The organism is Niveispirillum sp. FG156, assembly GCF_057809555.1.
In genome coordinates this window covers 1-51,808 of sequence record NZ_JBMDKE010000048.1, presented here as the reverse complement: position 1 = coordinate 51,808, position 51,808 = coordinate 1, and the positions used below count along the sequence as shown (strand labels likewise).

At 64.6% G+C, this 51,808-nt stretch carries 66 protein-coding genes; 45 read left to right on the top strand and 21 right to left on the bottom strand.

Translation table 11 applies throughout. From position 1 onward, the window contains the following. From ACODSP_RS24385 to ACODSP_RS24330, 12 genes are all read left to right on the top strand, one after another. Positions 1–816 (top strand): hypothetical protein (locus ACODSP_RS24385; RefSeq protein ID WP_488968130.1); only part of this gene is annotated, 816 nt, incomplete at its 5' end. Continuing rightward, positions 806–1,585, top strand: coding sequence for a hypothetical protein (locus tag ACODSP_RS24380; protein WP_488968129.1), 780 nt, complete (start codon positions 806–808; stop codon positions 1,583–1,585). The genes ACODSP_RS24385 and ACODSP_RS24380, both read left to right, overlap by 11 nt. A 9-nt stretch (positions 1,586–1,594) precedes the next feature. Further along, positions 1,595–1,870 carry a hypothetical protein gene (locus ACODSP_RS24375; RefSeq protein ID WP_488968128.1) on the top strand — a complete coding sequence of 92 codons (276 nt, stop codon included), beginning with the start codon at positions 1,595–1,597 and terminating at the stop codon, positions 1,868–1,870. After that, the gene (locus ACODSP_RS24370) at positions 1,870–2,202 is read left to right on the top strand and encodes a hypothetical protein (protein WP_488968127.1); all 333 of its coding nucleotides are present in this window, start codon (positions 1,870–1,872) and stop codon (positions 2,200–2,202) included. The genes ACODSP_RS24375 and ACODSP_RS24370 overlap by 1 nt, the downstream gene beginning before the upstream one ends. 23 nt (positions 2,203–2,225) lie before the next feature. Beyond that, entirely contained in the window at positions 2,226–2,702 is a 477-nt protein-coding gene (locus tag ACODSP_RS24365; RefSeq protein WP_488968126.1) for a M15 family metallopeptidase, read from the top strand. Next, positions 2,703–3,059, top strand: a complete 357-nt coding sequence (locus tag ACODSP_RS24360) for a ubiquitination-like system serine protease family protein (RefSeq protein WP_488968125.1) — start codon at positions 2,703–2,705, stop codon at positions 3,057–3,059. Continuing rightward, entirely contained in the window at positions 3,056–3,301 is a 246-nt protein-coding gene (locus ACODSP_RS24355; RefSeq protein ID WP_488968124.1) for a hypothetical protein, read from the top strand. Before ACODSP_RS24360 ends, ACODSP_RS24355 begins: the two co-directional genes overlap by 4 nt. Next, positions 3,298–3,750 carry a hypothetical protein gene (locus tag ACODSP_RS24350; protein ID WP_488968133.1) on the top strand — a complete coding sequence of 151 codons (453 nt, stop codon included), beginning with the start codon at positions 3,298–3,300 and terminating at the stop codon, positions 3,748–3,750. The genes ACODSP_RS24355 and ACODSP_RS24350 overlap by 4 nt, the downstream gene beginning before the upstream one ends. Then, positions 3,671–3,856, top strand: a complete 186-nt coding sequence (locus ACODSP_RS24345) for a hypothetical protein (protein WP_488968132.1) — start codon at positions 3,671–3,673, stop codon at positions 3,854–3,856. Before ACODSP_RS24350 ends, ACODSP_RS24345 begins: the two co-directional genes overlap by 80 nt. Positions 3,857–4,068: 212 nt before the next feature. Next, the gene (locus ACODSP_RS24340; protein ID WP_488968123.1) at positions 4,069–4,422 is read left to right on the top strand and encodes a hypothetical protein; all 354 of its coding nucleotides are present in this window, start codon (positions 4,069–4,071) and stop codon (positions 4,420–4,422) included. Between the two features lie 31 nt (positions 4,423–4,453). Further along, a complete protein-coding gene (locus ACODSP_RS24335) occupies positions 4,454–4,792 on the top strand; it encodes a hypothetical protein (RefSeq protein WP_488968122.1) in 339 nt (112 codons plus the stop codon). After that, the gene (locus tag ACODSP_RS24330) at positions 4,785–5,207 is read left to right on the top strand and encodes a hypothetical protein (RefSeq protein ID WP_488968121.1); all 423 of its coding nucleotides are present in this window, start codon (positions 4,785–4,787) and stop codon (positions 5,205–5,207) included. Before ACODSP_RS24335 ends, ACODSP_RS24330 begins: the two co-directional genes overlap by 8 nt. 511 nt (positions 5,208–5,718) lie before the next feature. On the opposite strand, the gene ACODSP_RS24325 is transcribed toward ACODSP_RS24330, so the two are convergent. The 17 genes from ACODSP_RS24325 to ACODSP_RS24245 form a co-directional block, all read right to left on the bottom strand. Further along, positions 5,719–6,012, bottom strand: a complete 294-nt coding sequence (locus ACODSP_RS24325) for a ribbon-helix-helix domain-containing protein (protein WP_488968120.1) — start codon at positions 6,010–6,012, stop codon at positions 5,719–5,721. 115 nt (positions 6,013–6,127) lie between these two features. Further along, entirely contained in the window at positions 6,128–6,994 is an 867-nt protein-coding gene (locus ACODSP_RS24320; RefSeq protein ID WP_488968119.1) for an endonuclease/exonuclease/phosphatase family protein, read from the bottom strand. Positions 6,995–7,083: 89 nt separating this feature from the next. Next, positions 7,084–8,004 carry a replication protein RepA gene (locus ACODSP_RS24315; protein WP_488968118.1) on the bottom strand — a complete coding sequence of 307 codons (921 nt, stop codon included), beginning with the start codon at positions 8,002–8,004 and terminating at the stop codon, positions 7,084–7,086. Positions 8,005–8,434: 430 nt separating this feature from the next. Next, positions 8,435–8,812 (bottom strand): hypothetical protein, encoded by a 378-nt coding sequence (locus ACODSP_RS24310; protein ID WP_488968117.1) that lies wholly within the window; start codon positions 8,810–8,812, stop codon positions 8,435–8,437. After that, positions 8,812–9,474: an AAA family ATPase gene (locus tag ACODSP_RS24305; protein WP_488968116.1), complete on the bottom strand. Its 663-nt coding sequence runs from the start codon at positions 9,472–9,474 to the stop codon at positions 8,812–8,814. The genes ACODSP_RS24310 and ACODSP_RS24305 overlap by 1 nt, the downstream gene beginning before the upstream one ends. Before the next feature lie 155 nt (positions 9,475–9,629). Continuing rightward, a complete protein-coding gene (locus ACODSP_RS24300) occupies positions 9,630–10,313 on the bottom strand; it encodes a hypothetical protein (protein ID WP_488968115.1) in 684 nt (227 codons plus the stop codon). Then, positions 10,310–10,813, bottom strand: coding sequence for an ASCH domain-containing protein (locus ACODSP_RS24295; RefSeq protein WP_488968114.1), 504 nt, complete (start codon positions 10,811–10,813; stop codon positions 10,310–10,312). Before ACODSP_RS24295 ends, ACODSP_RS24300 begins: the two co-directional genes overlap by 4 nt. Beyond that, positions 10,810–11,616 (bottom strand): hypothetical protein, encoded by an 807-nt coding sequence (locus ACODSP_RS24290; RefSeq protein ID WP_488968113.1) that lies wholly within the window; start codon positions 11,614–11,616, stop codon positions 10,810–10,812. Before ACODSP_RS24290 ends, ACODSP_RS24295 begins: the two co-directional genes overlap by 4 nt. Positions 11,617–11,619: 3 nt before the next feature. After that, positions 11,620–12,030, bottom strand: a complete 411-nt coding sequence (locus ACODSP_RS24285) for a hypothetical protein (RefSeq protein WP_488968112.1) — start codon at positions 12,028–12,030, stop codon at positions 11,620–11,622. Between the two features lie 14 nt (positions 12,031–12,044). After that, complete coding sequence (locus tag ACODSP_RS24280; RefSeq protein ID WP_488968111.1) at positions 12,045–12,794, bottom strand: hypothetical protein; 750 nt, start codon at positions 12,792–12,794, stop codon at positions 12,045–12,047. Between the two features lie 41 nt (positions 12,795–12,835). Then, entirely contained in the window at positions 12,836–13,672 is an 837-nt protein-coding gene (locus ACODSP_RS24275) for a DNA adenine methylase (RefSeq protein WP_488968110.1), read from the bottom strand. Between the two features lie 195 nt (positions 13,673–13,867). Next, on the bottom strand, positions 13,868–15,982 hold the full coding sequence (locus ACODSP_RS24270) for a DNA cytosine methyltransferase (RefSeq protein WP_488968109.1): 2,115 nt from the start codon (positions 15,980–15,982) through the stop codon (positions 13,868–13,870). Beyond that, positions 15,975–17,993, bottom strand: a complete 2,019-nt coding sequence (locus ACODSP_RS24265; protein WP_488968108.1) for a ParB/RepB/Spo0J family partition protein — start codon at positions 17,991–17,993, stop codon at positions 15,975–15,977. Before ACODSP_RS24265 ends, ACODSP_RS24270 begins: the two co-directional genes overlap by 8 nt. After that, positions 17,993–18,457, bottom strand: coding sequence for a hypothetical protein (locus tag ACODSP_RS24260; protein WP_488968107.1), 465 nt, complete (start codon positions 18,455–18,457; stop codon positions 17,993–17,995). Before ACODSP_RS24260 ends, ACODSP_RS24265 begins: the two co-directional genes overlap by 1 nt. A gap of 60 nt (positions 18,458–18,517) precedes the next feature. Beyond that, complete coding sequence (locus ACODSP_RS24255) at positions 18,518–18,739, bottom strand: hypothetical protein (protein ID WP_488968106.1); 222 nt, start codon at positions 18,737–18,739, stop codon at positions 18,518–18,520. After that, the gene (locus ACODSP_RS24250; protein WP_488968105.1) at positions 18,736–19,014 is read right to left on the bottom strand and encodes a hypothetical protein; all 279 of its coding nucleotides are present in this window, start codon (positions 19,012–19,014) and stop codon (positions 18,736–18,738) included. Before ACODSP_RS24250 ends, ACODSP_RS24255 begins: the two co-directional genes overlap by 4 nt. Before the next feature lie 11 nt (positions 19,015–19,025). After that, entirely contained in the window at positions 19,026–19,685 is a 660-nt protein-coding gene (locus tag ACODSP_RS24245) for a hypothetical protein (RefSeq protein ID WP_488968104.1), read from the bottom strand. Positions 19,686–19,971: 286 nt separating this feature from the next. Here ACODSP_RS24245 and ACODSP_RS24240 point away from each other — a divergent pair, with 286 nt between their 5' ends. Further along, positions 19,972–20,349, top strand: a complete 378-nt coding sequence (locus tag ACODSP_RS24240; protein WP_488968103.1) for a helix-turn-helix domain-containing protein — start codon at positions 19,972–19,974, stop codon at positions 20,347–20,349. Positions 20,350–20,811: 462 nt separating this feature from the next. Here the strand turns inward: ACODSP_RS24240 and ACODSP_RS24235 are convergent, their stop codons facing one another. Continuing rightward, on the bottom strand, positions 20,812–21,168 hold the full coding sequence (locus ACODSP_RS24235; RefSeq protein ID WP_488968102.1) for a helix-turn-helix domain-containing protein: 357 nt from the start codon (positions 21,166–21,168) through the stop codon (positions 20,812–20,814). A gap of 118 nt (positions 21,169–21,286) precedes the next feature. Between ACODSP_RS24235 and ACODSP_RS24230 the strand changes: the two genes are divergently transcribed. The 9 genes from ACODSP_RS24230 to ACODSP_RS24190 are packed head-to-tail and all read left to right on the top strand — an operon-like array spanning position 21,287 to position 24,573. Further along, entirely contained in the window at positions 21,287–21,505 is a 219-nt protein-coding gene (locus ACODSP_RS24230) for a hypothetical protein (protein ID WP_488968101.1), read from the top strand. Further along, positions 21,502–21,900 (top strand): hypothetical protein, encoded by a 399-nt coding sequence (locus tag ACODSP_RS24225; RefSeq protein ID WP_488968100.1) that lies wholly within the window; start codon positions 21,502–21,504, stop codon positions 21,898–21,900. Before ACODSP_RS24230 ends, ACODSP_RS24225 begins: the two co-directional genes overlap by 4 nt. After that, the gene (locus ACODSP_RS24220) at positions 21,893–22,426 is read left to right on the top strand and encodes a hypothetical protein (RefSeq protein ID WP_488968099.1); all 534 of its coding nucleotides are present in this window, start codon (positions 21,893–21,895) and stop codon (positions 22,424–22,426) included. The genes ACODSP_RS24225 and ACODSP_RS24220 overlap by 8 nt, the downstream gene beginning before the upstream one ends. Then, on the top strand, positions 22,423–22,593 hold the full coding sequence (locus ACODSP_RS24215; RefSeq protein WP_488968098.1) for a hypothetical protein: 171 nt from the start codon (positions 22,423–22,425) through the stop codon (positions 22,591–22,593). Before ACODSP_RS24220 ends, ACODSP_RS24215 begins: the two co-directional genes overlap by 4 nt. After that, positions 22,581–22,955, top strand: coding sequence for a hypothetical protein (locus tag ACODSP_RS24210; protein ID WP_488968097.1), 375 nt, complete (start codon positions 22,581–22,583; stop codon positions 22,953–22,955). The genes ACODSP_RS24215 and ACODSP_RS24210 overlap by 13 nt, the downstream gene beginning before the upstream one ends. Beyond that, entirely contained in the window at positions 22,942–23,424 is a 483-nt protein-coding gene (locus tag ACODSP_RS24205) for a hypothetical protein (protein WP_488968096.1), read from the top strand. The genes ACODSP_RS24210 and ACODSP_RS24205 overlap by 14 nt, the downstream gene beginning before the upstream one ends. Continuing rightward, entirely contained in the window at positions 23,421–23,660 is a 240-nt protein-coding gene (locus tag ACODSP_RS24200) for a hypothetical protein (protein ID WP_488968095.1), read from the top strand. Before ACODSP_RS24205 ends, ACODSP_RS24200 begins: the two co-directional genes overlap by 4 nt. Continuing rightward, positions 23,657–24,295, top strand: a complete 639-nt coding sequence (locus ACODSP_RS24195) for a hypothetical protein (protein ID WP_488968094.1) — start codon at positions 23,657–23,659, stop codon at positions 24,293–24,295. The genes ACODSP_RS24200 and ACODSP_RS24195 overlap by 4 nt, the downstream gene beginning before the upstream one ends. Beyond that, positions 24,292–24,573, top strand: a complete 282-nt coding sequence (locus tag ACODSP_RS24190) for a hypothetical protein (RefSeq protein ID WP_488968093.1) — start codon at positions 24,292–24,294, stop codon at positions 24,571–24,573. The genes ACODSP_RS24195 and ACODSP_RS24190 overlap by 4 nt, the downstream gene beginning before the upstream one ends. A 2-nt stretch (positions 24,574–24,575) precedes the next feature. Here the strand turns inward: ACODSP_RS24190 and ACODSP_RS24185 are convergent, their stop codons facing one another. After that, the gene (locus ACODSP_RS24185) at positions 24,576–24,959 is read right to left on the bottom strand and encodes a helix-turn-helix domain-containing protein (protein ID WP_488968092.1); all 384 of its coding nucleotides are present in this window, start codon (positions 24,957–24,959) and stop codon (positions 24,576–24,578) included. Then, positions 24,956–25,216 carry a type II toxin-antitoxin system RelE family toxin gene (locus ACODSP_RS24180; RefSeq protein ID WP_488968091.1) on the bottom strand — a complete coding sequence of 87 codons (261 nt, stop codon included), beginning with the start codon at positions 25,214–25,216 and terminating at the stop codon, positions 24,956–24,958. The genes ACODSP_RS24185 and ACODSP_RS24180 overlap by 4 nt, the downstream gene beginning before the upstream one ends. A gap of 81 nt (positions 25,217–25,297) precedes the next feature. Between ACODSP_RS24180 and ACODSP_RS24175 the strand changes: the two genes are divergently transcribed. The 18 genes from ACODSP_RS24175 to ACODSP_RS24090 all read left to right on the top strand — a co-directional run bounded on the left by ACODSP_RS24175 (position 25,298) and on the right by ACODSP_RS24090 (position 40,300). Further along, positions 25,298–26,383, top strand: a complete 1,086-nt coding sequence (locus ACODSP_RS24175) for a CHC2 zinc finger domain-containing protein (protein WP_488968090.1) — start codon at positions 25,298–25,300, stop codon at positions 26,381–26,383. Continuing rightward, positions 26,380–26,586, top strand: a complete 207-nt coding sequence (locus ACODSP_RS24170; RefSeq protein ID WP_488968089.1) for a hypothetical protein — start codon at positions 26,380–26,382, stop codon at positions 26,584–26,586. The genes ACODSP_RS24175 and ACODSP_RS24170 overlap by 4 nt, the downstream gene beginning before the upstream one ends. Beyond that, positions 26,583–27,524 (top strand): hypothetical protein, encoded by a 942-nt coding sequence (locus ACODSP_RS24165; RefSeq protein ID WP_488968088.1) that lies wholly within the window; start codon positions 26,583–26,585, stop codon positions 27,522–27,524. The genes ACODSP_RS24170 and ACODSP_RS24165 overlap by 4 nt, the downstream gene beginning before the upstream one ends. After that, positions 27,521–29,257: a DNA primase family protein gene (locus ACODSP_RS24160; RefSeq protein ID WP_488968087.1), complete on the top strand. Its 1,737-nt coding sequence runs from the start codon at positions 27,521–27,523 to the stop codon at positions 29,255–29,257. The genes ACODSP_RS24165 and ACODSP_RS24160 overlap by 4 nt, the downstream gene beginning before the upstream one ends. A 297-nt stretch (positions 29,258–29,554) precedes the next feature. Further along, complete coding sequence (locus tag ACODSP_RS24155) at positions 29,555–30,352, top strand: hypothetical protein (RefSeq protein ID WP_488968086.1); 798 nt, start codon at positions 29,555–29,557, stop codon at positions 30,350–30,352. Between the two features lie 107 nt (positions 30,353–30,459). Further along, complete coding sequence (locus ACODSP_RS24150; protein WP_488968085.1) at positions 30,460–31,182, top strand: hypothetical protein; 723 nt, start codon at positions 30,460–30,462, stop codon at positions 31,180–31,182. A gap of 166 nt (positions 31,183–31,348) precedes the next feature. Further along, positions 31,349–31,975 carry a hypothetical protein gene (locus ACODSP_RS24145; protein ID WP_488968084.1) on the top strand — a complete coding sequence of 209 codons (627 nt, stop codon included), beginning with the start codon at positions 31,349–31,351 and terminating at the stop codon, positions 31,973–31,975. After that, the gene (locus tag ACODSP_RS24140; protein WP_488968131.1) at positions 31,962–33,944 is read left to right on the top strand and encodes a phage terminase large subunit family protein; all 1,983 of its coding nucleotides are present in this window, start codon (positions 31,962–31,964) and stop codon (positions 33,942–33,944) included. Before ACODSP_RS24145 ends, ACODSP_RS24140 begins: the two co-directional genes overlap by 14 nt. Further along, positions 33,941–34,150: a phage head-tail joining protein gene (locus ACODSP_RS24135; protein WP_488968083.1), complete on the top strand. Its 210-nt coding sequence runs from the start codon at positions 33,941–33,943 to the stop codon at positions 34,148–34,150. The genes ACODSP_RS24140 and ACODSP_RS24135 overlap by 4 nt, the downstream gene beginning before the upstream one ends. Next, positions 34,150–35,664: a phage portal protein gene (locus ACODSP_RS24130; RefSeq protein ID WP_488968082.1), complete on the top strand. Its 1,515-nt coding sequence runs from the start codon at positions 34,150–34,152 to the stop codon at positions 35,662–35,664. The genes ACODSP_RS24135 and ACODSP_RS24130 overlap by 1 nt, the downstream gene beginning before the upstream one ends. A 44-nt stretch (positions 35,665–35,708) precedes the next feature. After that, the gene (locus tag ACODSP_RS24125) at positions 35,709–36,815 is read left to right on the top strand and encodes a head maturation protease, ClpP-related (protein ID WP_488968081.1); all 1,107 of its coding nucleotides are present in this window, start codon (positions 35,709–35,711) and stop codon (positions 36,813–36,815) included. 32 nt (positions 36,816–36,847) lie between these two features. Beyond that, positions 36,848–37,207 carry a head decoration protein gene (locus ACODSP_RS24120; protein WP_488968080.1) on the top strand — a complete coding sequence of 120 codons (360 nt, stop codon included), beginning with the start codon at positions 36,848–36,850 and terminating at the stop codon, positions 37,205–37,207. A 54-nt stretch (positions 37,208–37,261) separates the two neighbouring features. Next, positions 37,262–38,275 (top strand): major capsid protein, encoded by a 1,014-nt coding sequence (locus tag ACODSP_RS24115; RefSeq protein ID WP_488968079.1) that lies wholly within the window; start codon positions 37,262–37,264, stop codon positions 38,273–38,275. After that, positions 38,275–38,589 carry a hypothetical protein gene (locus ACODSP_RS24110; protein ID WP_488968078.1) on the top strand — a complete coding sequence of 105 codons (315 nt, stop codon included), beginning with the start codon at positions 38,275–38,277 and terminating at the stop codon, positions 38,587–38,589. The genes ACODSP_RS24115 and ACODSP_RS24110 overlap by 1 nt, the downstream gene beginning before the upstream one ends. Next, a complete protein-coding gene (locus ACODSP_RS24105) occupies positions 38,586–39,053 on the top strand; it encodes a hypothetical protein (RefSeq protein ID WP_488968077.1) in 468 nt (155 codons plus the stop codon). Before ACODSP_RS24110 ends, ACODSP_RS24105 begins: the two co-directional genes overlap by 4 nt. 67 nt (positions 39,054–39,120) lie before the next feature. Beyond that, positions 39,121–39,618 (top strand): hypothetical protein, encoded by a 498-nt coding sequence (locus ACODSP_RS24100; protein WP_488968076.1) that lies wholly within the window; start codon positions 39,121–39,123, stop codon positions 39,616–39,618. 80 nt (positions 39,619–39,698) lie between these two features. Further along, positions 39,699–40,046, top strand: coding sequence for a hypothetical protein (locus ACODSP_RS24095; protein WP_488968075.1), 348 nt, complete (start codon positions 39,699–39,701; stop codon positions 40,044–40,046). Positions 40,047–40,069: 23 nt separating this feature from the next. Continuing rightward, the gene (locus tag ACODSP_RS24090; protein WP_488968074.1) at positions 40,070–40,300 is read left to right on the top strand and encodes a hypothetical protein; all 231 of its coding nucleotides are present in this window, start codon (positions 40,070–40,072) and stop codon (positions 40,298–40,300) included. Here the strand turns inward: ACODSP_RS24090 and ACODSP_RS24085 are convergent. Further along, the gene (locus tag ACODSP_RS24085) at positions 40,279–40,779 is read right to left on the bottom strand and encodes a superinfection immunity protein (protein ID WP_488968073.1); all 501 of its coding nucleotides are present in this window, start codon (positions 40,777–40,779) and stop codon (positions 40,279–40,281) included. The two genes, ACODSP_RS24090 and ACODSP_RS24085, sit on opposite strands and share 22 nt — an antisense overlap. Positions 40,780–40,878: 99 nt before the next feature. Between ACODSP_RS24085 and ACODSP_RS24080 the strand changes: the two genes are divergently transcribed. From ACODSP_RS24080 to ACODSP_RS24060, 5 genes are all read left to right on the top strand, one after another. Then, positions 40,879–46,068 carry a hypothetical protein gene (locus ACODSP_RS24080; RefSeq protein ID WP_488968072.1) on the top strand — a complete coding sequence of 1,730 codons (5,190 nt, stop codon included), beginning with the start codon at positions 40,879–40,881 and terminating at the stop codon, positions 46,066–46,068. Positions 46,069–46,078: 10 nt separating this feature from the next. Then, entirely contained in the window at positions 46,079–47,881 is a 1,803-nt protein-coding gene (locus ACODSP_RS24075; protein WP_488968071.1) for a hypothetical protein, read from the top strand. Between the two features lie 3 nt (positions 47,882–47,884). Continuing rightward, positions 47,885–48,682 (top strand): hypothetical protein, encoded by a 798-nt coding sequence (locus tag ACODSP_RS24070; protein WP_488968070.1) that lies wholly within the window; start codon positions 47,885–47,887, stop codon positions 48,680–48,682. Between the two features lie 9 nt (positions 48,683–48,691). Continuing rightward, positions 48,692–49,546: a hypothetical protein gene (locus tag ACODSP_RS24065; protein WP_488968069.1), complete on the top strand. Its 855-nt coding sequence runs from the start codon at positions 48,692–48,694 to the stop codon at positions 49,544–49,546. Continuing rightward, positions 49,543–51,808: hypothetical protein (locus ACODSP_RS24060; protein WP_488968068.1), on the top strand; the 2,266-nt coding region annotated here is incomplete at its 3' end. The genes ACODSP_RS24065 and ACODSP_RS24060, both read left to right, overlap by 4 nt.

The following is a 51,808-nucleotide window of genomic DNA, read 5'->3' as shown; positions in this document are numbered from 1 at the left end:
CTGTCGGGGGTTGGTGCTTTTCTGCACTCCATGATCCTTGCTGCCCCTGCCGCCTATGCGCCGACGCCGGCCCAGATCAGGCGCTTGTGGGAGGATGAAGGCGCGCTGATGATCAGCGGCCTGCCTGCCACCCTGGGCGGCACCAGCAACAGCGTCACGGCCTTGGCCGCCAATGATGCACACGGAACCCTTGCGGTCGGCACCGGCGACGGAGTGTCAATCATCGCTGGCCTGGGCCGGGTGCAGTATCTGGACGGGGCCAGCGGCGGCGCGGCCATCGGCAATGATGCCATCACGGCCCTGTCGGCCAGCGGCCCGCATCTGCTGATCGGCACCAGCGCCAATGCCGGCATCATCAGTGACAGCGTGATTGCGCGCGACCGCATGCTGCCCGCCGGGCTACCGGTCCCAGGGGTAGCCAGCGATCCAAACGTGCTTCGGGCCGTCGCGCGCACGGCCAGTTCCGGGCCGCTGGATATCGCGCCGCGCGTCCTGGTGGGGGAGCGCCAGAAGCTGTCGATCCGGGGCACCGTTGACTGCAAAGCGGCGGGGGCGGCGGCCACATCGCGCGGACTTTATATCCGTCAAGCCAGCCTATATCGCGATGCCGGCGGCGTGCTGACCCTTGACGGTACTGTCGATGTCATTGGCACCGACAAAGAAGTTACGGCGGGGGACGATGTGACAATCGTGGTGGATACCGCTTCCAACAGTGTCGCCATCCGTGTGACCGCCGCCGACAGCACGCCCAGGCTTTGGGCCGCCAAGATGGAAATCCTCAATCGCATTTCAGAGGAAGATAGATATGCGGCATAGCGGCATGATCGGGACGGGTGCTTATGTATCCGGTCGCCCGTACCTCTCTGTCTGGACCCTGGTCAATGGGTGCCCGGACTGCATCGTACCTCCCCTGGTGCTGGGCAGTGCAGATCCCGCCGCATTGGCCGCCGCCATCGCCGTCAACCGCGCCGTGGCCGCCATCGCGGCACGGGCGGAAGCGGTGGAGGCGGCGGCGCGGCTGGCGGTGCAGGACCCGCCGCCGGAAACGCTCATGGCGGCGGATGGGGAGGGGGAGGTTGTGGCGGTTCCCAACCCCGCCTTTGCCGAATGGGTCGCGGCGGGGCAGTTGCTGGCCGATACGGCGGCGGATGCGGACCTGCAGCATCTGCTGCGCACGCGGGCGGATGCGTTGATCACGGATGCGGGTGGGGTGGTGGAGCCGGGATGGACCCTGACCCTGCCGCCCGTGCCGGATCTGGACCCGCTGACCCAGACGGCGGACTGGGACGGGGCGGCCTGGACCGTGCGGGGCTTGATGGTGGAGGAGGCGGCCCTCTGGCCCCTGCGCCCGCCGCCGGTGCCGGCCACGGTAAGCCGTGTGCAACTGCGCCTGGCGCTGGCCACGCGGGGCCTGCTGAACATCGTGGACAGCGCCGTGAGCCTGTCTGGCGATATGGAGCTGGTGGAGCGGTGGGGGGCCGCCAGCATGGAGCGGACCAGCCCGCACCTTGCCGGCATGGCGGCGGCCCTGGGCCTGACCGAAGGCGATATCGACGACATCTTCCGCGCGGCATCCGCGCTTTAAGGGGGACACATGTGGACGGAGATCAAGCGCCGCCTGATGCAGGCGGCGCGGCTGCTGTCCTGCGCGCTCAATGTGGCGCTGGGGACCGGCGACAGCACCGTGACAATGTCGGCGGGCAGCTGGCATCTGTGGCGTGACGGCAGCCTGTGGGGCGGCTGCTGCGTCGTCATCATCAACATCATCAACCGGCCCTTTATCGGGCGGTGGGGCCATTGCCGGGAGGCGTGGGGGAAAAACCGCGAGCTGTTGCGGCTGGCGGGGCGCGATGTGCGGGGGGAGGCGTGATGGCGGACTTACTGAGTGCGGATAGCCTGACCGGGGCCGGGCTGGCGCTGGCGGCGGCGGGGGTGATTGCCGGCATCCGCTGGCTTGTGGCGGGCAAGGCCAAGCAACTGGATGGGCTGCCTGCCCTGATTCACCAGATGCAGATGGATCAGGTGCGTATCACCGCCCGGCTGGATAGGGCCGAAGCGGAGATCGCCAATGATAAGGCGGGCCGGGCTGCCGTGTCGGCCATGCAGACCGATATCGCGGTCATCCGCTCCACCATGGCGTCGTTCCAGCAAGAGCAGCGCGACATGTGGAGCCAGATCAACAAGGCCAAGGCGACCGTGTGATCGGCCAGGAAAGGAGGCGAACCATGTTCGCGTTTGGACGTACCAGCGAAGCGAAGCTGGTGGGGGTGCATGCTGACCTGGTGCGGGTGGTGCGACGCGCGCTGGCCCTGTCGGAGGTCGATTTCAGCGTGATCGAGGGGTTGCGATCCTTGGACACGCAGCGCGCGCTGGTGGCCAGTGGGGCAAGCCAGACCCTGGATGGCCGGCACCTGACCGGCCATGCCGTGGATCTGGCGCCGTTTGTGGCGGGCAGCATCCGCTGGGACTGGCCGCCGGTATTCAAGATCGCCGACGCCATGCTGCGTGCCGCGCGGATGGAGGCGGTGCCCATCCGCTGGGGCGGAGCCTGGGACCGGGACAGCACCAGCCCGGACATGATGACCGGCGCGGATGTGCTGTTGGAGGCCTATTGCCAGCGCCAAAGGGCGCGGGGCCGCAAACCGTTTACGGATGGCGTCCATTTTGAACTGCCGGTGCGGTTCTATCCCAAGGAGGGGTGAATGTTCGGCACGCTGCTTAGTCCGAAGCTGGTGCGACGTGAGTATCCCGCACAAGATGGCACGGTCGGTCTGATCCTGCATGAGCACTGGTGTCCCGGCTGCAACGGGATGCACCAGATCGCCGTCGATACCCCGTTCCGCAATGGGGCGCGCTGGACGTGGGACGGAAACGCGGCGGCGCCGACGTTCAGCCCGTCGATCAACATCACTGTCGACTATTCGCGGATCGGGCGCCCGCCGAAGTGCTGCCATTATTTCATCCGCTCCGGTCGGATCGAATTCTGCGGAGACAGCACTCACCTCATGGCCGGTCAGACTGCTGATCTGCCTGACATACCGACGGAGGAATTGGAATGACTGATGGCTTTCCTGATACCCCCGCCTGGTCAAAGCGGCGGTATCAACTGCTGTGGGCCGGGGTGATTATTGGGGCCGGCTGCCTTGGCATCGGTGCCCTGCCTTGGCTGTCGGATGCACGGGCCAGCAGCTTCCTGGATGTCGGTTCCACCATCATCCTGGGCAGCATCCTGATCGGTCCCGGCGGGGCCATGGTGGAGCGGATCGGCGCATGGTTGAGCATGCGCAAGGGGGCGCAATGACCATCCTGTTGACACTGTGGCGGTGCCGCGCGGTGCTGGGTCTGGCCGTGGCACTGCTGGCCCTGGGCGCGCTGCTCTGGTCATGGCATGGCCGCGGCCAGGACCTGATTGCCGCCCGTCAGGCAGAGGCCCTGGCATCGGAGATCGCGCGGGGCAATGCCCGTGCGGTCGATGCCGTGGCCGCCATGGGTGCGCGCAATGTTCGGGCCGTCAGTGACGCCGCCAGCGCCGACCGGGCGCGCCTGCTGTCCCGCTTGAATATCGAACGGAGGATCGCCGATGCACCGATCACGCATGCTTGTGCCGATAGCCCTGCTGTCGGTGCTGTCCTTGACGGGCTGCGGGGGCGCACCGCCGCCCCTGCCCAAGGTGGAGGTGCATCGGATCACGGTGCCGGCCAGCCTGCTCTCTTGCCAGCCCCAACCGCCGCCCCCCGCCCTGACGGATGATCGGGATCTCGCACGCTATATCCTGGCCCTGGCCGATGCCGGCGACGATTGCCGCGACCGGCTGGGCAGGGTCCGGGCGCTGATCGAGGGGCAAGCGGAGCCGTGACGCGAACCATGTTCGCACCCCCCGGACCCGAACGCCTGTTCCAAGGGCGCGTATATACGTCGCTGTCGCGACGACATGAAACAGGCCCGCCGGCACCCACCGGCGGGCCTGTTTCATTTCTGACGATTATTCGCATTGACACCCTATGAAATATAGGGGTAGTGTATATTCATCAGCTGACGGGTTGCCGCAGCTAAGTCGGGAGAGCCGAGATGACAAAGCTTCAGAAGATCATGATCACCGCGTGGAAAATGGCCCGTGAGTCCAGCCTTCGTCATGGCGGCAAGGTCCGCGCCTATTTTGCCAGTACGCTGCGCATGGCATGGGCTGGCCAGACGCTGCCCGCCAAGGACGATCAAAAGACGATTGCCAGCGACCTTGACCGGGCGGCGGCCCGCGCCGGCCAGCGTGGCGCCACCAAGAAGCAGTGCTGGTATCTGGCAGGTCTGCTGTTTCGGGCTGGTGAAACTGCCGAAGATGTCGGCTGCGGTATCGCCAATTTCAACGCCGTCCTGACCGGCGCCCGCGCCAGTCATTTTATCGACACAATGCTGCGCGCGGCCTGAGTTTCCGACGGATCACGCAGGGAGGGCCAGAATGTACAAGCTGCATATCCATGACCGGTGCCGCGAAGGTTTTGTGGCGGTGGAGGGCCGGACCAAGGCCGATGTCTATAAGGCCGCCTTTTGGAAACTGATCAATTATTACGGCGTCGCCGATGATGCGCCGCTGTTGCGGGCCGCCGAGAGTGGCGTCACCTATCGCCGCGACCACAAAGGCAACAGCGTGGCCGTGTTTGATAATGACCCCGTCGATAACCCGGCAGACGGCAGGGGGTGGAAATTTTGGGTCGAACTGGCCTATCAGGCACTGTGTGATGATCGTGAAATTTGCCGCCCGGATCAGAGGCCCACGTGGGAGCAGGTCGATGAATGATGGCGCGCCCACCTTGCGCCCCTGGCATCGCCGGCGATATCGTTTTGGGATTAAGATCGGGCTGGACAAAATTCGGTTTCCGGGTGCCCAGAGCTGCATTAGTTGGGCGTCAATCCAGCTGCAAAGCGGGGTGGTGGCGGAAGGCGAAAGTACAAAAGACGCCAAATCCCTGGTTGGCGAAATCATGTCCCAATATGGGTCCGAGGCCTTTGAGGGCGTGACGCTCTATCGCTACACCGCCGACACATTCCCCCGCAGCGCGGCAGCGGCGGGCGGTATGACGTTGCAGCAGCATGGCAATCTGATTGACCGCACCGTCGAGCAGCTGCGCGCTGCCGGAATTGATGTCCAGATCGAAATCGTGACCGATTGGGGCTTTCAGAGTGGCGCCGAAGCGAATCCGTTGGAGGATTGAACCAATGACACCTCTTCACCTGGCCTTGGCTGCCTGTGGCCTTTCGGCGCAGCAGGCCGCTGAGTACCTGTCCGTTTCGACGCAAAGCATCCGGGATGCTTTGACGCGCCCCCACAAGCTGCGGTGTCCGCCGGGCTGGTTGACGGAGCTACGCGGGCTGCATCAGCGCCAGAGGCTCTTGGCCGATAAGGCACTGGAAATCATCGCCACCCAAACGTCCCGCTTTGGGCCGGGGCAAGTTGAGTTGGGCTATTGCGTTGACGATACGGAGTCACGGATGCTTGGGCTGCCCTGTGTGGCAGCACATGCGGCTGTGCTGCGCATGATTTGGGAGGGGCTGCCCGATGGTTGCGTGCCTATTGTTGTCCCGCGCGGGACGGGCATAGCCACCGCAGGCGCCGCCGATGCGCATGGCATGTAGGGTTTAGAGCCAGCGCTATAAGTGATTGATTTTGCGCAATAATTATAATTATGGTAAATAACCTATTGCATCATACTCGTGTCTAGGTAGTCACGCGTTGCGTGCTCTTACCCGAAAATACTTTACGATGAATACTCGCACCGACGCGGATAGGCCTGATCGTCCCCGCTTGCGATCAATTTCGGCGACGACGGCGTTTACCGTCTTCTGCTCCATCGACGCGATGGCCTCTAATGCCTGCCAGAAGTCAGGCTCCAGGCGCATGGATGTTCGCTGGCTGCCCAGCTGCAAATTGCAGATAGATGACTTTTGCGTAAGGTCGATCCCCGCAAGCAACGGGTGGTCGGAAGCATCGGTCTGTACGGTCCTTCGAAGGATTGGCATAATCTTGTAACGCGATAGTGAATGTATTTTTACATATCACAGCGCGCGTCACGTCCCTAATGTTGCAATTTAAAATTAATTAGCTGCAATACTTCCAGTGTATGCTTAAACTGCACTAATATTCCAGCATTACCGACACGGGGCAATGATCCGATAGCCGGTCGCGGTCTGCTGGGTTGGTTTCACGATAGACCAGTTCCTGCGCCCTGCCCTTCACGCGCTTGTCGGCCCCCTCGCCCAGGATGATGTGATCGATGGGGTCGGGGTAGCGTCCGCCCCAGCATTTGGACGGTGCGTCGTTCAGGATGCTGACGGGCCGGGGGCCATCATCCAGCATCTGGCGCAGCGGGTCGGCCTGGTTGCCCAGGCGGCGGTTGAAATCGCCTAGCACGGCAAAGGCCTGGCCTTCCGCTTGGCGCGCATCAATCCATGCCTGGATGATCGGGGCCTGCCGGTTGATCAGGTCGCAGGCCTCCCCCTTTTGGGCCGGGCTGAAACAGCCCGATTTCAGATGCACCACCAGCACGCGCAGCGATGATTTGCCGATGGTGATGGTGGCGTCCAACCCGCGACGCAGGCTGCGCGGTTGCCCGTCCAGCAGATCCAGTCCGACCACATCTGGGTTCTGCTGAATATCGATCCCCCTGCCCCGCCGGATGGCCAGCGCCGGGCGCTGGAAGTCATCTTCGTCGGTCAGGAAGATGCGATATTTCTGGGGGTCGAGGATCCGCGATGCAGCCCCGGCGCCGTCCACTTCCTGAAGGGCGATGATGTCCGGCGCGATGGTTTCTACATACTGCGACAGACGTGCGAAGTCATCCGCCGTGCGTTGGTAAATCGGCTTGCGCCCCGGACCTGTGTCGACCTGCCCTGCCCTTTCGGTCAACCAGCCGACATTCCAGGTGGTCAGCCGGATATCCTTGGCCGACGCCGTGCCGGCCAGAAGCATCAGGGACAGGGCGGCGGTAATGATGCGGCGCATGGGGGTGTCCGGTCGTTAGCGAACCATGTTCGCGCGGGGTTCGTACTTTGGTGACGGTGTCGTACTTTGGTGACGCCCCCTCCCCTGCCCTATCGGATCGCCGCCATCTTGGCGTATGGGACGGCGGGGTCGGAGGGGTACAGGATCAGGCCGGCATCATCGATGCTGACCCGCGCCTCTGGGTATGCGGCCAGGGCAAGGTTCAGGGGTTCTTTGAACTTGGCCCGGAACTGCCGAATCTGCGCAAAGCCGCTGCCGAATTGTGCGTACAGCGCGGCCCAGCTGACAGGTGTAGGTTTCGACAAGACGTGCAGGCGGTAGGCCAGCCAGATATATATGTCGATAGCCATGGACCGGCTGCCAATTTCGCGGATGGCCGCTTCGCGCACCGGCATCGGGTGCTGCATCAGGCTGTCATAAAAGCCTTCGTCAAGGCGCACCGATTCCCGCCAGAGGGTCAATTGCCCCTCCTCCGCATTGCTGGATGGAAGGATGGCGTTTCGAACGAATGATCCATTGCTGACCATCGTCGCGTTCGGCCCTTCACGGAAGAAGGTCAGGCGGCACAGGGATAGGCGCTTGGATTGTTCTCTGGCGAGCTGATATTGCCGCCCGCCGCTATCTACGCCAAGGTTGGATAGCCACTGGTTCATGCTGCGCCCCAGCGGGATGTCGCGCGACTTGGTCTTTACCGCTTCGGTTTGAAGATACAGCAGGATCATGCGGGCGATGGAGCCGAAAGGGATGCCCACGGGGTTCTGATCCGCGTCGCGCCCGCTTTCGACCACCAGCTTGACATCACCGGTCTGCCGGACCCAGGTCATGTCCTGGATCTGCTTATGCGGCAAGGCGGTCATGGCAAAGCCCGCATGCATGACCCCGATCCGCTGCTCCTCATCCGACATGATGGCATAGGCGGTGTCTGCTGCTTGGCGGTCAGCCTTGTCCTGCGTTACCTTTCGGACGAAGTCGATGCCCTGCTCTTTGATCAGCTGGTGGATCTGGGCCATGGTGGTTTCCTTCTGCTGCGGCGCAGTCTTGGTCCCCTGCCGTGCCCGGTCAACCTCGTACTTTGGTGACGCAAGCTATTCGAGGGGTATTAGGGTTTAACTATTAGTATCGTCACCAAAGTACGGTGGATAAGCCCGAGTCCCGTCACCAGGGTACGGGGCGCGCGTCACCAGAGTACGGGGATAAAGAGTGGATAAAGCCCCCGTCACCAAAGTACGAACCCCCTCCCCTGCCCTGTTGGCGCGCGAATCGCGGTGGTGCGGGCGGCGCCCCTCCCTGCCCCTGGATGCTGTTTTCGCAACGGACCCGTCACCAGAGTACGAACTCGCAAAGCCAGCGCGTCACCAAAGTACGATGGCGCGCAAATGCTCAAACGCGTATTTACGCAAGTATGCGTTTACGTAAATACGTAAACGCAGAAAAGCGAATTTACGATTTTCTGCGTTTGTCGGGGACAAGAAAGGACGGGTCGATATCGTACCCGGCCTGATGCAGTGCCTCTAACACCAGGGCCGTGATGGACTTGCGCTCAAGATGCGCTCTCTCGCGCAGTTGATCATCCAGTTCGCCGGGGATGATCAGGCCGAGCCGCGCCGTCCGGGTGGGTGCGGGTGGTGCCTTGACTGGTTCGGGTGCCGGCGCCGCTGCCTGGGGCTGCACCTGCTGCGAAGCCCCCCAGGCAGCGCCCGCGCGCTGGGAATTGGCCTCAATCTCTGCGTCGGACAGGACGGCGCGGCTGGGAAGTGCGGCAAGCGCTGGCCGGCGCGGGGTCAGGTCGAGCGGCGGCAGCGGCGTCTTAGGGGCCATTATGCGTTCTCCTTCGGGGCCAGACGGACAAGCAGCTCCTCGGCGATGGCGGCCACGTTGGCGGCGGCGGCGCCCTTGGGGTCTGTCTGTCCGGGGGCTTTGCCTGTCACATGCATCTCACGAAATGCGGCGCGCTCCATGAGGGTGGTGCGGAACAGGGGCAGGTCCATGGCCTCCACATGCTGGCGGACATGGCGGGCTGAAACGCTTTCAAATCCGGCGGGCACGCGCGTCCATAGCAGCGCACGTTCAATCGGCATCCGGGTCAGTTCCTGCGCCTCCTCGACCTGATGGATCGTTTTCACTGCGTCCTTGACGTCGGGCAGGCTGGCCTGCGTCGGGACAAGCACCATGTGCGCGCGCTGCATGGCCTTGAGCGACAAGACGCTGGTGCCGCCCGGCAGGTCGATGATTACGATGTCCGACATGTCGGCTTCTGCCGTGCGGATGGCGGGCAAGACATTGTCCTGCGTGATGTCGCCTACGACCTTGAAATTCTCGATGTCGCTGATCTGGCCAAAGGCGGCGGCATGCTGGTTCACATCGGCATCCAGGACGGTCACGCGATATCCCGCCTGGGCCAGATATGTAGCCAGCAGGATGACCGTTGTTGTCTTGCCGCAACCGCCCTTGGCGGACGCGACGGCGATGGTGGCGGCCATGGGTTACCCTTTCGCAGAAACACGTATAAACGTAAACACGCAATCACACATATGCGCGAACGCGAAAAAGCGCAAACACAAAAACACGTAAACACCCAAACGCGTAAATACCAAAACACGTATTAGCGTATTTACGTAAATACGTGTTTCTGCGATTAGGCCCGGCCCGCCACGGGCGCCACCTCCCCCAACCGTTGGGCAACGATCTCGCGCGCTGTGAACATGGTCGCTGGTTTGATCGGGATAGGTTTCCAGGGCCATCCGCCATGGTCAGCCCAGAAGCGCAGATCCCAGCCGTAATAGACGGCCAGAATGCTTTCCATCCGTCGCGTTGCCTCCTCCTCCGTCACGGCGCGGCGCATGAGGGCGACGGCATAGGCGCTGGCCGTGGTGGCCCTGGTGAAGGGTTCGGCCAGTGCCCGCACCTTGGCAACGGGAAAGCCGGTCACATGGCGCAGCGCCTTTTGGCAGTCCTTGATCGTGCCGGGGTCCCGCGCGGCATCATCAATATCGCGCGCCATGGCCATGACCCAGTCCGGGCGCAGCAGATCGGCGCGTGGCCCGTCTTCATCTGACCAGGGGCCGGGGCCGGCACTGTCGATCAGCGTATGCAACATCATGGTCCACGGCCCTGGGAAGGGTAGCTTCTCTGCCTGGATCGATGCCGCCTTGATCAGGGCGCTGTGACCCGCCAGCAACGCCACCGTGTGCGGCCCGCGCGCGTGGGTGTCAGTGGTCCCTGGCTTAATCTCGGAAATCTCCCTGGCGTCCTGATCGATGACGGTCGGCAGATCGCGTAGCCAAGCGGGGAGGGGGTGCGAACGTGGTTCGCGTTTCATGGTGTGTCTCCCTGATCAAACAGGGTGGCGGGGGGTGCTTGTGCGGGCCTGCGTGCCTTGCCCGGCCAGGCGCGCATCCATTGCAGGGGTTCGGCCAGGGCGCCCCCTTCGGTCCATGCGAAGTAACCCAACTGGCCAGCGGCGGGGATCGGGGTAACCAAGGCGCTGGCGTCGCGTAACACCAGACCGCGCGGTCCCCTGAACCAGGGGCTGGGATGGTTGGGCACGATGGCCGCGACGGTGACCGCACCGACAATGGCGCCGCGCACCAGCAGATCCGGGTGGGGGCAGGTGACGCCGATCCGGGCCATATCCTCTGCCGCACTTTCATAATCGGCCTGGGTCATGCCCCTTGATGCATGGACCGCAATGCGGCGGGGGGCCATGTTGCCTTTCGTCACCGCGAAGCGGTTGCGGTTCTCAATGTCCTTGTACCCTTGGACGACGGCCCATGCCCAGGGCTGCTGTATGGACAGGGCGATGTCGGGGAGGTTCGTCATTGGGGGTTGCTCCCCTCTGCGTTCCCCATCTCCACCCGCACCTTCAGGCGGAAGATGTGGGCGATGGCCCGGGCGGCAAGGCCGCGGTAGGAGGGAGCGTTCAACTGCCAGTCCAGGGCCAAATCCCGCTCCATGGTGACGCCGTCGCCCATGTCCCATTTGACGGTTTCGTCTGGATCGGCGCCCGGCGGTATGTCGTTCATCCACATGGCCTTCGCCAGGCCGTCCAAGTAGTCCTTCATCTGGTCGTTATCGGGCAGCAAGATGGAGCGTGCCAGGGCCTGATAGGCGCGTTGAGTGGCGTCGCTGTCGTTTGCGATATGCCTGGCCAGGATCCAATGCTGTGGCTGGCCGCGATCATCGTCAACACCATAGATGATGGCGGCCACCGCCCGCCCGTCCAGCCAGGTCTGAAACTGGGCCTGGGGCAGGGGGCCGGGGTCAGCCTCCAGCGAGAGGTCGAAGCCCAAGCCCAAGCCAGCGGCGCGGTAGTCCTGCCAAGCAGCCTCCCGGCCTAGCCGGAGGTGGGCTAGCCCGGCCCATATGCTCACGCCGCCGAAGCCCAGCATCAAGGTGGGCGGGGTGGGGTATGCGAGATGGGCGGGACCGTCGGGTTCGCCCGGCCAACGGCAGCCTGCGCCACCGCAGGTCGGGCACAGATCGTTGCCTATGATCTGTGCCCCCTGGCACCCTATGCAGCGGATTGCGCCGCGCGCGATGCTGCTTTCAATGCGCTGGCGGGCCAATTCCAGGGCGGCTTCCTTGCTGCCGCCATTCCAGCTTTTGGGGTGTCGCTTGCTCATGGCTCAGCCCTCCGTCTTCAGCGCCTGGACGAACGCCTTGCGGGTCGCATCGCGGTCGGTGCGGGAAAGCGGGGCGATGAACCATGCGATGGGACCGTCTTCGCTGTCGAACTTGGCCGCCAATTTGTGGTCGGGTGACGGCGGGCACGGGTGCCACCGGTCGAGTACGTTGGTTCCATTCCAGTGTTCTTCGTCCAGTTCCTCCGGCCCTGTGTCGGACAAGGCCACCGCCTGGGCGCTGTAGCCAAAGGCGGCGGCGACCATGCACATGTCTGCTGCCGTGTTGTCTTCGTCCAGAAACCAGAAGATCGCGGCCACCTGTTCGTCGTTGGCTGTCCTGATCAGGGTGGTTGGTTCAAGTTGCGTGATGGCAGTGTGCGGGGAGGCTGCGCCTTGGAGTTTGCTGTCGATCATGGATCAGCCCTCCATCATGCCACGGTCGCGGCGTCGGCACGGGCAAGCCAGCCTTCGCGGCTGTCGCCTAGGCGCTTATCCAACTGTTCTTCCGTTTCCGGCCAGAGGTGCATGTCGTGGACGAGGCGGACATAGGCAAGGTGGAACCAAGTGCGAATTTCCCAGTCCGGATGCTTGTAGCCCAAGATTTCAAAGGCATGCATTAGGTGCAGATGGAAGTGGTGCGGGGTGCTATCGACCCTGCGCAGGTAGTCCGCCAGTATGTCATTCAGCTTGGGTTCCCAAGATGCATTGGGGTCAAGCGGTGTGTAACTTGGTCCCATGAAAGAACCGCCGCGTTCATCCCAGGGGTTTGTGAGGATACAACCGTCAAGGCTGCTGACCAGGATGCAGCGGCGATACCAGCGCAGCAGGTATTTGATGGGTGCGTACTTGTCCACGCCATCGGGGCCGCGCACGGCGGTCAACAGCACAGTCTGCTGCATGAAGGGCAGTGCATGGGTCCATGCCTGCGTGACCGGCCCCTTCCACTCGCTTGTACCCTGTTCCGGGAAGGAGGCGACGGGACGGCTCTCCACCGGGAACAGAACATCCATATCGTGCCCGGCCTGTCGTATCAGGTCAGGTGCCGATGACACGGCGCCGGCCAAGTCTTCATCGGTGTCACCGAACATGCATTGCAGGGTGATAGTGTTGCTTGCCGTCTGAATGGCCAAGTTGCGGCAGAGATTTTCGACCAAGGCGGGGTCAATGGGGTAGGACATGGCAATTTCTCCGCCCCGTGCGCCGGGGCATGCGGCGGCCTTCAGGCGGCGGCGAAAAGGGGGTTGGGGTCGAAGTTCAGGAACAGGACTTCGCCCTTGGTCTGGGCGCGTCCGCCGGTCACATCGATGTCCAGGCGGCGCCAATCGGCCGGGGCCTGGTCATAGAGTGTGCCGGGGTTCATGGAGAGGATGACGCGGGCCGGGGTGGCGCGCAGGGCGGCGGCCAGATCGGCATGGTCAGTGTCCGTCATCTTGATGGCATAGCGGCGTCCGACCGGCCCCTGATAGGGCGGGTCGACATAGATCAGGCAATGGGGCGTCGCATAATCGGCCAGGACCTTTCGCCAATCTTCATGACGGATGCAGACACCGCGCAGCCGGTCGGCCACGGGTGCCAACCGGTCGGGCAGTTTCGCCCAACTGCGTTCCGGGGCCGTGGTTTGCCCCTTGCTCCATCGGAAGCCCGTCTTGTGCGCGTCGCCGCCGCGACCGAACCAACTGGCCACCAGGAACCGCCACGCCTTTTCAACGGGATCGTGGCTGTCGGGCGTGGTGTAGACCTGGTGCAGCACCTCCTCTGAAAAGGGGGTCAGTTCGATGCGGGCATAGAGATCGGGTGCCTGCAACGGATCGCGTAGGACGCCGAACAGGTTGACGATGTCGCTGTTCAGATCGTTGATGGTTTCGCGCTGGTGCCGGGGCTTTGACAGGGTCACGATGGCGGACCCGCAGAACAGGTCCACCCAATCTGTGATGCCGGGCGGGATCAGTTCGTGGATCGTGCCGGCCACCCGTTCCTTGCTGCCGTAATAATTGATGGGGCGGCGGATACGGTCGGTCATGATGCGGCCCGCACGCAGATGATGGGGTGTAGCCATTCAGTTAAAATCCAGCGCTGATCGCTGGTGCGACGCCATCTGCCTACAACCCATCTATCGCGACCTGAAAGGCCGCCGGAAAGCCGACGCCACATGGTGCCCGGCTCCGGCGGTGGGTTGCAGTTCTGACAGACTGGGATAGAGAGAAACTCCTCCGGCCCCATGCGTAGAACGGGTAGTTCAAATTTAGACGCCTTATCCATTTTGCACCTCCGTTGCGGGTAGGGTCAGGGCCGTGGTTATCGGGCGGACCCAGATGGGGGTTTTGGCGATGGGGGTGGTGCGTTCCAGACGGGACAGCAACAGGGTGCGGCCCACCTCCACGGCGATGGCTTCGGCGCTGTCGGGTGGGATGGCGTTGCCGATCCTCTCGCGCTTGGCGCTGTCGCTTTTCCCGTCCAAATCCCAGGGTTCGGGCGGGGCGGGCAGGGGCGTGCCATCGCGCGTGGCCTGCCGGCAAGCGCGGCGCCAGCGGTCAAGGCTGCCGGCATAGGCCTCCACGTCCAGCAGGCTTTGCAATGCGGCAAGGTCCAGCGTCGTGAAGGGGCGATGCCAGGTGCCGTCCGCCGCGATGATCAGGAAGACGCCCCTGTCCTTGGGGCCGGGCAGGGTGGTGGGGCCTGGGCTTACCGGTTCGGCGAACATGGTTCGCGGGTCGGCAACGGACCAGGGGCCATTGTTGTTCTTGGGGTGCGCAGGGATGGTCAGGCACGGGTCGGTCCAGCCCTGCACCCCGTAATGGCCCCCGGTCTGATAGCTGTCGCGCCGTTCCTGTCCGCGCAGGAAGGCGGGCATGGGGTCGGCAACGGACATCGCCCCGCTGCCCACCCGGTCGCTGCCCGTCACCGTGCCGGCGGGGGCGTGCCAGTCGCGCACGGCCATCTTGTTGATATGCGCGTTGCTGCCCCATGGGTAGCGGAGATCCGCGACGGCGGATGCGCCCTGTCCTGTGGTGGAGCCGCTGATCACGGTGCGGGTGGGTGCGTCCATCGGCGTCACTGCCCATTTGCCATGAGTGCCGGCGGGTGGGCGTGGGTCGGCGACGCAGCCGCCGCCGGAGCTGGGGCCGTGGCCGGCGGTGACGGTCGGGGCCGGGTGATCGAAGGGGATTACCCGGAACACATTGTTGTGGCGGGTGCCGGTCTGTCGCGGGTCGGCGACAGAGAACCGGCCCTGGCCCGGTGCCTTCTGTCCCGTCACGGTGCAGGCCGGGCTGTCCCATGCCCCAACGCCCAGCTGGTTATAGGTGTGGGTGTAACCCGTGCGGGGGTCGGCCACGGCGTTCGTGCCATTCAGCGGCCATGACCGGGACGTGACGGTGCAGCCCGTGTCACCCCAACCATTGACGCCAAGCACCCCGCCATGCAGTTGCCCGGTTTGCGGGTTGTCCAGCGCCGATGGTGCCGCCGTGCCGACCGGTGCCAAGGCCCAATCCTGTAGCTTGCCGTCAACCACGCGCAGGTCGTTCAGCGCCCGCCAATCCTTGCCGGCCGGCACGAAGGCCAGACGGACCCAGGTTTCCCACGCCAGTTGCGGCACGCGGTGCAGGGGGCCGGCGATGGGGTCGCCGGGCAGGGGCAGCAGGCCGATGACTTCGCCCACGCCACGCAGGCGCTGCTGCGGCGGTTCATACAAAAAGGCGGGGACCTTGGCCACGTTGCGGGCAACGATCAGGGCGCGCTTGCGCCCCTGGGCCAGCCCGCCCAGGCGGCCACAGCAATGGGTGGTTTCGCGGGCGGCGAATCCCCAGTCCGCGAAGATGGCCAGGATCTGGTCCACCAGATGGCGGCCCCGCGTGTAGATGCGGGGCACGTTTTCAAACAGCACGATGGAGGGGGCGTCATCGCCCCATGCCTCCCGCATCAGCATGATGCAGCGCACCGTCAGGCGGTTGAGGGCCTGATACTTCATCGTGGCCGCGACCTTGGAGGACAGCAGGCCCGACAGGCCCTTGCAGGGGCCGGAAATGGTTACGCAGTCCGGTACCTCATAGCCGGCGGCGGCGCGGATATCATCCGCCGTTACCTCCCGCCATCCGGGCGGGGGCGGGTGGCCGTGGAATTGTTCGTATTGGTCCCGGTCAAACAGGTCCAGCAGCGTGCCCTTGGCCCCCGTCAGCCGTTCAAAGTCGCGCAGACCCGCCGGGTCGCTGTCGATGCCGCCGATGCAGTGCCAGCGGGCGCTGATCGCACCAAGGCGGATCGCGGCCTTTTGAAAGCCCCGCGTCTGTCCGCCAAGGCCGCAGCAGAAGGAAAAGACCGTCAAGCGCTGCGTGCCCAGATGGGGGGTGGAGAGGATGGTGTCAGGCATGGGTGGCCCCGGAATTCTGGAAATGGGCGGGCAGGGGGATGCCGCGCAGGGTGGCGTAGTCGCGCCAGACGGGGTGCAGGTCGCCGCTGTCCAGGAAGATCGTGTCGGCCATCAGGGCGGCCCAGGTTTCGGCGATGGCGGCGGGGTCGCCCTGCTTGATCAGGTCCAGCAGGGCGCGGCCCATGGCGTCGCGGTCGCTGAACACACAGGTATTGTCCGATGGGGGTATTTCCTCGTCATCGATCTCTGCATGCGTGACGGCGGGGAACAGGGGGCCGGGGTCGCCATCGTCATCGTGGAACAGGCTGACGGGCAGGACGCAATCACCGCTATGGACCCGTTCAAACAGGCTGTCGGTATGGGGGCGGCCCCGGTCCAGGATCATCAGGATCATCATGTCGGTGGGGTTGGCGGCCAGTGTCGCCAGCAGCCGGCCCCGGAAGAAATCCATGGCGGTACGGTGGATATGCGTATCGGCGCGGGTGAGGCCCGCCAGGGGGTTGGGTGCTGACGGTGGGGGTGCCGCTGTGGCGGGCTGGGCGGTGGGTGCGGGGGCCGGTGCCGGCGGCCTGGTCAGTTCCTCGATATCGACCTGTGACCAGGTGGGGGCGGTGGGTGCCGCCTGGGTCTGTTTCGGGATCAGGCCGGTATGTTCGGTCACCGACGCGTCGGTGGGGGACAGGACGATGACGCAGCCAGCGCCGGGGACCATGCAATCTACCCGGTCATATTTCCAGGCGGCCAGGGTCGGTTCCACGCGCGCCCATGACCAGCCATCGGCCCGCAGGGCGTGGCAGCGGCGTTCGGCCCATGCCTCTTGCAGGCCCCGGAATAGTTCGGGGTTCGGGAAGTAGCGGGCGCCGTTGCCCTCGAACTCCACAATCTGGGCGCCTTCGTGCCCGTCTGCCGCGTCGATGTATTCCTGGATGTCAAACTTCGCGCGGGAGATGGGGATCATGCCGCGCGTGATCGTTTCCTGAATGCCCGCGGTGGTTTTCAGGTGGCGGTCACCGGCCAGGATGCCGGCCAGGATCGTCAGTTGCATGTCCGCCGTGGGCGCGCGGCACAGGGCGCGGGCGGCGGAGACATTGATCTGCCCGGCGTCCAGCGCCGTCAGCACGGGGCCGGGCAGGCGCAGCAGGGCCAAGCGCTGCTGGATCAGGCGCGGGGTGAAGCCGCAGTCGGCGGCGATGCGGTCGGTGGTGTAGGTGTCGGGGTCGAGGGCCTGTAGTTCGGCAAATCCCCGCGCCTCCTCCAGCGGGGTCAGGTCGCGGCGGGCAAGGTTTTCGATCAACATGATGGCGCGGTGCTGCGCCTCCGTCATCTGCCGGACCATGACCGGGATGGTGGGGGCCGTGGCGTCCCAATCGCCGCGTTCGATCAACAGGGCGATGGACCGCCAGCGCCGTTCCCCGCACACCAGTTCTGCCCGCCCATCGGGCAGGGGCTTTGCCACCAGATTTTGCAGCAGGCCCATGGCCTGGATCGATCCGGCGGTTTCCTCCAACGCGGCTGCATCGAAATGCTTGCGGGCGTTCAGGGGGCTGGGCACCAGTTGATCATGCCGTAGGTAGTGCAGGCCGGGTGTCAGGGGCGGGGCGGGGGCGGGGCTACGGATCGTGACCGGGGGCGGGGGCAATTCCTCCACCAGTGCGCGGTCGAACGTGACCGGGACGGACAGGAAGGCGTCTTCGGGCAGGTTCAGGGCGTCGGCAGCCAATTGCCAGAAGCCGTCTGCATGTGGCGATGGAAACCGGTACGGCTTTTCCTCCGCTGTCTGGATGTTGAAATGGCTCTGGCCCGTCGCTTCGGCCAGCTGCTCTACCGTCATGCCCCGCGCCTCCCGCATGCGGCGCAGATAGGCGCCACGCGTTTCGCCGGGGTCTGGTGCCAGGGCCATTGCCATCGCTTCGGCCAAGACGCCCGCAAGTTGGGAGACGAGGACAGGATCGTCGGTTATCAGGCGGGGGCCGTCCGGCGGTGCGGCGGGCTTGGTTGCTTTACGGGGCATTACGCGGCCTCCTTCTTTATGGTGAGATAGGCGGCCACGTCTGAACGTAACTTGTTCAGCATCGCGGCGCGGGGAATGGCCCAGCACGCAGCGCCGGCGGTGGGATCGGCGCGGATGGCGGCCTGTCTGTCCCAGTAGGGCGCGATGAAGACGATATCCATGTGCCCAGACCGGGCGGCCAGATCAGCGGCCTTGGCAAGCAGGGCCTTGCCCTTGACCGGCTTATTCATATGGGCCAGTGCGGCAAAGATCGCGACACGCAGCAGGGTCAGTTCGGTCCAGCGGTGGCGCCCGCGTGGCAAGGTCTGCCCGAACTCCCCCTTCGCATAGGGTTGCAGTGTGGGATGATCGGCCAGCCATTTCGCCAGGGTGGATTGCTGCGTATCCAGGATGGCGCAGACATCCCTTTGCGACAGGGTGGCGTAATCCTGCGGAAGCGGTACGGGCGGGCCTTGATCGGACATGCGTGTCTCCATGCGCCCCTGCGCGATGGAGGGGCGTTCGCTTACGTTTTGGGGGAGGTGTTACCGGTCCAGGCAGGCGCCCTTGCGGGCTTCGCGTTTGGCATCCGCCACTGTGCGGACAGCATCCGGCGCAAGTCCGTCATATGCAGATCCGTGGTCGTTATAGACCCGGATGTACCAGCGGCCTTTCATTGGGCCCTTGCGTTCGCGTTCAAGTTCAAGCGTGTGGCCCTTATGGGTGCCAACGAAGAAATGACGTTCCTGCTTAATGGTTCGCATCATGCCCCTCCCATCCGGACGTTCTGGCACGGGCAGTAATCGTCGCTACCGTGGCAGGAACATCTGGTCGCTTGGGCCTGGGCCTCCTCGATGGTCAGGGGTAGCAGGCCGTGAAACGCAGCGGTGCGAGCATCGTCCAGCGCGGTCCAGGGGATCAGATCGTTCCCAAACAGGAGTCCGCGTTTGGTGGCAAGAAGGGTGACGTCAAGTTCGCCGCACTCTGGCGGTGTGCGGATCGTCCAGAAGGTTTCACCGGCACCGTTGTGATCGATACGCACGGGACCCTCCTTCACGCTACCAGCGCATCAGCCGCCGGGTGCGGGGGCAGGGTGCCGTCGTTGGCGATCAGGGCGCGGACCAGTTGGGCCGGGACCAGAATGGTTTCATGGATGGTGGCGTTGCCCACCCGCACCCGGCCATGGCCGCAGCCCAGAAGGTAGGACAGGCGGGTCAGGGCGGCCTGGGGTTCCATGCCGGCGGGCAGCAGGCCGGCGCTGGCCAGCAGGGCAGGGCAGAGCGACAGGGCCAAGGGATCGTCCCCGCGTTGGGAGCTGATGCCGGCCATGGCCAATTCAATGGACAGGGGACGCGCCAGCATGGCTGCGCGGTAGAGCATGGCGGCGGCGGTCAGGTTGCCTGGATTGCGGTGCCCGGCGGGGATCAGCGATGCCGGCAGCGGATGGTAGAGGATGGCGGCCAGCAGGGGCAGGGGGTCCAGGGCCGGGGCAATCACCGTCAACGGACGGCGGCGCGTGTCGGCGGCGGGCAGGGCGACCGTGGCATGGGCGCGCCCATCCTCCCCCGTCCGGGCCGACAGGATCGTGATGCCCAGGGCATGGGCGCCGCGCGACAGGATGCCCAGCAACCAGCGCGCATGGTCGCGCTGCGGCCCCCTGGGTGGGGTGATGGTCAGGGTCAGGCCATGGGCCGTGGGGGTGGGGCTATGCATTTTGACCTCCGTATGGCGAACCATGTTCGTCGCCCGCGAATAGGTACACACGTTGTGTCCCCACTCGCAAGCGAAAAAGGGTACACAAAATGTGCTCCTATGTTCGGTGAGGCCGAAAAGGTCGGTGCGGCCAGGTGTATGCCCAGCAGGCCGCTGTACTGCCGGACATGAATCCCAGCTATTCAGCGGGGCTTGGCGCGATATGCGTTAAAGTACAACGCCGACCGCGTACACCCTCACCGCGCACAATGGCGCGCGATATCCAGCGCGAAGGGCGGGGCCGGGATTGGTTACGGAAAAGCTGAGGGCGTTGCGCCACCGGGCGGGGCTTTCAAAGCGCCAGCTGGCGATTGCGGCGGGATGGCGGGGCGCATCATCCTATCAGCGCTATGAGAATGCGGACCTGTATCGACGGCCATATCTGCCGGTTGATATCTGTCAGCGCATTGCCGATGCACTGACAGGCAAGGGCGCCCCGCCGATAACCAGGGTGGAAGTCATGGCCCTGGCAGGGTCACCGCCCGAAGATGTGCGGGCGCAACTGGGCGATACCGTTGCGGATCTGGCGACGGCGGTGCGTCTTGGTCGCTTCGAAGAGGCGCAGGGCCACGCCCATATCGTCCTGGGTCGATTGATGGTGCTGAATTTGCGCGGCGAAGATTAACGGCGCGTGAACCGCACCCGTAGAAGCATACATCCGTATGCAATCGCTGCGCGTAGGTCTATTGTAGCATGCATTTTCGCGGTTGCGCAGAACCCATCCTTTTGGATAGGCTGCGCAAGCCGCCCAGTGGGGTGGCCGGCGCTTGCCAACGCCGACCTTTGTGCGGGCGAGCACCCGCACCGACCGTGGACCGTCCGCACACTGTCGTTCCCCCACCGGGACGGCATGCCATAGTATGCATGTTTCATCCGCAGCGTCATCTGCGTCAGACATGAGCTTTAGGATGGGGTCCGCGCGAAGGGGGATTGCTATTGTATTCCTATAGTCTAGGATAGCAGTCACATAACGAATGCGCAGGCTATAATCTGGCGGTTGTAATGGCACATGTAAATGAAGAGGCGGAGCTGATTAGGATGTGGCGCAGGCTGTCACCGGCTGCGCAGAAAGCGTTGTTGGCTGAGGCTATGCGGATGCCAGCCGGCGCGCCGTTGCCAGAAAAAGCTGGCGATCATCCTCTGCCATCATGCGAAAGCGCGCCAACAGGATCGCTTCCTTGATCTGCGGGTCCGGGTCAGGCATTGCAATGTCTTCGGGTGCGCAGGACAAGGCCTGCGAAAGGGCCAACAACGCTTCGGCGGTCAGGGCGCGCCGACCCGATTCCATCTGTTTCACGTAGCTTTCGGAAAGACCGGTCCGTTCAATGAGTTCGGATTGGGACATGCCTGCCTTGACGCGCGCCTGTCCCAAACGGTTGGCGTGCGGCCCGGTTGGCACCTGGGAGACGAGCCGGTGCCCGGATTTGCGCGGCGGTTTAACCATAGTCCGACTATAGCGGCGGGTTCACAGGCTGTGTATTGCACTGCCTGTGAACGGTTGTTGGGGTTTGGTGGTTAGATTTCTGTTGTAAATAGGGACACAAACTGTGTACCCATTTCATATGGACGCCTTTCGAAAATACCTCAAAGACAACGACCTGACCCTTGAGGACGCAGCAACCGCCCTCGGATGGTCGCTGTCCTCTTTGAAAAAGTGGGGCAAAGCAAGGCTTTACCCGCCAAAGGTCCTGCCGACCATCGAGGAATGGACGGGTGGCAAGGTCCAGGGCCGGATGCTGCGCCCCGACCTTTACGTTTCTGCGCGCAGGAGTGCCGCATGACCGTCTCCATCTCTCCTCAATCTTCCTCCGCCCCCGCCTGTCATCGTGCGGGGGACACCTGGCGGGGCGGGCCGCTGTGCGACAGAGAGGCCCGCCCCGTCCTTCTTGATCCGTCATATCCAGACCTGTTGCCGCAGGTGGTCCGCGAGGGAGCGAAGCCGGTGTGGCTGTCCACGCCCAACTTCGGCTCCGACCATTGGGCGCGCCTGGATGCCGGCGCCTTCCACCGCGCGGTCGATTGTGTCGGCCATGCGCAGGCGCAGGGCGCGGCGCGGGGCCAGAACATTTTCTTCATATCCCCCTTCTGTCCAGGCCATGTCGTCCCCCCATCGGATGCCGGTGCCGCCGGGCGGCCTATCCACCCTTCCAGCATGGAAGGAAAAGATCATGGATGACACACCAAAGAAGTGCATTGCCGGTGGTGGTGGCACCAGAGTGCCGCCCGCCGCCATCACGGCGGAGATGGTGCAGGAATGGTTCACCGATGCCCTGCGCCGGCAGGTGGGGCGCGGCAAGGATTTCGGGCGGGAGGATGTGTGCGAGGGCGCGGGGATCAACCCCAACACCCTGGGTTCCTGGATGTCGGAGAAGAATGTCGCGCATCTGTGGCAGTTCATGCGGCTGGCCGCGCTGCTGGGTCCGGAGCTGGTCAACCAGTTGCTGCGGCCCATCGGCATGGGGGGCATGGATTGGCTGGTGCCCGATGAAACCGGGCTTTTCCATGTCAATGCCGCCGCCGCCGAATTCGGTCATGAGATGGCGCAGGCCCTGGCCGATGATGGCCGCATCGATGCCGCCGAACAGGCACGCATCGATGTCAGCCTGGGCCGGTTCGTGGAGGTGGCGCAGCGGTACCAGTCGGGCAGGGGCCGCCGCTTCACGGTGCCGCCCCGCCTGCGTCTGGCCGGGGGTGGATCATGAGCCCGCCGCCGCTGGCACGGGAGGCGGTGCAGGACAGTGAGAAGCCTCGCCCGCGCATCGCCTGGGGACTGATCGTCCTGCAGGGCGTGCTGATGATCTACTTGATCGGCGCGGTGGCGGTGGCGGTCCTGTTGCGGTTCAGGGAGGCGATGCCATGGCAGCCGTGAGCGAGCGCGATCTGAACCCTGAGACGGCGGCGTTGATGGCGGCCTGCCGGCTGTGCCTGTCGCCGCAGGATGCGCGGGCGCTGTCCGATCTGCGCCGGGCCGCCGGCCAGATGCAGGCGGTGGAGGGGGAGAGCGTGGCACGCGCCCGGTTCCGGGTGGCGGCACAGGTATGCGCCACGGCACCGGGGGCGCAGACGGTGGCCGATCTGCAAACGGCCATGAACGATTTCAACCGGGCGGAGATGCTGCACGCGGTACGCACGCCGGCGGGCCGCCCGTGGCGGTTCCGGGGCCGGGGCGGCAATGGCGTGGCGGCGGCGGTGCCGCGCGAAGGTTTGGAGGAATCCCATGTCGATCTGTAGCAGCCTGTTGGTGGACCGGGGTCTGAACCCGCTGCGCACCGTGGAGATCACGCATCCCCTGTCGCTGGGCGATATGATGGATGTGGTGGTGGTTCTGCGGTTTGAGATGGAGGGGCTGCGCGGGGTGCGCGTGCTGGATGAAGCTGCGGCCCCGGTCTGGACCCTGGCCGGCATCATGGCGGCGGATGGGTTGATCCGCGCCGGACTGCCCCTGGACCGGTTGGAGGCGCTGTCGCCCGTGTGGAATGGCATGGCGGTTCTGGCGGTTTTGCAGGCGCTGGCGGTTCTGTCGGGCCAGCTTCACCCGGCAGCGCGGGATGCCATCCTGCTGCAACGCTATCCGCGCGCCCGCAACGCGGCATCGCGGGAGCGGATGTATCAGCGGGAGATCGTCGCGGGGTTGACCCAGCGCCTTAGTGTGCTGCGCGCGGAGCTGGCGGCGGGTGGCCGCGATGGTGGTGCGGTATGAGCCGGGCGTTTGACCGGGGTCCGGCGCGTGCGGCGGTGGGGCCGTTTCCATTCCTGAACCACCGAAACATGGCGCAGATCATGGCGGATGAGGTGGAGGAGGAGCGACGCGCGGAGCTGGCCCGGCAACGGCGGGCCGCCGCCAAGATGGAGCGCGCGGCGGATGCGGCGGCACGCTTGCGCCGACAGGCTGCGTTCCTGGCAAGGGCTTCTTCGCGCCCGGTCGAGGGCCGATGATGACGCAACGGTCATTTCGATATCGCCCGCCACAACAGCGCCTGCATCTGAACGCCTATTTCACGCGCGAACGCTGGCTGATCGATGTGGGGCTGGACCATGGGCCGGCACCCGAGGGGGCGGATTGGGAACCGGCCTGTGGGGCGGGCCATATCTGCCGCGCCCTGGCAGAGCGCGGGCGAACCGTGTTCGCGTCCGACATTTTCGATTGGGGCTGGCCCTGTCTGGTGCAGGATTTCTTTGCCTTTCGCCGCGCGCCCGATGGGGTGACGCGGATCATCACCAATCCGCCCTTCCAGAAGGGTCTTACGGAGCCGTTCGTGCGCCATGCCATCAACCTGATGGCACCCGTGGGCGGCACGGTCATGATGCTGCTGTCGCATGATTGGTGTACCGCCGGATCGGGGCGGGCAGACCTGTTCGGCGTGGCCGGCCCGTATGACCGGGTGATCGTGCCCACGGCGCGGCCCCTGTGGTTTGATCCGGCGGAACAGGGCGCGGGGCCAAAGCGCGCGAACCGGCCTATGATCAACTACGACTGGTATGTCTGGTCACCCGATGGGTATGGCCGGCGCGGGTCGCATGTGGTTGTGGAGATCCCGGCGGCGGTGGCGGCGGGGAGGGATGCTGCATGACCGACATCGACACGCTGCGCGGCCTGGCCTTGGCGATGCTGATCGCCGAACGCCGCCCCCTGGCCCTGCTGGATGACGAAGTGCGCCAAGCGCTGGGGATGCGGGCGCGCAAGGGGCGGCTGCGTCTGGATGATCTTTCGCTGCGCCTGGTGCAGTTGATCGACAGCGCCGATGTGTGGCGCATGCGCGCGGAGCGGGCGCGGCGGGTGGTGGTGGTTCGGGCCTATGTGCCGGCAGTGCCGCCCCCGAAGGTCAGGGTGCTGCGATGCGTGGCGTGATGTCAGGCGGTGGCACCGCGAACCAGATCGTCCATGTCCAGGTTCAGGGCCTTGGCGATCTGCGACAGGACCGCCACGGAACCGGGCTTTTTGCCGCTTTCGATCTCGGACAGGTAGGCCCTGGATATGCCGACCTGTGCCGCCAGATCGCCCGCCGTCAGCCCGCGATATTTGCGCCAGGTGCGAACCGGGTTCGCGCCGTCGCACAGGGCCATGGCCATGTCGAACGGGATTTCCTCCGTCCGACCGGCGGCAAGGTCGGCTTCGACCTGGCGCAAGCGCGCCCGGTCGTGGGCCTCCTCCAACTCCTCCAACAGCGCCTCATAATCGGCCTTGGACAGGGTGACGGTGTCGTCGGTGGTGGCGATGGGCCGGATGGCGTTCATTTGTACACTTCCCCTCTGATTTCGACGATGCGGACGCGCACCGTGTCGTTGATGCGGACCACGACATACACGGCGCGCCAGTCGCCCTGGCGGATGCGGAACGTGTCCTTTTCGCCCTTCATCGCCTTCACGTCGAAGGGATGGGAAGCGAAAGGTGCCGCAGCCACGGCGTGGAGCTTGGTGAACAGCGCCGTTCGGGCCGCTGGCGGCATTTTGTCGAGGCCCTTCTGGGCGGCTTTTTCGATCACGAGCTTCATGAGTGTAATTTCGCAAATAGCGAACAAGATTGCAAGGGGTTATTTCGCAAATAGCGAAAATTATAGCGCTGTGAGGGTGTCATGAACCTTCCCCCGGTATTCATGGCCGAGCTGCGAGCGCGCACGTCGCTGGTGGAGATCGTGAAAGAGCGCGTGAAGGTGCGGCGGTCCGGGCGGGAGTGGATCGGGTGCTGTCCGTTCCATCATGAGAAGTCAGGCAGCTTCACCGTCAATGAAGACAAGGCCTTCGTGCATTGCTTCGGGTGCGGCGCCCATGGCGACGCCATCGGCTTCATCATGCGCTATGAGAGCCTGATATTCATGGATGCCGTTCGCTATCTGGCGGCGCGGGCCGGGCTGTCGGTGCCCGGTGATGATGGGCCGCCGCCGGAGATCGTGCTGCGCCCCGTGGTGAAGCGGCAAGCGCCGGAAGATCAGGATCAGTTGCTGGCGTTTCGCATCCAGGGGGCGCGGGATAAATGGGCGGCGGGGCGGCATTGGCGCGGGACGGTTGTGGAGGATTATCTGCGCGGGCGGGGATGCTGCCCCGCCGATGATCTGCCCAGCCTGCGCTTTGCGCCGGCCCTTGCCTATAAGCAGCATCGCGACGATGGCAGCCTGTGCAAGGGCACTTTCGCAGCCCAGATTGCTGCATTTCAGAGCGTAGACCGAGAAATCAGAGCGGTGCATGTCACCTATCTGGGGCCGGATGGGCGCAAGGCCGATGTGCCCAAGGCGAAGAAGATGTTCGGCCCGGCCTGGGGCTGTGCCATCCGTTTTGCGCCACCTGCCCGGACCCTGGCCGTGGCGGAAGGGATCGAGACAGGGTTGTCGGTGCGGCTGGCCTGTCCGGATCTGGCGATCTGGGTTGCGGGCAGTCTGGGTAATGTTGCCGGCAATGGCCATGAGGATGGGCCGGTGCGCCCGCATCCGGTGTCGGGCAAGCCCCTGCCCACCGTCTATCCAGACATGGACAAGCCCGGCATGCGCCTGCCCGCCGGGGTGGAGGAGGTGATCATCCTGGCCGATGCCGATGGCGACCGGCCCACGGGCGAGGCCCTGGTGGAGCGTGCGGCGCGGCGGTTCACGGCCCAAGGTGTGCGCGTGCGGGTGGCGTGGCCGCCGGCGGGTCAGGATTTCAACGATATGATCATGGGGGCCGCATGAGCCGTGCCCTGACCATACCGCCCATCCATCGCTGCGCCCTGTGCGGGGCCGTGGCCCATTGGGGTTATGGCCGCAACCGGCATGCGCCCCTGTTCTGGACCTGCGCCGCCCATCGCGGGGAGGGTGAAAATCGGCTGTCGCTGCCCGTTCCGACCGCGCCCACCGTGCCCATAGGCAGGACGACGCAAGGATCGCTGTTATGAGCGGGTTGGACGCCATTCGCGCCATCGTGGCGGCGGCCAAACTCATGGATGGGTTCGCGCCGATGCCGGAACCTGCCCCGGTTGCGGCGCGTTTGCGGCCCGAACCGCCGGCATCGGGGCTGCCCGTGTCGCCCGTGCGGAAGGCCGGCGCGCGCCGGCGGGTGAAGGTGGCCGATGCCATCGCCGCCAATGACAAGGACAAGGATAAGAAAGAGGCCGCGCGCATCTGGGAAGATTGCGTGCCCTTGCTGAAGGGTGTGCGCGCCGGCATCGCCTATATCGCGCGGTTCGTGGGCCCCGAGGAACTTCGCTATGCCTTGCCCAAGCTGAAGCGGCTGCGGGTCGGGGTCATGCCCTGGCTGCACCGGGACCGCAGCGGGCGACAGCATGATATGGGCCGTCATCCGTGTCTGGTGGCGGCCTTTGGTAAGGGCAAGCCCAAGGCCATCATGGGTGTGTGGCTGGAACCGGATGGGTCCGATCTGGCGCGGATTGCCGATCCCGATGATCCGGGGCGGGCGCTGTCGGCCCATTGGTATCTGGGTGAGGCCGATGGCCAGGCCATTCAGTTCGGTGAGGCTGGCGAAGGGATGACGGTGGCCGTCACCCTGGAATGCGCGCTGACCGTCCTGCTGGACGCACCCGGTGCGGTGTGGGCGGTGCCCGATCTGGCCGCCGCGCGCAAGGTGGATGTGCCGGCGGGTTTGAGCAGCCTGTACCTGGCCCTGTGGCGGCTGAAGGTCAGCCCGGCCAAGCGGGAGAACGAGATTATGCGGGCGGGGTGGCACCTGTCGGCGGGACATGCGCGGGGGTTGCGGCGGGCCGATATCGCCCTGCCCTGGGCCTGGTCGCCCGTACCGGGCAAGCCGCGCGCCCTGATCGAGAAACTGGAAATGGAGGCGGCGATTTCGGCCTGGGAAAGTGAGGGTGGGCGATGAACGGATTTGATGCGTTTGAGGCAGCCACCCCGTTTAAGGCGCCCGAGGGATGGGTGCCGCCAGAGGACAAGCCACGCCCGCAAGCGGCGCCTGAGATGGATGGCGGGGAGGATGACGGCGAGGGTGGGCCGGGTGGCGTGGTGGAGCTGCGCGACAGTGACCCGCTGGATCTGCGTCTGTCGCGGTTGCCGCGCAATGATTGGGGCAATGCCCAGCGGTTGTTGGCGCGGTTCGGGCAGGGGTTGATGTTCGTGGTCAATGCCGGCTGGTATGCCTGGGACGGCACGCGGTGGCGTGGCGAGCATGGCATGTACGATGCCAAGCAGCGCGCCCATGACGCGGCCCTTGCCATTGCGCGGGAGGCCGAGGCCCTGCGCGCCTATTTCCGGTTTCTGGAAGGGGCGCAGTATCAGGAGGAGGCGCAGCGTCTGGGCCTTGTGCCGGCTGGGTGGCGGGCGCAGAGCAACAACCCGCAGGGTGATATCCTGGCCATTGTCGCCAAGGAGGTTTCCGGCCTGTTGAAATGGTCGGTCAATAGCGGCAATGCCGCGCGCACCACCAGCATGCTGGCCCAGGCGGAGCCCGCGTTGAAGCGGGATATCCAGGAGTTGGATGCCAAGCCGTATCTGTTGAATTTCCCCAACGGGACATTGGAGCTGTGCCCGCGTGCCGGGGAGGCACCGTCGCGCGTGCAGTTCCGCGCGCATGACCCGCAGGACCTTCTGACCCGGTGCATGGGGGCGCCGTGGGATGAAAATCTGCTGATCGATATCGGCGATGGCGGGGCGGGGAGCGAGTGGGAACGCGCGCTTTCCGAGATCCTGCCTGATGATGATCAGCGCCGCTATGCCCGGCGGTGGTTCGGGTACTGTACCGGCGGCCCGCCGCATGAACAGGCCATGTTGATCATGGCGGGCGGGGGCAGCAACGGTAAGTCCGTGGTGATCGAGTGCGTGGAGGCCGCGACCGGCGATTATGCCATGCGGTTGCCCGTGGAAAGCCTGAAATCCGATGATAGTCGGCGGGGCAGTGATGCCCGGCCCGATCTGGCCGAGCTACCAGGACGGCGCATGGTGGTGGCCAGCGAGCCGGAAGGCGGCATGAAGCTGGATACCGGGCAGTTGAAGCAGTTGACGGAGCGCACGGTGCTGCGTGTTCGGCAGTTGCACCAGCATTTTATCAGCTTTGTGCCGCAGCACCGTCTGACCCTGCAATGCAATGAGAAGCCCATCGTGAAGGGCGCGGATGGGGGGACGTGGCGACGGTTGAAGGTGTTGGAATTCAAGCAGAAATGGGTGCATGCCCATGAGCTTGACCTGCCCGAAAACAAGCATGCCCGGTTGCGCGATGACACGATGGTGCCGCGTATCATCAAGGACGAATTGTCGGTGGTCGCGGCGTGGCTGGTGGCCGGATGGCTGGACTATGCCATGGAGGGGCTGAACGAGCCGGACAGCGTGCGGGCCGAGACGGCGGAGTACCGGTCGGCCAGCGATCCGGTGGGGAATTTCATCAAAGCCTGCATCATGCCATTCCCTGGGCGCAACATCACCGGGGCGGAGATGTACAGCACGTACAAGGCCTGGTGCACCTATAACGGGCATGAACCCTGGTCGGGGACTGCACTGGGGCGGCGGCTGGCAACGTCGTTAAAGAAGAAGACGTCGGGCAACGTTCTTTACCTGGACGTGGCCTGGACGCCCGGCGGCTTTGCCTGGAGTGAGGGACAATGATGCCCCGATCCTTCCCCACGCCCCTTCCTTGGTTGTGGCTCTGTCCTGAACCCTCCAACCCTCCGGATAGTTGGCAGGGCAAACGGGTGAGGCAGCCCGCGCCTTCTGGATAGTTCGGATAGTTCGGAGGGTTTCGCGCAGGTGCGCGCATGAAAAGGGGGTGTGGGGGATGGGATATTCATATGTGTTACGAGGATATCTATCCGAACCCTCTAAACCCTCCGAACCCATTGAATTGATTGTGTGATTTTCACGGACAGTTTCCGGAGGGTTTTAAAACCCTCCAAGGGGGTGATCATGGATCGTTTTCTCAAAGGGAAACCATTGGCCTGTGCCCCCGCACGGGGGATCAGCCGGTCGGGTGGTGCGCCGAACATGGTTCGCCGGGCGGTTCTGTCGGCAGATGAACAGGCCGGCATCGGTTATGCCCGGCTGATCCTGTCGCTGTCGCCCGGTGATGTGACGGCACGGGCGCGGCTGATGGCGATCAAGAGCGCCTTGCTGCGGCGGGTGGGGGTGGCGGATGCGGGTTACGCGCATGTGGCAGAGATTGACCAGCTGCTGGCCGATGATCAGCTGGCGCAGCTGTCGCGGCTGGGGGATGTCCCGCAGCTGGGGCCGGGGTCCAGGCAGGACCCCGTGACGGGATGGTTCCGCACGGGGCGGATTGGCGAGGCAGAGTGGCGGGCCGCGCGCGAGGTGCAGCAGGTGGCCGAGTGGCTTTCGGTGGGTAGCGTGAGCGGCGTGAAGGCCATGGACCCGATGGCCGTGCGCGTCGATGGGGGTGGGGCCATGCGGATGGAGCTGTCCACCTATCGCGCGGGGCACCATGCGGCGGGGCGGGTGGGTGACCTGATGGCGGCGATGCGTGCCGATTCCCGGCGGTTTGATGGCAGGGCAGGGCGGGCGTGGTCGGTGGCGGATGTTTTCCGCGCGGTGGTGGTGGATCGGCGGGCCGTGTCGTTTGTGGTGCAGAATATCGTTGTGGATCATAGGACTGTGGTCGGTTTGGTGGTGGGCTGGTTGAGCGCCTATGCCAGCGAAGCGGCGGATATCTGGGCCGTGATGGATGCCACCCAAGCGCGTGACTGTTGACATACGCCCAAACTCGACGCAGGTTTAGGGCACCGTCAGAGAGTTGCGCCCCGGAGCCGAAAGGCTTTCCGGGGCGTTTCATTTGGGGCTTGGGTCAGGGGGTGGCGATGGCGCGCAGTGGGTGCGAGGTCAAGCCCGCGCTGTCCAAGCTGTCGGGGCTGGCCAAACAGGCGGGTTTTGCCGCGCGGCTGGCGGCCAACGAGACGGCCAAGGTCGTTCTGCCGCAGATGCGGGATCTGCTGTCGAAGCGGCTGGATCAGCCGGTGCCGTTCACGCTGAACGCTCCCTACATCAAGTTCGCAGCGCGGGGGGAGACGGAAGCCTTCATCCGGTTCCGCGACTTTGCCGGCAAGGGAACGCCAGCGTTCAAGTATCTCTCCCCCTTGCGCGATGGCGGCATGCGGCGGCTGAAGCGGTTTGAACGGGCGCTGATCGCCAACGGGGTGATGCCGGCGGGGATGATGACCGTGGGTGGCAAGCACTTCGTCAATGCCGCGGGTAACCTCCGGCCCGCGCTGATCGTGCAGATCCTGTCTGCGACCGGGGCGTTTGCCGAGACGGGTTATGTGGCGAACCGCACGGCCAAGGCCAGAAAGACCAAGGCTGAGTTCTTCGTGAAGAAGAACCGGTGGGCAGGGAAGCCTGCTGGGGTCTGGATGCGGCCCAAGGCGAAGGGCGGGGCTGCCAAGCCGGTGGTCATCTTCACAAAGCCCCCGACCTATCGCCGGATGCTGGACTGGGACGGGGTGGCGAAGGCGCTGACCGACAAGGAATACCCGAGGCAGTTCAGGGCGGCGCTGGCCAAGGCGCTGCGGACGGCGCGGGGATGAGGGTCATCTCAACATGTGAGAGGGGAGGGGGTGGGCGGCGGGGCCCCTGACCCCCTCCCCCCTTCTGCGGGTAATTCGATCCCCGATACCTCGGTAAAGAGAGAGGTAAATCAAAGGGTAAACCGGTAAAGGCGGTAAACAGCGGGGTAATGACATGGAACCACTCATGACCCAAGCTGAGTTCGCGGCCCGGCATAACGTCACGCCGGGGCGTGTCAGTCAGTGGATCAATGGCAAGGGCGGGCGGCCAGGTCTGTTGAATGGGCCTGCGCTGGTAACCCAGGGCGGCAAGCGGCTGATCAACGCGCATGAAGCCGATAGGCAGTTGAAGTTGGGGCGCAATCCCGCCCAGGTCGTTGGCCAGATGCGGCTGCCCATGACGTCGGCAGATACGGCGCCGCAAGAGGAACTCGGCGGTGGGCTGACCAAGCCGCCGACCGAGGAAGAAGAAAACCAACTGCGCTTCCTGAAGGCGCGGGCCGACAATGAGGAACAAAAGGCCGAACGCGGCCGGCGCGAAGAGCTGGAAAGCCGGGGCGTCGTTGTCAATGCCCAGGCCGCCGCCGCCGCCTGGTCAAAGCAGTTGGCCGATTTTCTGGCCGCCATTGACCCGTTCTGGCGCGATGTCGCCAAGGCCATCCATGCCGCCGGCCCCATGGACGAACGCGCCCTGACCAGCCTGCTTCGTAAGCAATGGCGCGGGTTCCGCGCCGAACGCGCCAAACAACTGCGTGAAGCCGGGATGGCCATGCCCGATCTGGTGACGGAGATTGCAGACGATGCCCCTGGATGAGGTTGCATGGCAGGCCAATCCCGAGCGGTTGGCGGCCCTGACAATGGCGGACCTTTTGGAGCCGCCACCACCCCTCGATTACGAACAATGGGCGGTTGACCATGTCGAGTTCGGACGGGAAAGCCCGTTCCCCGGCCCTTACAATCCAGCCAACTTCCCGCAGAACCGGCGCATCTTCGAGGTTCTGTCGCCCGACCATTCGGCCCGCATCATCGCCCTGAAGAAAAGCGCCCAGGTCGGCGGCACCATTCTGGCCCAGATCTTCCTGGCTGCGAAGCTGCACCTTGATCCGGGGCCGTTCCTCTACACGCACCCGACGGAAGACAACGCCACCCGCTGGGCACGCACCAAATGGCGGGTCATGATCCGCAAGGTGAAGGCCCTGGCCAGCATCCTGGGCATGCAGGTGACCCGCGAAAGCGGTAATGGTCTGCTGTACCAGGAGCGCAAGGACGGGCGAGGCTGGTTGCAGGTGTCGGGTGCCAACAGCGCCAACAGCCTGTCGATGCTGTCAGTGCCCGATCAGGTGCAGGACGATCTGTCGAAGTGGGACAAGAACAAGGCCGGTGATCCGGAGGGGCAGGCCGACAATCGCAGCAAGGCCTTTGATGAGGCCAAGATCCTAAAGATCAGCACACCGCTGATCCTGCCGGGTTGCCGCATCACGGCGGCCTTCAATCACGGGACCCAGGAACATTGGGAGATGCCGTGTCCTGAATGCCAGCACCGGCATTCCTTCGAGTGGGAGAATTTCCATGTCGATGAGGAGGACCCGGCCAATAGCCATTTCATCTGCCCCGGCTGCGGATGCGAGATCCACGAACATCAACGCGACGCCATGGTGGGTGCGGGTCAGTGGGTCGCCCATAACCCGAGGCCGCTGCCCGGCCATGTCAGCTTTTACATCTGGGCCGCCTATTCCAAGGCGGAGAGCTGGACCGCGCTGGCGCTGGCCTGGATCAAGGCCAAGGGCGATCCGGAGGCGGAGAAGAATTTCTTCAATGACTGGCTGGGCCGCGCCTATGAGGTGCAGGGCGATGCGCCGGCCTGGGAAGGGCTGCGGGACCGGGCGGAGGCGGCGGGACGGCGGCGGGGTATCGTGCCCGTGGGCGGCCTGCTGCTGACCCTGTCGATGGATTGTCAGCAGGACCGGGTGGAGTGTCAGTTGATCGCCTGGGGCCGGGACCTTCGGCGTTGGGTTGTCGATTACTTTGTCATCGACGGTCATATCAGTGAGATCGAAACCCAGGCGCGGATCGATACGCTGCTGAAGACGGAATGGCCCGCCGCCGTCGGTAGGCGGCGCACCATCGATCTGGCCGGCATCGACGGCAATGCCTGGACCAATGACGTTTGGGAGTGGGTCCGCCGCTGGCCGCAAAGCCAAGTGATCATGACGCGCGGCGAACGCGGCGACACCGCCCCACCCATCGCGCTGGTCAAGAAGCTGCGCGATGCCAAGACGGGCAAGGTCCTGAAGTACGCGCGCCGGTTCTTCAACCTGGGCGTTTCCGGCCTGAAGCTGGGCTTCTATCGGTTCCTGACCAAGATGGACCCGTTGGAGCTGGGCTTCGTCGATTTCCCCGCTGGCATGGGGGACGATTACTTCGAACAGGTCACATCGGAACGCCGGGTCGCCAAGCAGCGCCGGGATGGAGGCACCGATTATGGCTGGGTCCTGCCCACGGGCATCCGCAATGAGGCCCTTGATACGATGGTCATTGGCGAGGCCCTTGCCATCAAGCTGGGCTGGCGGACCAAAACCGACAAGGACTGGTCAGCACTGGAGGCTGACCGCGAAACACCGGTGGCCCAGGCCGGGCAACAGTTGGACATGGAAGACATGCTGTTCCAAGCCCAGCGCATGCCGCCGCAGCCAAGCCCGGCCCCGCCGTCGCCGGCAACCCCGCCAACCAGTCTGGCCCCGGCCCGCGGACCGGTCAGGGCGAACCATGTGAGGCGAAGATGAGCGTAGATGACGATATCGCTAAGTTGCAGCGGGCGATTAACAGTGGCCAGAAGTCCGTTCAGTTCAATGGGCGGCGGGTGGAGTTCAACTCACCAGATGAGGTGCGCGCCCGCCTGAAGGAGCTGGAGCTGCAAAAGCTGCGCGCGAATGGCGGACAGACAGTGCGGGCGGTTTCGGTGACGCGGCGTGGTAGCGGGGGGTGGTGATGACACAGCAACGTGTCCGGGTGCCGGCGGTCAGTCATCGGTGGGCAGCCCCGACGCATACCGCCATCGGCGCCGGGCGGTCGCCAGCGCGAGCGGAAGGCCAGTCAGCCCCCTATCAGACGACGGGCACAGGGCCGCGCAGCCTGTCTTTCCGTCCTGCCGCCACCCGGCCGGACGTCTCGATAGCGGGCATCGCCACCTTGCGCCGACAGTCGCGCCAGTTGGTCCGCACAGGCGGGATTGCCCAGACCATCGTGATGCAGTTGGCCAAGCACATCGTCGGCACTGGGATTGTACCGGAACTGTCTAACGAGGCGGCGCAAAGCGAATGGGAGGCATGGACCGACTACAGCGATGCTGACGGGGTCAATGATCTGTACGGCCAGACGCACTTGGCCGTTCTGGAAATGGTGGAAGCTGGGGGTTGCTTTCTGCGTCGCCGCGACCGTCGCCCGGAAGATGGCTTTCGGGTGCCGCTGCAAGTGCAACTGATCCCGGTCGAGCAGCTGGATGAAAACAAGAACCTGCCCCTGTCAGGCGGGTTCGTCACGCGCGACGGCATTCAGTACAATGCCATCGGGCAGCGCACTGGATATTGGTTCTTCAAACAGCACCCCAGTGAGATTGGTTATGATGGGGGGCAGTCCGTCCTGGTCCCAGCCAGCGAAATCATTCACCTGTTCCACCGCAAGCGCGGGGGACAGAACCATGGCGTTCCATGGCTGGCGCCTATTATTGGCGCCATCAAGGATATGGAGGATTTCCAGGACAGCACGCGGCTGCGCGAAGCGAACAATGCTAATTTCAATATGTTCGTGAAGCGCAACATGCCCAGCGAGATGGACTTTAATGAAGTCCGTGAGTTCTATTCGGAGGTGGATACACGGGATCGGGCCAGCCCGGTCCCGCGCGTCGGCATCGATCAGGCAGCCGTGTGGTTCCTGGAACCCGGCGAAGAAGTGCAGTTCCCCAATCCGCCGGGCGTCAGCAACACTTATGAGGTCTATGTGCGGGATCAGAAGCGGACCATGGCGACAGCCATGTATCTGCTTTACGAGCATGTGTCCGGTGCCTTTGCCGATGGCAATGACCGTACCTATCGCGCCGCGCACAATGATTTCGTTCGCGGCATAGAAGTCTTGCAGCACCACGTCGTTATTCACCAGATGCTGCGCCGCGTCATGCAATGGTGGGGTGCATCGGCGCGTCTGGCCGGTGTGATCGGGCGCGACGTTGTCACCGATCAGGTGCCGTGGACACCGCAGGCATGGCCCTATCTGAACCCAATGCAGGATGTGGGGGCGGAGCGCGCCCGTGTCCGGGCTGGCTTCACCAGCCGCAAGCGTGTGCTTCGCGGTCGTGGTGAACGCGTCGAAGAGATCGATGCGGAAAACGAGGTCGACCGCCAGCGCGAGAAGGATATGGGTCTGGTCTATGACACCGACCCATCGCGCGTATCCGGGTCAGGCGTAACACAGGCGCGCCCGCCCGACAGTGAATTGCCCGACGCCTGACTGGCGCGGGTGTCTTAGCAGCAAAACCTGAAAGGAGACATGCCATGGCCGTGCAGGTCGCGGATGGAGAAGTGCGCCTGACCGGCACGGTCGGCGCCTATTGGTGGGAAGATGGCTTCACGTCTGGCGACGTGGCTGTCGCCCTGGCCCAGGTGGGCAAGGACAAGGACGTGACCGTCATCATCAATTCCGGTGGTGGCGTGGCCACGGAAGGGGCGGCGATCCATGCCATCCTGGCGGGACACAAGGGCAAGGTGACGGGTCGCATCGAAGGCCTTGCGGCCAGTGCCGCCAGCCTTGCCATCCTGGGCGCGCATGAGGTGGAGATCGCCCCCGGTGCCACCTTCATGATCCATGAGGTCAGCACCGTCGCCTGGGGTGATGCCGAAGAGATGCGCAAGGCCCAGGAGATGCTGGACACGCTTTCCAACACCTATGCCGGTTTGTATGCCGGTGAAACGGGCAAGAGTGCCGCCGAGATCCGCAGCCTGATGAAGGCCGAAACCTGGATGACACCGCAACAGGCGGTGGACATGGGTTTCGCCGACCGGGTGGGGGCGGCACCCAAGGCAGAGGTGGATGTTCCGGCCTTTGCCTATGCCGCCTACGCCAATGCGCCGGCCCATTTGAAGGCGATGGCAACCGCCCGCAACTGGACGCCAGCGACGGCCCGCGCCAAGGCGCACGCGGATACGGCCAGCCCGCCGGCGGTCACGCCCCCGGCCCCACCTGCGGCCAGCATTGATCCGGCGGTCGCCGCGAAAATCATGGAGATGTGTACGTCCGCCGGGCAACCCGAGCTTGCCGCCACCTTGATCCGGGAAGGGGCAGACGAAGCGCGGGCGAAGGCGCGGCTGGACGGCGTGAAGGGTATCCATCAGGCCGTGGCCGATGCCCGCAAACTGAACCCGGCCGCCGTGCCCGCCGATTTCGCCAACCAGATGCTGGCCCAGGGCCTCACCGTGGTGCAGGCACAGGCCAAGTGCCTGGAGATGCTGGCCGCTGCGGGTAGTGGGACGGAAATCAACACCAACCTGCCGCCCAATAATCCGTCGGCGGCATGGGGCAGCATCGTTGCGGGCTTGGGGCCGCCCCCCGCTGCGCAAACCCCAAAGCAGGGGTGGGCGGCCATTGTCGCCGACCTTTCCTGAAGTGACGACAACCCACTGAGCCAGAGGAAAAAATGGGCAAGATCACCGATACGCGCCCCCGTGATGGGGGATACCTGCTGAGCGACCATGGTTCGATCAGCACGGATACGGCCACGTTCGCCAGCGGTCACGCATTCCAGCCGGGCGAACTGCTGGGCCAAGTCACCGCCACCAAGAAGTTCAAGGCGTGGACGCCCGCCGCAACGGATGGAACCGAGGACGTCGCAGCCATCTGTTATGGCCATATCGACGCGAGCGCAGCCGATGCGGAAGGGGCGATCACGGCCCGCCTGGCCGAAGTTGACCGGCAGAAGCTGATCCTTCCGGCGGGCGCAACCCTGGCCGATGCCGAGGCGGGCCTTGCATCCAAGCTGATCGTGTTTCGCAACTGATTTCCCGCCGAAGGGCACACCAACCCCGCGCGCGGGGAATGATGGAGACCATCCATGCTGACCATGGACATTTTTGATGAGGATGCGTTCAGCCTGATAGAGCTGACGATGGCGTTCAAGAAGCTTCCGTACAAGCCGTCGCTGATCCGTTCGCTGGGGCTGTTCGAATTCGAACCGATCACCAGCAAGAAGTTCGCGATTGAGGAATCGGACGGCGTTCTTTCCCTGATCCCGTTTGTCAGCGACAATGCCGATCCCAGCATTGACGGGGACGACGATGAGCGCACGCTGCGCGACTTCCGGACCCGGCGCCTGTTCGAGAAAAGCCGCATCCAGGCGTCTGCCATTTCCGGGCTGCGCGAATTCGGGACCACCAACGTCCTGCAGCAGGTGCAGGGTATCGTGGCTCGCAAGGCCCTGGACAAGCGCATCAAGCTGGAACTCACCTATGAATTCCACATGCTGAATGCGCTGGATGGGCTGGTGCTCAATCCGAAGACCGGCGCTACCGTCTATGACTGGTATCAGCAGTTCGAGATCACGCGCGCCGCCATCTTCGATTTCGACTTGGATAACAGTAGCGCGGAGAAAGGCGCGCTGAAGAAGAAGTGTGAAACCGTCAAGCACATGATGGAAGACGGGGTTGGCGACGTTCCTGGAACCATCCAGATCGAGGCAGTGTGCGGTCGCAACTTCTGGAAGGACCTGACCTGCAACCCCGAAGTGATCGACGCTTACAATCATGCCGCTGCCCTGGCAAAGGTGTCGAAACTGGAACCCGACGTGTTCGAGTGGGGCGACATCACATGGCGGTATTACCGCCCCGGTTCATCGGTCAGCATCCCGACCGACGAATGCCGCATTTACATCAAGGGCGTGCCCGGCATGTTTAAGCAGTTCGCCGCGCCCATCGACACTATGGGGCTTCTGGGGACCCCTGGTGAAGAAGCCTATTATCGCATCATCCGGGACCGCGACCGCGATCAGTGGGCCGATGTCGAAATCGAGGCGCAGGCGATGTTCGTCAACACGCGGCCCGGCGGCGCGCTTCGCGGCAAGCGAACCTGATGTTCGACGCGCTGAACGACGCGGTGACCGAGTTGTTTGGCGACCTGGTCATCTGGCGGCGGGGCGGGATGGACGATGCGACTGTGTCGGCCACCGTCGATATCGAACAGTTGGATGAGGCGGGGCCGGGTGGGGGGGCGGTGGCGGGGGCGCGCAATGAGGCGTGGACCCTGACATTGCCGTCCGTCAGCCTGCCGGGTTTCGACTGGAAAGCGCATCGGTTTGTGGTGAAGGGGCGGCTGGTCAAGGCCGCGACGGAGCCGTTTACCGATGTGACGGGCATGATGATCATCCGTCTGGAGTGGACGAAATGAGCGATGATGCCCCCTTGCCCCTGCATATCCGCCGCAAGGTGCGCGACCATGTGGTGGCCCGCCTGGTGGCGGCTGTGCCCCCCAGCCTGATCCCCGGCGGGGTGTTGAAGTCGCGTGTCCGGCCCCTGACGGAAAGTGAGCTGCCGGCCATCCTGGTCTATACGGCCAAGGAGGAAGCCCGCGTCACCAACCAAGCAGGGGATCTGGAAAGGCGACTGGAACTGATCATCGATGCCCGCGTGTCGGACGGGGATGATCATGATGATCTGCTGGATGAATTGTCGGTGGCCATCGAAACCGCCATGGCGGGCGATGACAATCTGGACGGGCTGGCCCTGGATGAAGCCATCCTGACCGCCACGCAGATCGGCATCCTGGGCGGCGAGGGTGTTGCCACCAATGCCAGCGCGCAACTGACCTACGCCATCCGCCTTTACACCCTTCACGGGCAGCCCCAGGGCTGACCCGCCTTTCACCCATCCTGCAACAGCAATGAGCGGCAACCGAACGGGTTGGCCGCAAGGAGACACCATGGCAAAGCCCGTGACCGCCGCGAAAGCCGGCCTTTTTATCTCCCTTACCGCGCATGTGGCGGCCAATGACACGCTGGCCGAACTGGACGCCCTGGCCGACAATACCTGGGCCAAGGTGGGCGGCATCACCAATATCGGCGAGTTCGGCGCCACCTTTCAGGAAATCACCAGCGAACCGTTAGATGCCGATGCCACCGGCAAGTACAAGGGGATGCGCAATGATGGGTCGCTGGCCCTGACCCTGGAGCGCATGCCCGCCGATACCGGCCAGGCCAAGCTGGTGGAGGCGCTGGCTTCCTATGAAGACTACACGTTCAAGGTGGTGCTGAACGACAAGCCGTCGGGCACGGGGGCGAAGCCGACGCGCCTGTACTTCCCCGGCAAGGTCATGTCCTTCACCACCAATGTCGGCGGGCCCAACAACCTGGTCACTGCTAGCTGCAATATCAGCATCAATGGCGCCGTGATCGAGGGCGCGCCCGTCGCCGGCAGCTAATGCCCCTTCATCCGGACCGGCGGCGAACCATGTTCGCCGACCGGTGGCCCGCCTTATCCTCCATCGATGAGTGACCCATCATGAGCAAGCTGACCGCCGGCATCGTCCGGCTGACCCTGTGTGGTGAAGATTTCGAACTGAAGGCCAGTGCGCGCGCCACGCTGCGCATCTCTGACGAGCTGGGCGGGATTACCGGTGCCCTGACCAAGGTGCAGCAGGTGGATTTCCGCAGCATGGTCAAGATCGTCAAGCATGGTATCGGGGCGGATGAGGCCCTGTCCAAGCGGCTGGATGATCTTGTTTTCGAGGAGGGCACCGTCAACCTGATCGCCCCCATCAACCGTTACCTGTTGCTGCTGGCCAATGGCGGGCGCGACCCGAACGAGGGTGAGGCGGGAAACGGGGCGGCGGCGACGGACGCCGCCTGACCCTGGAAGAGTATCTGGAGGAAATGTTCCGGCAGGCCACAGGCTGGCTGGGATGGTCCCCAGATCAGGCGCTTGATACACCGCTTCCCCTGATCGAACTGGCCCTGGAAGGGCGGGTGGATTTCATCATCAAAACCAACCCGTTTGGATCAGGGGACAAGCAGGACAAGCCCCCCGGCCCCGTCATGAAGGATGATGATGTGGCCAATGGCCTGTTCGGGATGCTGAAAGGTTATGTGCCGCCGGGTGGGTGAGTTGCCGCCAAACGGTCGATATAGGTTTGCGCGTCGGCGGGGGTGGCGAAGTTGATGCCATCCACGCTGGCCGTACCATCGGCAGGGTTGATCAGGATCTGCTGTCCGCCGTGATTGATCACGATGGCGGCGGGTGGTGTCGGCGCGGGTGGCGGGGGGCTGGCGCGGAGCTGATCAATATGAGCCTTGGCCGCTTCCGCACTGGGGAAGTGCTGACCCGCTACAGTGGCTCGCCCAGTCATCTTGTTGGTGACGATGGTTTGGCCGAAGTAAGTGAAGCTGAGCATGTCGTCGGTCGGTGGCTTCGCTGACGTTTTTGCCCCTTCCTGCGAGATCAGCGACCAGACCAGCGCAACAACCCAGCCCAGCAAGGTCCAGCCTAAGATCAGGTTCAAGACAAATAGCGCTGTGGTGTTCGCATGCCCCCGCGCCGAGGCGATGATTGAGGGCAAGAAGTACACCCCGATCGCCAGCGTCAACGCGAATGCAATAGCCCCACTATCCATTATCCACCCATTTCCCTGGACGGTTGCAAGTCCGGGAGAAGTTAGCACGTCTTCACCCAGGGAGTCCCCCGCATGAGCCAAGCCGCCAACAATACCGACATGTTGATCCGGGTCGGGGCCGATCTGGCGCCGCTGCTGGGCCATTTGACAGCCGCAGAACAGTTGGTGCGGTCGGCGGGCGGGCGCATGGGCAATGCCGCCGACAGCATGCAATCGGTCCTGCGCAAGCTGACCGGGGCAGGGCAGGACATGCGCAGCACATGGCAGGACGCCATGGACCGGCTAGACGGGGCGGCGGCGGCACGCAAGGCCATCGGCGCCGATGTCTGGGACAGCCTGTCGCGTGAGGCGGAGCGCGACTACGCGGCCTTCTGGTCCCGCGTCATGGATGAGCAGGCCAGCGCGCAGGCAAGGATGGCGGGCCGGAGCCAGCAGGCCATCGCCGCATTGACGGGCCAGCGCTATCTGGGGCCGGTCGCGCGCGAAGTGCGGTCCGATTATGAGGATCTGTGGTCCGACCTTCTGTCGCAGCGCGACGCAGCGCAGGCGGAGATCGTGCGGCATAATGAGGATGTGCGCGCCGGGTTCGACCCGCTGTTTGCCAGCCAACTGCAATATCGCCGCCGGTTGGAGGAGATTGACGACGCCCTGGCCCGCAATGCGATCAGCGAGGAGGTGGCGGCCAAGGCCCGGCAGACGGCCACACTTACGCACCAGACGCAAGCCAAGGCACTGGACCGATCCAGCATGTCTTTTGGGCGCGTGGCGCTGGCTGCCGGGGTGGCTTACGTAGCCCTTGAAGGGTTTCGTACATTGACTGCCGTCGGGCGGGAGGCGGTTTTGACCGCTGCCCGCTTCGATGCGCTGGAAGGCAGTCTCACGACCGTGACGCGTTCGGCCATGGCCGCGCAGGGTGTGTTCGAGGCCATTCAGGAATTTGCCGGCAAGACGCCGTTTTCCGTGGAAGAAAGCACCCGCGCCTTCATTCAGTTGAAGGCGCGTGGCCTTGACCCGTCCATGGCGGCCTTGCGCGATTACGGCAATACCGCCTCCTCCATGTCCTACCGCCTTGGTGAAATGGTCGAGGCCGTGGCCGATGCAACCACGGGCGAATTTGAAAGCCTGAACAAGTTCGGCATCAATGCCCAGGCCATGGGCGACAAGGTGATCTTCACCTTCCGGGGCACATCCACTGAAGTGGGCCGCAGCGCTGCCCAGATTGAAGCCTATCTGCGCCGGTTGGGGCAGGTGGAATTTGCGGGCGCGATGGAGGAGCAGTCAAAGCGTATCGGTGGCGCGCTGTCCAATTTGGGCGACAGCTATGACCGGTTGCTGGCCCGGATGGGTAAGTCTTTGCCCGTCCAGATGTTGGCGACGGGTTTTGCCACCATCTTCGACGGGCTGACCGATGCGTTTGACACGACGTTGCCGGAGATGATCGAGGATCTGAAGGCGCAGGTTGACGCCTACGACCGCGACATGCAGGCGCTCATGTCCAATATTCAGGACAATTACCAGCGGGGCACGCCGCTGGATGCCTTGCAGGCGGACTTGGCCGAGGTCGCGCGCCTGCGGGAGCTGATCGCAAAGCTGTCCGGCGATCTGATCAAGCTGCGCCAGCAGCAGGCCGAGCGCGTTAAGGCAGCCAACGATGCCATGAATCCCGGCGCGCAAGGCGAAACCCAGGAGCAGAAGCAACAGCGCCTGTTGCAGGCGCAGTTTGAAGCGCTGAAGACCGGCGGGGTCGATGCCTGGGAGCGGGTGGCCCGGCAGCAGAAGATTGCCGAAGGCGGTCTGGCCGCCATCCAGGCGCGGATGGATGAGCTGAAAACTGATCTGTCCGATGCCGCGTCCTTTGCCACGCCGTGGGAGGCATGGGCCAAGGATCTGGAAAAGCTGAACAAGCTGCTGGCGGAAGGCCGGATCAGTGGTGCGGCCTATCAGCAGGCGCTGAAGGAGCGCAGCCCGGCAGCCAAGCTGCAACAGGATATTCTGGGTCTGGACATCCAGATGCCGAACCAGGTGGCCCTGCAGCAGCAGATGGACGAGTTCTGGCACGAGGTGACGACATCCTTTGAGCAGAATTTGCCCGAGGTCCGTGAACCGCTGCTGGGCCTTGCCTACACGTCCGGGGCCGCCGTCGATGCCATCATCGAGGCGCAGGACCGTGCGGCCCAGGCCGCGGGCGATGCCCTGGGCAATATCTTCACCCGCCTTCAGGCGGGCGATTGGGGATCGGTCGCCGAAGGTGTGGGGATTTTCCAGGACCGGATGCGCGAGCTGGAAAAGCAGGGCATCACGGGGGCAGATGCCCTGGCCAAGGTGGGGGAAGCCCTGCTGGACAGTGCCGAAGCGGGCAATGGCTTTGCCAACCTTCTGGGCAGCCTGTTCGGGCGGGATGCGGACCAGAACAAGAATGCGCAGATCGGCGGGTCCATCGGGTCGATGATGGGGCAGTTCCTGCCCGGCGGTCAGGCCCTATGGTCATTCGCCGGCAACATGCTTGGCGGCATGTTCGGCGGCAATTCAAAGGAGGATCTGCTTGCCCAGAAATTGACGGCGGAGCGGGATGCCCTGTCCAAGAGCATCAATGCCTTCCTGGATGCGGGGGCCGAACTGTCTGCCGTGGGGGCCAAGGTCAAGGATGTGCAGGAAAGGTTTGGCGCGGTGCGGGTGGAGGCCGAAAGGCTGGGCCAGCCGCTGGACGAACTGACCCGATCCTATCAGGCGCAGATGCGGGCGATTGCGCGCGGGATCGAGGATGATCTTGCCGATGTTCTGGACCGGGCGGAAGGGCGCGGGGCGCTGGCCGATTATCGGGCGCTGCTGAAAGAACAGGAAGAACGCATTCAGGATGCGTTGCTGGCCGAGGTGGATCTGTCGCGGGTGCGGCGGGCCAATGCCGCCGAAATGTCGGCATTCTTCCGCGACCTGTCGGCAGACCAACTGGCGCTGTTTGCTGGTGTGGAACGGCAGGTGGCGCGGGTGCAGGCGCAGGTATCGCAACTGACATCGGCAGTATCGGATCAGATCGATCAGCAGATCGGCATGTTCCAGGATCTGGCCGCCGAGGTGCGGTCGCAGGCCGCGAACCTGCGCAGCCTGGTCAAACAGTTGCGGGGCACCGTGGCCGGATGGGATATCGGGCCGGATAGCGCGCTGGGTCTGGACGAACAGCTATCCATCGCGGGGCAGCGTTTTGCCGAGATGGTGACCAAGGCCAAGGCGGGCGATGCCGACGCGTTGGCGGGACTGTCAGAACTGGCCGGCACCTATCGCGATATTGCCCGCCAGTTTTTCGGATCGTCAGAGGCCTTTTTCGCGGTGGAGGACGCGATCAAGGGTGCGCTGGCACAGGTCGCCATGGTCACCGAAACGCGGGCCACCGGCATGGAGCAGCTGGCCAGCCTGTCGCTGGTGCAGGTGCAGTTGCTGGGCGATCTGAAAACCCTGATCGCCACGGACCTGTCGCGGCCCGTGGGGGACCTGATCGCCGCCGCCCTGCAGGATGGGGCGTTGACCATCGGGGAGGCCAGCAGCATCACGGGCGCGCTGGACAGTCTGGCCACGCGCCTGGAAGGGGTGACGGGGCCGGCGGCGCAAGCGGCGCGCACCGCCGTGGAAACGCTACAGACAGCGGTCACCACGGGCAATATCGCCGCCATATCGCCGGCCCTGGACGATGTCGCCCTGGCCCTGGACGGGTTCAAGTCGGAACAGATCGACGCCTACACCACGGCGCTGGGGTCGGTGGCCGATGTCATCGGCAAGGTGGAGCAATGGGTTCTGGACCCGGACGGGTTGATCCCCGCCGCCGTGGCCGCCGCGTTCAAGGATCTGGAATTTGATCACACGCTGAACACGCGGATCGAAAACAGTTTCCGCGCGGCCATCGGTGTAACGGCCCTGCCGCTGCCCCTGACCGGCACCATCCGTAATCTGGTTGGCGAGGCCATCGGGACGGTGCCTGCCCCGGCATCCTTGACGGGAACCATTGCCGGTCTGTTCGACGATGCAATCGGCACGGTTCCCGCTCCGCCCCCCCTGTCGGGGGCCATCTCTGCCCTGGTCGGGGCGGCCATCGGTCCGACACGGGCCGGGGAGCCATCGGCGGCGGCGCGGATGGAGGCCCTGATCGATGCATCGATCAGTGCGCCGGGCGGCGGGTGGAACCCGTCGCGCACCCTGCGCAGCCTGATCGATCAGCAGTTCGGCCAGGCGCTGGCCGGGTGGAATGCCAAGACGCTGTCGGTGCGGATCGGGGAGGCGTTCGACGCGGCCCTGGGCGGATCGGCGGGCAGTGACTGGCGCGGCACCCTGCAATCCGTGCTGTCGGCGGGATCGCCATTGCTCAACTCCCTGGGCGATCTGCGCACCGCCCTGGATAGTCTGCGCACCGCCATGGCGGAGGATAAGGCCACAGGGTCCGCACAGGCCGCCTATGACAGCGCCATGCAATCCTATGTCAGCCCCGTGGGGCGGGCGGCGGGCAGTGCTTGGGGCTTTCTGACCGGTGCCAAGGATGTCGATGCCGACAAGGGCAAGATGACCAATACCGTGCTGGGCGTCGATGCCAGCACGGGGGCCGTGCAATATAGCGGCGGCAAGGGGTCGGACAGCACGTCGGACAGCCGTGCCCAGGCCATGGCCAGCGGCCTTTCGCTTCTGGCCCGCCAGATCGAGACGCTGTCGGGCGGTGACCTGGGTCTGTTCGAGGTCAACGCATCGGACAAGTATGGGTCTGGCTACCGGGTTGGTGCCACCGACAAGCTGCAAAGCTTTGGCATCAACGATTTCGAGGGGATTGGCCGTGCCTTCTGGGCGGACGCCTTGTCCGCCCTGACGGGCGGCGATGCCCGTGTGATCGAGATCCTGCGCAATGCCGACCTGTCCGATTTCCAGTCCGGTCTGACCAAGGCGGCCAGTGATGTCTATCGCTTGCTGAACCCGCCCGGTTTTGCGGCGGGCGGACTGTTTGGCGGCGGCGTCCGGCTGGTGGGTGAGAACGGACCGGAGATCGAGGTCACGGGGCCGGCCCGGTATTTCAGCGCGCCGCGCACCACCGAGATGCTGCGAACCGCGTTCGGCGGCGGCGGTGACAAGGCGACGTTGGACGAGCTGCGCGCGGTGAACGCCACCCTGGAAGAGGGGCAGCGGGTGCAGGCGGCGGGGCTGGACATGCTGGCACGCGGATTGTCCCGCCTGTCGGATGACATGTCCCGCCTGTCGGCCCGCATCGATCCAGACATGAAGGTCGCTTGAGGGAGGCATCATGCCTATTGAGGTGCCGGGCATAGACCTGGTGGAGATCGCTTGCCATCACGGGGGGTTAAGCGAAACGTCACTGGCGGTCGGGACGGGTCTGAAATCCTTGACCCTGACCGCCGACAGCCCGCCCCTGTTGCAGGATATGGAGGTGGTGCTGCGCCGGCTGGCCGATCCGGCGGTGATGATGCGGGGGCGGGTGATGTCCCGTCCCTGGGATGCCGCCGTATCCCTGCTGGTCACGGCGTCCAGCGGGACCGGAACATATGCAGACTGGCTGGTTGCAGAAGGCTGGCTGCGCTTTTCCACGGGTGAGCAGGGATACTGGACCCGCCCAACTGATGATCCCGCGCAGATCTTCTGGCCGGGCCGACTGGCCCAATCACTGGACCTGCGATACGACCTGTTTGCACGCGGCACCACCTATGGAGAAAGCCGGTTGGAAGTGGGCGACATCGCCCTGGTCCGGGATCGTGACCTGTCCTGTCTGCTGGATTACGGGCTGACAGGGCAGCAGGTGCGGATCTGGCGTCTGCCGCGTGAAGATCAGGCCTTTGCCGATGCGTCGCTGCTGCTGGTGGGGGAGGCGATGCCCGCCGTAGTGTCGGGCCGCCAGCTGATCATCCGGGTTCGGGGCCGGGCCGGGGGGTATGACCGGCCCGTGCAGGCCGCCACCTATGCCGGCACCAACGCGCTGCCCGCCGGGTTGGAAGGGACGGGCGATGATATCAAGGGGCAGCGCAAGCCCCTGTCCTTTGGTGGGTTGGCGCGTGAATGCCCGCTGACCCTGGTCAATGCCGCCCGCCTGATCCTTCAGGCATCGACGGGTGTGGCGGTTGTATCCGCCCTGGCCGATATGGGCCAGCCCCTGACGGCGGCGGCCCCCTATGCCAGCAAGGCGGAAATGGAAAGCACGGCACCGGCGCGCGGACAGTATCGCGTCTGGTCCGGGGCGGAGGGCACCTTTGTCCGCCTGGGCGCCACGCCGGCCGGCACGATCACGGCGGACATCACCACGCAGACTTTGCCCGCCGATCAACGTCCGGGTGCCATCATGGGGGCCATCGTGTCGGGGCCGGGCGGTCTATCGTCAGGGGAGATCGATGGGGCGGCACTGACGGCGCTGGATGCGGCCTGCCCCTGGCCGTGTGCCTTCTGGGTTGAGCAGGGCGAAACCATTGCCCAACTGCTGGACCGTGTTTGTGCCGCATTCGGGGGCTGGTGGGCGTTTACGCCCACGGGCGTGTTCACGGCGGGGCCGCTGTCCCTGGCATCGCCGGTTTTCAAGTTACGCCGCATGACGCCCGACAGCATTGCCGATGCCAGTACCTATGACATCGTGCAGTCGGAGATCCTGGCCCTGAGCGATGAAGAAGCCGGTGCGCCCATCTATGCGGTGCAGATCGGATATGGCCGCGTCATGACGCCCAATACCGATCCGGCGGGATCGGTTACGGCGGCGCGGCGCGCCTATCTGGCGCAGGAATACCGCATGACGGCAGAGGCAGCAGACAGCCTGACCTTGGCCCGTAATCCGGGTGCCCGCCGCTTGGAGCTTCTGACGGACCAGACGGGGGAGGCGGGCGCCATCGCCATGCGCGATCAGCAACTGACCCTGCGTAAGGGGCGCAAGCGGCGGGTGTCCATCGCAACGCGCCTGCCGCCCGCCGTTCTGGCGGGGCTTCGGCTGGGGGTGACGATCAATGTGCAGGATGCAGACCTTGGGCTGCGCCGGGCGCGCGACATGCTGCTGCTGTCGCTGGCCCATGACGGGCGGCGGGGGGCGGTCATCCTGGGTCTGTGGGGATAAGAGATGCCAACGATTTTACCGCTGGGGCCGCAGGTGCAGTTCATCGACGCGGCCCCGCCACCCTCCGCCTATGACCCGGCCCAGTATGTGGTGCGTCTGGGGGCCTTGTGGCTGGACGTCACCAACAGCACCCGCCCGTTCCTGTGGATGTGCATCGCATCCAGCCCGGAACTGCTGGTGTGGATGCGGCTCAATGATCTGGGCGGGGATTTCAAAAACAACATCTTCATCGGTTCGGATGCGGGCCTGGCCATCACGGCGGGGGCCGAAGGCGACCGCAATCTCGCCATTGGTCGCGGCGCCCTAAAGGTGGCGACGACCGCCCACCAGAATGTCGCGGTTGGTCACAGCGCCCTGCAATCACAGGTCAGCGGCAATAACAACACTGCTGTCGGCGCCCAAACGCTTGTGTCCAGCACCACCGCCACGGCCAACACCGCCGTCGGTGCCGGTGCGCTTTATGCGGTCACGACGGGCGCGGGCAATCTGGCGGTTGGCGTCGGCGCCCTTTTCGATTTGGTGACGGGCGGCGGCAATATCGCGGTGGGCAACGGTGCCGGCGGCGGGATGGTGTCGCAGTCCAACAACATCCTGATCGGCAATGATACTTCGCTGGGCAGCGGGGTCACAGGCGCCATCGCCATAGGCCATGGTGCCAAACCGCTGGAAAGCGGGTCCATCGCGCTTGGCGGACCGTCTGTCCGCATGAGCTTCGCCGCCAGCGCCGGCCCCCTGATTGGATATATGAAGGTCACGCTCAATGGCGAGATCGTGGGCCGCATCGCCATCCTGGAACCGTGAGGAAACCGCATGGCTACCCCCATCCCCTTGTTGGGATTCCCCAACCTTACACCACAGGCCGCCGCCATCACGGGCGGAACGTGGACAACAGCGCAGCCTTTGGACATGCTGCGGCGCCCGCAGCTGGCCTACAAGGCGCTGTCCGCCAGTGCCGATCCGGCGGCCACACGTTTTGTCATCGATCTTGGAAGCCCGCGCACCGTCAAGATGGCGCGCCTGGTCAACCATAATGGCGCGCTTGGCGGGTTCTGGCGCCTGGATGCATCCAACAATGCGGACCTGTCGGCACCGCTTTATGACAGCGCGGATCAACCCCTGTTCCCGACATCGTTCGCCGGCGATGTCCTGGAATGGGAGGACCCGGCCTGGTGGTCGGGTGCCTATGTCGATGCCGATTTGCCGCCCCCGATGCGCGACAGTCTGATCGTGCTGCCAGCCCCCGTCACGGCGCGATATTGGCGGGTGCGGGTGACGACGGATCAGCCCTTCTGGCTTTCCTCTCTGTTCCTGTCGGCGGCCTGGGAGATGCCGGGCCTTGCGCTTGGCGCGGAGTTCGGGCCGGAAAGCCGGACGCAGATCGACCAGGCCCTGGGCGGTGCGGAGTACTTCGACTATCTGGCCGCCCGCGATTGCGTCCGGGTCACCGTGCCGAACATGCCAACCGACATCGCGTGGCAGCGGGCATGGGAGCTGATCAAGCAGGCCGATGTATTCGGCCAGATCCACTTCGTGCCGCGCCCCTATGACCCGCTTAACGCGCTGCGCGGGTCGATGGTGGGGCGCATGCGCAGCCTGTCGCCCATCGTTGCGGCCTCTTACCGCCGCTACAGCGCGGCCTTCGACCTTGTGAGGATCATGGGATGACAAATGTGACCGTGAACGGGCATGCCTATTCCGACGATGGCAGCGCTGCCCGTGATATGCGTGGGGGTGGCCACCGCGACTGGTTGCTGCCCATGATCTCCGACACGATGGTGGAGGTGGAGAGGGCGAGCGATGCCGCCGGTGACGCCCAAACCGCGCTGGCCAGCACCGTGACTGCGCGGGATGCGGCGGCGGGGAGTGCGGGGGCGGCGGCGGCGGATCGGGTGCAGACGGGGGCGGATCGCGCGGCCACGGGCACGGCGTTGGCGACGGCGCAGGCGCTGGTGGGGTCGGCGGGGACCGGGACGGCCACGGGGCTGGCCTTTGCGGCGCTGACCAAGAGCCTCGCCACCGCGACGGACGTGGTGGCGGTGCATCTCTATGACACCCGCATTGATAGCGACGGCGGGGCGTGGGCGGATCGGCCCTTTGGGTCCTGGTATTGGGAGACGCTGGGGACCGCGACCCGTGGGGCGACGCGGCGGTTTCCGAAGGTGGCGGGGATCGTGGCGCGGGCCGCGTCCATCACGATCTATGACCTGCATGATCAGGACGTGTCCGGCGTACCGCGCATGTGGATGGTCCTGAATTCGGGGGCGACAGTTCTTGGAGGCGGAACAATCAGATCGGTGTTTGCCCTCAATGGCCGCATCTATGTTGCGCAGTCGAACGGCGCAACAGAGGTCTGCTTTCCCAATGACTATTGCGATCTATCCAATAGCGCTGCCCGTCTTAGGCGATCCGCGAATATCGCTCAACGCGGTACAACGAACGCATCGGCATACTCAATCGCCAGCCAAGCTATTGGCTCGTCCGACAGCAACCACGTCCATGCCCGCGTCATCCCCGGCGGCCCGTTGGACAGCGCCGGACTGCCGATCCCGACCGTGGCTGTGGCGACGGCGGGTGGGGTATCGGTGATCCATCCGAATGGGGCGGTTTACGATATTACGCGGGCGGCTGGCCATGCCGGCGTCCATATCGCTGCCGATGGCGTGCTGTACGCCCAGCATCTGGACGCAAATCCGATCGAGTTCGGGTCGATACCTTATGCCGATGTCTCTAATAGCGCTTGGAGACGGAAGGTGTTCGCCAGCACTACGGTCCCGGCCATCTCCATTTCGCCTAATTCAGTGCGAGCCATGGCGTTATCGGGTGGCATGCTGGCCGTGGGCAGCACTGTTGCGGGGGTGGCCCTGCTGGCCGTGGATTACGCTAACCCCGACACATCTCTGGCTGCAAGCGTCGGCATCGGCCATGCCACCGGCTGGCAGCCCGGCGACATCCGGGGGGCGTGGCTGTGTGACACCACCACGGGCAATATCACCGGGTCCGCCGAACTGGTGACCAATGGGGATTTCAGCAGCGGTACGACGGGGTGGACAGCTAACGCCAGCACAATATCAGTCGTGTCGGGCGAATTGGAGGTTGTCAGCACCGGGGTTGTAGGCCCCGGAGCATACCAAGATATTCCGACGGTGATCGGCCAGACGTATCTTGTGCGGTGCGTCGCCCGCCGTGGCACTTCAACGATAAGTGTGGTGTTGGCTGCCGCTAGTGCGGGTCAGCCAAATGTCTTCGCCGAACACTCGGGGACAGCCAACGCGCCTCTGATGCTACAATTCACGGCGACCGCCTCGTTGTCTCGCATCCTGATTTATGCGGGCGGCACGCCTGCGGCTGGGCAGACGCTCTATTTCGACAACGTAAGCTGCCGGCTCGCCCTGCCTGACCGCAGCTACAAGGGCAAGGGGCTGATCGTCAACGACACCCTGTCCCGCACGGCGCTGCCTTGTGGGCTGGCGGCAGTTTCAGGCTTCAGTTCGACCGCTTACCTGTGGCAGCCGTACAACCCGGATTTCGATTTCGGGACAGGGGATTGGTCGCTCAAGGTCTGGATTTCTGGACTATCAGCATCGGCGACTATCTTCGAACGAGCGGCATATGCGGGCGCCTATAGCGGCCCTGGCATTCGTTTGATCGCGGATGGAGCCGGGGCTGTGTTTCTGTCCGTCTCGGACGATGGGTGGGCCAGTGCAGACACGGTGTCGGGCGCAACGGTATCGGGATGGACCCAAATCATCGCTTGTCGGCGCGCCGGCTTCTACGAACTATGGCAGAACGGCGTGCGTGTTGGTGTCACAGCGGTCAACAATGCCAATGCCACACTGTCCAATGCGTCCGCTGTTTGGCGCCTGGGTCTGCGTCTGTCGGGGGTTGGTGCTTTTCTGCACTCCATGATCCTTGCTGCCCCTGCCGCCT

What these genes read in the sequence shown, in the direction of transcription:
- ACODSP_RS24370 (WP_488968127.1), top strand. Translation starts at nt 1,870, where the DNA reads ATGGCGGACTTACTGAGTGCGGATAGCCTGACCGGGGCCGGGCTGGCG.
- ACODSP_RS24070 (WP_488968070.1), top strand. Translation starts at nt 47,885, where the DNA reads ATGCCAACGATTTTACCGCTGGGGCCGCAGGTGCAGTTCATCGACGCG.
- ACODSP_RS24095 (WP_488968075.1), top strand. Translation starts at nt 39,699, where the DNA reads ATGAGCAAGCTGACCGCCGGCATCGTCCGGCTGACCCTGTGTGGTGAA.
- ACODSP_RS24255 (WP_488968106.1), bottom strand. Translation starts at nt 18,739, where the DNA reads ATGATGCGAACCATTAAGCAGGAACGTCATTTCTTCGTTGGCACCCAT.
- ACODSP_RS24115 (WP_488968079.1), top strand. Translation starts at nt 37,262, where the DNA reads ATGCTGACCATGGACATTTTTGATGAGGATGCGTTCAGCCTGATAGAG.
- ACODSP_RS24325 (WP_488968120.1), bottom strand. Translation starts at nt 6,012, where the DNA reads ATGCCAATCCTTCGAAGGACCGTACAGACCGATGCTTCCGACCACCCG.
- ACODSP_RS24195 (WP_488968094.1), top strand. Translation starts at nt 23,657, where the DNA reads ATGATGACGCAACGGTCATTTCGATATCGCCCGCCACAACAGCGCCTG.
- ACODSP_RS24380 (WP_488968129.1), top strand. Translation starts at nt 806, where the DNA reads ATGCGGCATAGCGGCATGATCGGGACGGGTGCTTATGTATCCGGTCGC.
- ACODSP_RS24170 (WP_488968089.1), top strand. Translation starts at nt 26,380, where the DNA reads ATGAGCCGTGCCCTGACCATACCGCCCATCCATCGCTGCGCCCTGTGC.
- ACODSP_RS24375 (WP_488968128.1), top strand. Translation starts at nt 1,595, where the DNA reads ATGTGGACGGAGATCAAGCGCCGCCTGATGCAGGCGGCGCGGCTGCTG.
- ACODSP_RS24245 (WP_488968104.1), bottom strand. Translation starts at nt 19,685, where the DNA reads ATGCATAGCCCCACCCCCACGGCCCATGGCCTGACCCTGACCATCACC.
- ACODSP_RS24210 (WP_488968097.1), top strand. Translation starts at nt 22,581, where the DNA reads ATGGCAGCCGTGAGCGAGCGCGATCTGAACCCTGAGACGGCGGCGTTG.
- ACODSP_RS24270 (WP_488968109.1), bottom strand. Translation starts at nt 15,982, where the DNA reads ATGCCTGACACCATCCTCTCCACCCCCCATCTGGGCACGCAGCGCTTG.
- ACODSP_RS24090 (WP_488968074.1), top strand. Translation starts at nt 40,070, where the DNA reads ATGTTCCGGCAGGCCACAGGCTGGCTGGGATGGTCCCCAGATCAGGCG.
- ACODSP_RS24130 (WP_488968082.1), top strand. Translation starts at nt 34,150, where the DNA reads ATGACACAGCAACGTGTCCGGGTGCCGGCGGTCAGTCATCGGTGGGCA.
- ACODSP_RS24230 (WP_488968101.1), top strand. Translation starts at nt 21,287, where the DNA reads ATGGACGCCTTTCGAAAATACCTCAAAGACAACGACCTGACCCTTGAG.
- ACODSP_RS24310 (WP_488968117.1), bottom strand. Translation starts at nt 8,812, where the DNA reads ATGGCCCCTAAGACGCCGCTGCCGCCGCTCGACCTGACCCCGCGCCGG.
- ACODSP_RS24295 (WP_488968114.1), bottom strand. Translation starts at nt 10,813, where the DNA reads ATGACGAACCTCCCCGACATCGCCCTGTCCATACAGCAGCCCTGGGCA.
- ACODSP_RS24105 (WP_488968077.1), top strand. Translation starts at nt 38,586, where the DNA reads ATGAGCGATGATGCCCCCTTGCCCCTGCATATCCGCCGCAAGGTGCGC.
- ACODSP_RS24160 (WP_488968087.1), top strand. Translation starts at nt 27,521, where the DNA reads ATGAACGGATTTGATGCGTTTGAGGCAGCCACCCCGTTTAAGGCGCCC.
- ACODSP_RS24350 (WP_488968133.1), top strand. Translation starts at nt 3,298, where the DNA reads ATGACCATCCTGTTGACACTGTGGCGGTGCCGCGCGGTGCTGGGTCTG.
- ACODSP_RS24215 (WP_488968098.1), top strand. Translation starts at nt 22,423, where the DNA reads ATGAGCCCGCCGCCGCTGGCACGGGAGGCGGTGCAGGACAGTGAGAAG.
- ACODSP_RS24145 (WP_488968084.1), top strand. Translation starts at nt 31,349, where the DNA reads ATGACCCAAGCTGAGTTCGCGGCCCGGCATAACGTCACGCCGGGGCGT.
- ACODSP_RS24225 (WP_488968100.1), top strand. Translation starts at nt 21,502, where the DNA reads ATGACCGTCTCCATCTCTCCTCAATCTTCCTCCGCCCCCGCCTGTCAT.
- ACODSP_RS24205 (WP_488968096.1), top strand. Translation starts at nt 22,942, where the DNA reads ATGTCGATCTGTAGCAGCCTGTTGGTGGACCGGGGTCTGAACCCGCTG.
- ACODSP_RS24280 (WP_488968111.1), bottom strand. Translation starts at nt 12,794, where the DNA reads ATGTCCTACCCCATTGACCCCGCCTTGGTCGAAAATCTCTGCCGCAAC.
- ACODSP_RS24100 (WP_488968076.1), top strand. Translation starts at nt 39,121, where the DNA reads ATGGCAAAGCCCGTGACCGCCGCGAAAGCCGGCCTTTTTATCTCCCTT.
- ACODSP_RS24175 (WP_488968090.1), top strand. Translation starts at nt 25,298, where the DNA reads ATGAACCTTCCCCCGGTATTCATGGCCGAGCTGCGAGCGCGCACGTCG.
- ACODSP_RS24075 (WP_488968071.1), top strand. Translation starts at nt 46,079, where the DNA reads ATGCCTATTGAGGTGCCGGGCATAGACCTGGTGGAGATCGCTTGCCAT.
- ACODSP_RS24285 (WP_488968112.1), bottom strand. Translation starts at nt 12,030, where the DNA reads ATGATCGACAGCAAACTCCAAGGCGCAGCCTCCCCGCACACTGCCATC.
- ACODSP_RS24120 (WP_488968080.1), top strand. Translation starts at nt 36,848, where the DNA reads ATGGGCAAGATCACCGATACGCGCCCCCGTGATGGGGGATACCTGCTG.
- ACODSP_RS24180 (WP_488968091.1), bottom strand. Translation starts at nt 25,216, where the DNA reads ATGAAGCTCGTGATCGAAAAAGCCGCCCAGAAGGGCCTCGACAAAATG.
- ACODSP_RS24135 (WP_488968083.1), top strand. Translation starts at nt 33,941, where the DNA reads ATGAGCGTAGATGACGATATCGCTAAGTTGCAGCGGGCGATTAACAGT.
- ACODSP_RS24265 (WP_488968108.1), bottom strand. Translation starts at nt 17,993, where the DNA reads ATGCCCCGTAAAGCAACCAAGCCCGCCGCACCGCCGGACGGCCCCCGC.
- ACODSP_RS24165 (WP_488968088.1), top strand. Translation starts at nt 26,583, where the DNA reads ATGAGCGGGTTGGACGCCATTCGCGCCATCGTGGCGGCGGCCAAACTC.
- ACODSP_RS24125 (WP_488968081.1), top strand. Translation starts at nt 35,709, where the DNA reads ATGGCCGTGCAGGTCGCGGATGGAGAAGTGCGCCTGACCGGCACGGTC.
- ACODSP_RS24335 (WP_488968122.1), top strand. Translation starts at nt 4,454, where the DNA reads ATGTACAAGCTGCATATCCATGACCGGTGCCGCGAAGGTTTTGTGGCG.
- ACODSP_RS24150 (WP_488968085.1), top strand. Translation starts at nt 30,460, where the DNA reads ATGGCGCGCAGTGGGTGCGAGGTCAAGCCCGCGCTGTCCAAGCTGTCG.
- ACODSP_RS24365 (WP_488968126.1), top strand. Translation starts at nt 2,226, where the DNA reads ATGTTCGCGTTTGGACGTACCAGCGAAGCGAAGCTGGTGGGGGTGCAT.
- ACODSP_RS24355 (WP_488968124.1), top strand. Translation starts at nt 3,056, where the DNA reads ATGACTGATGGCTTTCCTGATACCCCCGCCTGGTCAAAGCGGCGGTAT.
- ACODSP_RS24305 (WP_488968116.1), bottom strand. Translation starts at nt 9,474, where the DNA reads ATGGCCGCCACCATCGCCGTCGCGTCCGCCAAGGGCGGTTGCGGCAAG.
- ACODSP_RS24185 (WP_488968092.1), bottom strand. Translation starts at nt 24,959, where the DNA reads ATGAACGCCATCCGGCCCATCGCCACCACCGACGACACCGTCACCCTG.
- ACODSP_RS24275 (WP_488968110.1), bottom strand. Translation starts at nt 13,672, where the DNA reads ATGGCTACACCCCATCATCTGCGTGCGGGCCGCATCATGACCGACCGT.
- ACODSP_RS24260 (WP_488968107.1), bottom strand. Translation starts at nt 18,457, where the DNA reads ATGTCCGATCAAGGCCCGCCCGTACCGCTTCCGCAGGATTACGCCACC.
- ACODSP_RS24080 (WP_488968072.1), top strand. Translation starts at nt 40,879, where the DNA reads ATGAGCCAAGCCGCCAACAATACCGACATGTTGATCCGGGTCGGGGCC.
- ACODSP_RS24220 (WP_488968099.1), top strand. Translation starts at nt 21,893, where the DNA reads ATGGATGACACACCAAAGAAGTGCATTGCCGGTGGTGGTGGCACCAGA.
- ACODSP_RS24200 (WP_488968095.1), top strand. Translation starts at nt 23,421, where the DNA reads ATGAGCCGGGCGTTTGACCGGGGTCCGGCGCGTGCGGCGGTGGGGCCG.
- ACODSP_RS24140 (WP_488968131.1), top strand. Translation starts at nt 31,962, where the DNA reads ATGCCCCTGGATGAGGTTGCATGGCAGGCCAATCCCGAGCGGTTGGCG.
- ACODSP_RS24065 (WP_488968069.1), top strand. Translation starts at nt 48,692, where the DNA reads ATGGCTACCCCCATCCCCTTGTTGGGATTCCCCAACCTTACACCACAG.
- ACODSP_RS24235 (WP_488968102.1), bottom strand. Translation starts at nt 21,168, where the DNA reads ATGGTTAAACCGCCGCGCAAATCCGGGCACCGGCTCGTCTCCCAGGTG.
- ACODSP_RS24360 (WP_488968125.1), top strand. Translation starts at nt 2,703, where the DNA reads ATGTTCGGCACGCTGCTTAGTCCGAAGCTGGTGCGACGTGAGTATCCC.
- ACODSP_RS24340 (WP_488968123.1), top strand. Translation starts at nt 4,069, where the DNA reads ATGACAAAGCTTCAGAAGATCATGATCACCGCGTGGAAAATGGCCCGT.
- ACODSP_RS24320 (WP_488968119.1), bottom strand. Translation starts at nt 6,994, where the DNA reads ATGCGCCGCATCATTACCGCCGCCCTGTCCCTGATGCTTCTGGCCGGC.
- ACODSP_RS24315 (WP_488968118.1), bottom strand. Translation starts at nt 8,004, where the DNA reads ATGGCCCAGATCCACCAGCTGATCAAAGAGCAGGGCATCGACTTCGTC.
- ACODSP_RS24155 (WP_488968086.1), top strand. Translation starts at nt 29,555, where the DNA reads ATGGATCGTTTTCTCAAAGGGAAACCATTGGCCTGTGCCCCCGCACGG.
- ACODSP_RS24300 (WP_488968115.1), bottom strand. Translation starts at nt 10,313, where the DNA reads ATGAAACGCGAACCACGTTCGCACCCCCTCCCCGCTTGGCTACGCGAT.
- ACODSP_RS24330 (WP_488968121.1), top strand. Translation starts at nt 4,785, where the DNA reads ATGAATGATGGCGCGCCCACCTTGCGCCCCTGGCATCGCCGGCGATAT.
- ACODSP_RS24290 (WP_488968113.1), bottom strand. Translation starts at nt 11,616, where the DNA reads ATGAGCAAGCGACACCCCAAAAGCTGGAATGGCGGCAGCAAGGAAGCC.
- ACODSP_RS24110 (WP_488968078.1), top strand. Translation starts at nt 38,275, where the DNA reads ATGTTCGACGCGCTGAACGACGCGGTGACCGAGTTGTTTGGCGACCTG.
- ACODSP_RS24190 (WP_488968093.1), top strand. Translation starts at nt 24,292, where the DNA reads ATGACCGACATCGACACGCTGCGCGGCCTGGCCTTGGCGATGCTGATC.